42 protein-coding genes and 1 other RNA gene (1 of these 43 running past the window's edge) are annotated in these 57671 nt (G+C 73.0%); 18 read left to right on the top strand and 25 right to left on the bottom strand.

Annotation, left to right across the window (positions count from 1 at the left end):
- The 6 genes from AB0F82_RS28665 to AB0F82_RS28640 form a co-directional block, all read right to left on the bottom strand.
- Positions 1-2166, bottom strand: the 5' portion of a protein-coding gene (locus AB0F82_RS28665) for a HelD family protein (protein WP_362632492.1). The gene continues 153 nt to the left of window position 1, outside the view; only the first 2166 of its 2319 coding nucleotides appear in the window; its start codon is at positions 2164-2166; its stop codon lies beyond the left edge, outside the window.
- Between the two features lie 103 nt (positions 2167-2269).
- Positions 2270-2830, bottom strand: coding sequence for a CGNR zinc finger domain-containing protein (locus tag AB0F82_RS28660; protein WP_356814902.1), 561 nt, complete (start codon positions 2828-2830; stop codon positions 2270-2272).
- Positions 2831-3070: 240 nt separating this feature from the next.
- Entirely contained in the window at positions 3071-3619 is a 549-nt protein-coding gene (locus AB0F82_RS28655; RefSeq protein WP_362632543.1) for a GNAT family N-acetyltransferase, read from the bottom strand.
- A 12-nt stretch (positions 3620-3631) separates the two neighbouring features.
- Positions 3632-4807 (bottom strand): uroporphyrinogen-III synthase, encoded by a 1176-nt coding sequence (locus AB0F82_RS28650; RefSeq protein WP_356814901.1) that lies wholly within the window; start codon positions 4805-4807, stop codon positions 3632-3634.
- Between the two features lie 95 nt (positions 4808-4902).
- Positions 4903-6273, bottom strand: coding sequence for a nitrate/nitrite transporter (locus AB0F82_RS28645; protein WP_356814900.1), 1371 nt, complete (start codon positions 6271-6273; stop codon positions 4903-4905).
- 95 nt (positions 6274-6368) lie between these two features.
- Positions 6369-7352 carry a LysR family transcriptional regulator gene (locus tag AB0F82_RS28640; protein WP_356814899.1) on the bottom strand — a complete coding sequence of 328 codons (984 nt, stop codon included), beginning with the start codon at positions 7350-7352 and terminating at the stop codon, positions 6369-6371.
- Positions 7353-7448: 96 nt separating this feature from the next.
- On the opposite strand from AB0F82_RS28640, the gene AB0F82_RS28635 reads away from it, so the two are divergent.
- A complete protein-coding gene (locus AB0F82_RS28635) occupies positions 7449-8717 on the top strand; it encodes an MFS transporter (RefSeq protein ID WP_362632541.1) in 1269 nt (422 codons plus the stop codon).
- 98 nt (positions 8718-8815) lie between these two features.
- Here AB0F82_RS28635 and ssrA read toward each other — a convergent pair.
- From ssrA to ftsE, 5 genes are all read right to left on the bottom strand, one after another.
- Positions 8816-9204, bottom strand: a transfer-messenger RNA (tmRNA) gene (gene ssrA, locus AB0F82_RS28630).
- Between the two features lie 102 nt (positions 9205-9306).
- Positions 9307-9792: an SsrA-binding protein SmpB gene (gene smpB, locus AB0F82_RS28625; protein ID WP_356814898.1), complete on the bottom strand. Its 486-nt coding sequence runs from the start codon at positions 9790-9792 to the stop codon at positions 9307-9309.
- Between the two features lie 18 nt (positions 9793-9810).
- A complete protein-coding gene (locus AB0F82_RS28620) occupies positions 9811-10989 on the bottom strand; it encodes a S41 family peptidase (protein ID WP_362632488.1) in 1179 nt (392 codons plus the stop codon).
- A gap of 67 nt (positions 10990-11056) precedes the next feature.
- Entirely contained in the window at positions 11057-12016 is a 960-nt protein-coding gene (gene ftsX / locus AB0F82_RS28615) for a permease-like cell division protein FtsX (protein ID WP_362632486.1), read from the bottom strand.
- Between the two features lie 16 nt (positions 12017-12032).
- Entirely contained in the window at positions 12033-12722 is a 690-nt protein-coding gene (ftsE, locus tag AB0F82_RS28610; protein WP_030011324.1) for a cell division ATP-binding protein FtsE, read from the bottom strand.
- 237 nt (positions 12723-12959) lie between these two features.
- Between ftsE and AB0F82_RS28605 the strand changes: the two genes are divergently transcribed.
- The gene (locus tag AB0F82_RS28605; protein WP_030662818.1) at positions 12960-13151 is read left to right on the top strand and encodes a hypothetical protein; all 192 of its coding nucleotides are present in this window, start codon (positions 12960-12962) and stop codon (positions 13149-13151) included.
- 138 nt (positions 13152-13289) lie between these two features.
- Here the strand turns inward: AB0F82_RS28605 and prfB are convergent, their stop codons facing one another.
- Complete coding sequence (gene prfB / locus AB0F82_RS28600; RefSeq protein ID WP_356814895.1) at positions 13290-14399, bottom strand: peptide chain release factor 2; 1110 nt, start codon at positions 14397-14399, stop codon at positions 13290-13292.
- A 314-nt stretch (positions 14400-14713) separates the two neighbouring features.
- Between prfB and AB0F82_RS28595 the strand changes: the two genes are divergently transcribed.
- Positions 14714-15715, top strand: coding sequence for an isopenicillin N synthase family dioxygenase (locus AB0F82_RS28595; protein ID WP_356814894.1), 1002 nt, complete (start codon positions 14714-14716; stop codon positions 15713-15715).
- Between the two features lie 158 nt (positions 15716-15873).
- On the opposite strand, the gene AB0F82_RS28590 is transcribed toward AB0F82_RS28595, so the two are convergent.
- Complete coding sequence (locus tag AB0F82_RS28590; RefSeq protein ID WP_356814893.1) at positions 15874-17127, bottom strand: serine/threonine-protein kinase; 1254 nt, start codon at positions 17125-17127, stop codon at positions 15874-15876.
- Positions 17128-17287: 160 nt separating this feature from the next.
- Positions 17288-19099, bottom strand: a complete 1812-nt coding sequence (locus AB0F82_RS28585) for a serine/threonine-protein kinase (protein ID WP_362632481.1) — start codon at positions 19097-19099, stop codon at positions 17288-17290.
- A gap of 437 nt (positions 19100-19536) precedes the next feature.
- On the opposite strand from AB0F82_RS28585, the gene AB0F82_RS28580 reads away from it, so the two are divergent.
- From AB0F82_RS28580 to AB0F82_RS28560, 5 genes are all read left to right on the top strand, one after another.
- The gene (locus AB0F82_RS28580) at positions 19537-22596 is read left to right on the top strand and encodes an FHA domain-containing protein (RefSeq protein ID WP_362632479.1); all 3060 of its coding nucleotides are present in this window, start codon (positions 19537-19539) and stop codon (positions 22594-22596) included.
- A 412-nt stretch (positions 22597-23008) separates the two neighbouring features.
- Complete coding sequence (locus AB0F82_RS28575) at positions 23009-24367, top strand: ABC transporter substrate-binding protein (RefSeq protein ID WP_356815359.1); 1359 nt, start codon at positions 23009-23011, stop codon at positions 24365-24367.
- Positions 24368-24473: 106 nt separating this feature from the next.
- Positions 24474-25736, top strand: coding sequence for a carbohydrate ABC transporter permease (locus tag AB0F82_RS28570; protein WP_362632539.1), 1263 nt, complete (start codon positions 24474-24476; stop codon positions 25734-25736).
- The gene (locus AB0F82_RS28565; protein WP_362632476.1) at positions 25733-26641 is read left to right on the top strand and encodes a carbohydrate ABC transporter permease; all 909 of its coding nucleotides are present in this window, start codon (positions 25733-25735) and stop codon (positions 26639-26641) included. Before AB0F82_RS28570 ends, AB0F82_RS28565 begins: the two co-directional genes overlap by 4 nt.
- A 125-nt stretch (positions 26642-26766) precedes the next feature.
- The gene (locus AB0F82_RS28560) at positions 26767-29028 is read left to right on the top strand and encodes a bifunctional glycosyltransferase/CDP-glycerol:glycerophosphate glycerophosphotransferase (protein WP_362632474.1); all 2262 of its coding nucleotides are present in this window, start codon (positions 26767-26769) and stop codon (positions 29026-29028) included.
- Positions 29029-29096: 68 nt separating this feature from the next.
- Here AB0F82_RS28560 and AB0F82_RS28555 read toward each other — a convergent pair whose 3' ends face one another.
- Positions 29097-29726 carry a TetR/AcrR family transcriptional regulator gene (locus AB0F82_RS28555; protein ID WP_356815356.1) on the bottom strand — a complete coding sequence of 210 codons (630 nt, stop codon included), beginning with the start codon at positions 29724-29726 and terminating at the stop codon, positions 29097-29099.
- A 116-nt stretch (positions 29727-29842) separates the two neighbouring features.
- On the opposite strand from AB0F82_RS28555, the gene AB0F82_RS28550 reads away from it, so the two are divergent.
- Positions 29843-30751 (top strand): ABC transporter permease, encoded by a 909-nt coding sequence (locus AB0F82_RS28550; protein ID WP_362632472.1) that lies wholly within the window; start codon positions 29843-29845, stop codon positions 30749-30751.
- Positions 30744-31568 (top strand): ABC transporter ATP-binding protein, encoded by an 825-nt coding sequence (locus tag AB0F82_RS28545; protein WP_362632470.1) that lies wholly within the window; start codon positions 30744-30746, stop codon positions 31566-31568. The genes AB0F82_RS28550 and AB0F82_RS28545 overlap by 8 nt, the downstream gene beginning before the upstream one ends.
- Positions 31569-31686: 118 nt before the next feature.
- Here AB0F82_RS28545 and AB0F82_RS28540 read toward each other — a convergent pair whose 3' ends face one another.
- The 3 genes from AB0F82_RS28540 to AB0F82_RS28530 form a co-directional block, all read right to left on the bottom strand.
- Positions 31687-36636, bottom strand: coding sequence for an NAD-glutamate dehydrogenase (locus tag AB0F82_RS28540; RefSeq protein ID WP_362632468.1), 4950 nt, complete (start codon positions 36634-36636; stop codon positions 31687-31689).
- Between the two features lie 367 nt (positions 36637-37003).
- Complete coding sequence (locus AB0F82_RS28535; protein ID WP_362632466.1) at positions 37004-37669, bottom strand: HAD family hydrolase; 666 nt, start codon at positions 37667-37669, stop codon at positions 37004-37006.
- A complete protein-coding gene (locus AB0F82_RS28530) occupies positions 37666-38166 on the bottom strand; it encodes a DUF6912 family protein (protein WP_362632464.1) in 501 nt (166 codons plus the stop codon). The genes AB0F82_RS28535 and AB0F82_RS28530 overlap by 4 nt, the downstream gene beginning before the upstream one ends.
- A gap of 315 nt (positions 38167-38481) precedes the next feature.
- Between AB0F82_RS28530 and AB0F82_RS28525 the strand changes: the two genes are divergently transcribed.
- Positions 38482-38949: an Rv3235 family protein gene (locus tag AB0F82_RS28525; protein ID WP_362632462.1), complete on the top strand. Its 468-nt coding sequence runs from the start codon at positions 38482-38484 to the stop codon at positions 38947-38949.
- A 195-nt stretch (positions 38950-39144) separates the two neighbouring features.
- Here AB0F82_RS28525 and secA read toward each other — a convergent pair whose 3' ends face one another.
- The gene (gene secA, locus AB0F82_RS28520) at positions 39145-41937 is read right to left on the bottom strand and encodes a preprotein translocase subunit SecA (RefSeq protein ID WP_362632460.1); all 2793 of its coding nucleotides are present in this window, start codon (positions 41935-41937) and stop codon (positions 39145-39147) included.
- Between the two features lie 239 nt (positions 41938-42176).
- Between secA and AB0F82_RS28515 the strand changes: the two genes are divergently transcribed.
- Together AB0F82_RS28515 and AB0F82_RS28510 are read left to right on the top strand one after the other, a co-directional pair.
- Positions 42177-42797: a GNAT family N-acetyltransferase gene (locus tag AB0F82_RS28515; protein WP_356815787.1), complete on the top strand. Its 621-nt coding sequence runs from the start codon at positions 42177-42179 to the stop codon at positions 42795-42797.
- A 9-nt stretch (positions 42798-42806) separates the two neighbouring features.
- A complete protein-coding gene (locus tag AB0F82_RS28510) occupies positions 42807-43988 on the top strand; it encodes a winged helix-turn-helix domain-containing protein (RefSeq protein WP_362632458.1) in 1182 nt (393 codons plus the stop codon).
- A 35-nt stretch (positions 43989-44023) separates the two neighbouring features.
- Here the strand turns inward: AB0F82_RS28510 and AB0F82_RS28505 are convergent, their stop codons facing one another.
- From AB0F82_RS28505 to mtrA, 6 genes are all read right to left on the bottom strand, one after another.
- Entirely contained in the window at positions 44024-44776 is a 753-nt protein-coding gene (locus AB0F82_RS28505; RefSeq protein ID WP_362632456.1) for a response regulator transcription factor, read from the bottom strand.
- A 190-nt stretch (positions 44777-44966) separates the two neighbouring features.
- Positions 44967-45662, bottom strand: coding sequence for a ribosome hibernation-promoting factor, HPF/YfiA family (hpf, locus tag AB0F82_RS28500; RefSeq protein WP_390074630.1), 696 nt, complete (start codon positions 45660-45662; stop codon positions 44967-44969).
- Positions 45663-45986: 324 nt separating this feature from the next.
- A complete protein-coding gene (locus AB0F82_RS28495; RefSeq protein ID WP_362632453.1) occupies positions 45987-46769 on the bottom strand; it encodes a ComF family protein in 783 nt (260 codons plus the stop codon).
- A gap of 127 nt (positions 46770-46896) precedes the next feature.
- Positions 46897-48774: an LpqB family beta-propeller domain-containing protein gene (locus AB0F82_RS28490; protein WP_362632451.1), complete on the bottom strand. Its 1878-nt coding sequence runs from the start codon at positions 48772-48774 to the stop codon at positions 46897-46899.
- Positions 48764-50623, bottom strand: coding sequence for an MtrAB system histidine kinase MtrB (mtrB, locus tag AB0F82_RS28485; protein ID WP_362632537.1), 1860 nt, complete (start codon positions 50621-50623; stop codon positions 48764-48766). Before mtrB ends, AB0F82_RS28490 begins: the two co-directional genes overlap by 11 nt.
- A gap of 88 nt (positions 50624-50711) precedes the next feature.
- A complete protein-coding gene (mtrA, locus tag AB0F82_RS28480; RefSeq protein WP_187405629.1) occupies positions 50712-51401 on the bottom strand; it encodes a two-component system response regulator MtrA in 690 nt (229 codons plus the stop codon).
- 234 nt (positions 51402-51635) lie between these two features.
- On the opposite strand from mtrA, the gene AB0F82_RS28475 reads away from it, so the two are divergent.
- The 5 genes from AB0F82_RS28475 to AB0F82_RS28455 all read left to right on the top strand — a co-directional run bounded on the left by AB0F82_RS28475 (position 51636) and on the right by AB0F82_RS28455 (position 57369).
- Positions 51636-52883, top strand: coding sequence for a glycerophosphoryl diester phosphodiesterase membrane domain-containing protein (locus AB0F82_RS28475; RefSeq protein ID WP_362632448.1), 1248 nt, complete (start codon positions 51636-51638; stop codon positions 52881-52883).
- A gap of 7 nt (positions 52884-52890) precedes the next feature.
- Complete coding sequence (locus AB0F82_RS28470) at positions 52891-53571, top strand: DUF4129 domain-containing protein (RefSeq protein WP_436842176.1); 681 nt, start codon at positions 52891-52893, stop codon at positions 53569-53571.
- 110 nt (positions 53572-53681) lie between these two features.
- Entirely contained in the window at positions 53682-55076 is a 1395-nt protein-coding gene (locus AB0F82_RS28465; protein ID WP_362632445.1) for a DUF4350 domain-containing protein, read from the top strand.
- Positions 55073-56059 (top strand): AAA family ATPase, encoded by a 987-nt coding sequence (locus AB0F82_RS28460; protein WP_362632443.1) that lies wholly within the window; start codon positions 55073-55075, stop codon positions 56057-56059. Before AB0F82_RS28465 ends, AB0F82_RS28460 begins: the two co-directional genes overlap by 4 nt.
- Positions 56059-57369, top strand: coding sequence for a DUF58 domain-containing protein (locus AB0F82_RS28455; RefSeq protein WP_362632441.1), 1311 nt, complete (start codon positions 56059-56061; stop codon positions 57367-57369). The genes AB0F82_RS28460 and AB0F82_RS28455 overlap by 1 nt, the downstream gene beginning before the upstream one ends.
- Positions 57370-57671: the final 302 nt, after the last annotated feature.

Genomic DNA, 57671 nt, shown 5'->3' with positions numbered 1-57671 from the left:
CACCGTGGCGTCGTACTCCAGGCCCTTGGCCTCCAGGCTGCCCAGCGCCACGGCCCGTTCGCCCAGGTCCGCGAGCCAGCCCGCGGCCTCCGCGCGGCGGTCCATGGCCACGACCACGCCGACGGTGCCGTCCACCTGCTCCAGCAGCCGCCGGGTCTCCTCCCGCACCACGGCGCCCAGCTCGCCCTCGGCGGCCGTGAACCGCGGCTGAAGTCCCGTGGAGCGCACCGCCGACGGCGGCTCCGTCCCGGGCATCGCCAGCCGCAGCACCCGGGAGGCGACCTCGGCGACCTCGGCCGGGTTGCGGTAGTTCACCGTGAGCGTGAAGCGCCGGCGCGGCCGGGACCCGAGGGCCTCGTCGCGGGCGGCGGCCGCCTCCTCCGGGTCGGTCCAGGAGGACTGCGCCGGGTCGCCGACGACCGTCCAGGTGCCGTGCCGGCCCCGGCGGCCCACCATCCGCCACTGCATCGGCGTCAGGTCCTGGGCCTCGTCGACGATGACGTGCGCGTACTCGGTGCGCTCCGCCGCGAGCCGTTCGGCCCGCTCCCACTGGGTCTCCTCGCGGGTCGGCATCAGCTCCTCCAGCCCGCTGAGCTGGTCAAGGGGGTCCAGCTCCCGCTTCCGCTTCGGCCGGGCCGGGGCGCCGAGGAGCTGCTGCAGCTCGTCGAGGAGCGCCACGTCGTGCACCGACAGGGGGCCCTTGCCGTCCGGGCCCACCCGGCGCAGCGAGCGGGCCAGCCGGCGGGTCTCGCGCGGGTTCAGGTCGCGGCGCGACCAGCGGCCGAGCTTGCGCTCGTCGGCCATCGCGGCGAGCACCCGGCGCGGGGTCAGCTCGGGCCACCACGCGTTCAGGAAGCCGATGAAGGAGTCCTCGGTGGAGATGTCCTCGTCGAAGGCGGACCGCAGCTCGGCGGCGAGTTCCGGGTCGCTGTGCCGGCCGGAGGCGCCGGTCTTCGCGTACAGGGCGTCGAGCAGCAGCTTGCGGGCGCGCGGGCGCAGCAGGTTCACGGGCGCGGTGCCGCCGAGCACGTTCTGCCGGATCCGGTTCAGCTCGTCGGCCTCCAGCTCCTCGCGGCGGCCGAAGGCCACCACGCGCAGCCGGTCGGGCGCGGGGCCCTGCCGGTCGCCGAGCTCCAGGGTGCCCCGTACGGCCTTGCGCAGGACTGACCGCATCCGGGAGGAGCCCTTGATCCGGGCCACGGCCGGGTCGTCGTACGTGGTCGCCTCGGCGCCGTCGACCAGCGAGCCGAGCGCCCGGATGGCGACCTGGCCCTCCTCGCCGAGGGAGGGCAGCACGCCCTCGGTGTAGGCGACGAGCAGCGGGGTCGGGGAGACGATCAGGATGCCGCCGGAGTAGCGGCGGCGGTCCTGGTAGAGCAGGTACGCGGCGCGGTGCAGGGCGACGGCGGTCTTGCCGGTGCCGGGACCGCCGGCGACCTCGGCGACGGAGGCGGCGGGAGCCCGGATGACCATGTCCTGCTCGGCCTGGATGGAGGAGACGATGTCGCGCATGGAGTGCGTACGGGCCCGCCCGAGCGCGGCCATGAGCGCACCGTCGCCGATGGCGGGGAGCTCGCGGCCGTCGAGGAAGGCGGTGACCTCGGGGCGCATCAGGTCGTCCTCGACGCCCAGCACCTTGCGGCCCTTGGAGCGGATGACGCGGCGGCGCACGACGCGGCCGGGCTCCTTGGGGGTGGAGCGGTAGAACGGCGCGGCGGCCGGTGCGCGCCAGTCGATGACGAGCGGCGCGTAGTCGGAGTCCAGGACCCCGATGCGGCCGATGTGGAGGGTCTCGGCGACATCGGCCGTGAGGTCCTCGCGGATCGCCGCGTCGGCGGGCTCGACGGAGGTGTACGCGCCGTCCGGGCCGCGTTCGCCGTCCTTGCCGAGCAGCAGGTCGATGCGGCCGAAGAGGAAGTCCTCGAACTCGTTGTTGAGCCGGTTCAGGTGGACGCCGGCCCGGAAGACCTGCGCGTCGCGCTCGGCCAGGGCTCCGGGAGTGCCGACCTGGCCGCGCTGGGCGGCGTCGTTCATGAGGAACTCGGCCTCGTGGATCTTCTCCTCGAGGCGTCGGTACACCTGGTCGAGATGCGTCTGCTCGACCGCGATCTCCCGATCGCGGACGGAATCCGCCGTGCTGTCGACAGCGGCATTCTGCGCGGCCACCAAGGCCCCCTTCTGACGTGCATGGGCGACCGTCAACCGTACGCGAAGCGGCCCCCTGTCCGCACGCCCGTTCCGGAACGGGTCTCGCTCAGTGGTACGCCGGCTACCGGGATCCGGACGCCGTGAGCCTGCGGCGGTGGCGGGCGACGCGTTCGCGGTTGCCGCACAGCTCGCTGGAGCACCACCGGCGCCGGTGGCCGCGGGAGGTGTCCAGGTAGACGCGGGTGCAGCCGTCGCCCGCGCAGGCCCGCAGCAGGGCCCGGTCGCCGGGGTCGGTCAGCAGCTCGACGGCGTCGCGGGCGACGGCGGCGAGCAGCGCACCGCATTCCACGCCGCCGCACAACTCCCGCACGAGGTGCCCTTCTTGGTCCCGTACGGCGCACAGGCCCGGGGGTGGTCCGGCGGCCAGCGCGTTGACCCGGGCCAGGGCGCTCTCGTCCGGTTCACTGCCGGCCAGCTCCGCCCGTACGAGTGCCTCCACGTCCGCGCGCAGGGCGCGGAAGGCCTCGGCCCAGTCGGCGCCCACCCGGACCAGCGGCGTCCGGTCGGGCACGAGCCCCGCCCCGGCGAGCCACAGCCGCAGCTCGTCGCCGTCCGGGATCCCCTCGCGCGGGGCGAAGGTGGCCACCAGGTCCAGGCAGACCCGCCCGGAGTCGAACCGCATGTCCGTCACCGCCTCGCGTCGTGGGGCGCCTCCCCAGAGTGCCCGTACGCTGCCCGCTGGGGAAGCCCCCGAACCGGTGCGTCCACCCCAGCCTCGCCGGCGTTCGAGGCGCGGGTCCGGGCGGAGTACGGCGCCCGGCGCAGCCGGGTTTCCTGGGGCGCCCGCCCCGGACCCCGCTCCTCGAACGCCGGAGGGCTGAATTGGCCGGGCTGCGGCCGAGTCACCGGCGGTGCGGCCCGCTCAAGGGGCCGGCGGGTCGTCGTGCAGGATGCGCTGGAAGAGGCAGTGGTCGCGCCAGGCGCCGTTGATGTGCAGGTAGCGCGGCGCGAGTCCGTACTGCTCGAAGCCCGCCTTCGCCAGCACCCGCTGCGAGGCCAGGTTGTCGACCAGGGTGCCGGCCTCCACCCGGTGCAGCCGCAGCTCGTCGCGGGCGATCCGGCAGACCTCCTCGGCGCCGGCCGCGGCCAGCCCCTTGCCGCGGCAGGTCTCGTCGACCCAGTAGCCGAGACCGCCGCTGCTCAGCGGCCCGTGCTGGATGTTGCCGAGGTTGATGGTCCCCAGCGCCGTGCCGCTCGCGGCGTCGACGAACACGAACGGCAGCAGCCGCCCGGCCTGCCGTGACTCCATCTGCCGAGCGATCCGCTCCCGCTGCCCCTGCTCCGTGTAGAAGGCGTCCGGCCGGACCGGGTCGTACGGCGCCAAGTACGCCCGGTTCCGCGCGAACGCCTCGGCCAGCGCGGCGGCGTCGTCCGGCGCGACGCCCCTCATCTCCACCCCATCAATGATCATCATCCCGGCACGCTAGCCCAGGACTCCCCTGGCCGTCACCGCGTCATGGGGGAGCCCCCCGTACTTGTCCTCGCCGCCCGCGTCCAGCGACAGCCGGTACCCGCGCTTGACCACCGTCTGGATGAGGTTCGGCGCCCCCAGCGCCGCCCGCAGCCGGGCCATGGCCGTCTCCACGGCGTGCTCGTCGCTCCCCGCGCCCGGCAGCGCCCGCAGCAGTTCCGCGCGGGCCACCACCCAGCCGGGCCGCCGGGCGAGGGCCCGCAGCAGGGCCATCCCGGCGGGCGGCACCGCCCGCAGTTCGTCGTCGACGAGCACCGCGTGCCCGCGGATCTCCATCCGGTGTCCGGCCACCGGCAGGACCCGGGCCCGGCCGGGCAGCTCCCGGCAGAGCAGCTGCACCAGCGGGCCCAGCCGGAACCGCTCCGGCTGCACCGTGTCCACGCCGAGCGCCTGCAGCGGGACCGCGGTCACCGGTCCGACGCACGCGGACAGCAGGCTGCCGCGCAGCGCGTCCAGCACGGCCTCCCGCATCCCGCGTTCCTCGGCGCGGGACAGCAGCGAGGCCGCCGCCGGGGCGGAGGTGAAGCTGACGGCGTCGACCCCGCCGACGGCGATGGCGTCCAGCAGCCGGTCCAGCGGCGCGAGGTCCTCCGGGGCCATCCACCGGTACACCGGGACGACCACCACGTCGGCCCCGCCGGCCCGCAGCGCCTCGACGAAGCCGGGCAGCGGCTCCCCGTGCAGCTGGAGTGCGATCCGCCGGCCGGCGACCCCGGCCGCCAGCAGCCGCTCCAGTACCTCGGCGAGGGACTCCGACTGCGGGGACCACTCCTCCACGAGTCCGGCGGCCCGGATGGCGCCCTTCACCTTCGGCCCGCGCGCCAGCAGTTCGGTGGAGCGCAGCGTCGCCAGGAGCTCCTCGCCGACCCCCCACCCGTCGGCGGCCTCGACCCACCCCCGGAAGCCGATCGCGGTGGTGGCGACGACCACGTCCGGGGGGCGGGCGATCAGTTCCTTGGTGGCGGCGAGCAGTTCGGTGTCGTCGGCGAGCGGCACGATCCGCAGCGCCGGCGCGTGCAGCACCGCCGCTCCGCGCCGCCGCAGCAGCGCGATGAGCTCGTCCGCCCGCCGGGCGGCGGTGACCCCGACGGTGAAGCCCGCGAGCGGGCCGGTGTTCCTGTCGTCCATCGTGACCTGCCTACTGACGCATGTGGGGGCGGTACGGGTGGACCGAGCCTGCCAACTCGGCATGTCGGACTCGGTTCACCCGTATTTCGCCCCGGTTACACCGACGTGAGCTGCGGTTTCGCCGGGGCCTCGGCCGCCTCGGCCGTCACCGCCGCCGGGCGGCGAAGGTATACCGCCCACGTCACCGCGCAGCACAGGGCGTAGAAGCCCAGGAAGGTGACGAAGGCCGACGTGCCGGATCCGGAGGTGCGGAACGCCTCCCGGAAGACGAGGTTGATGCCCAGTCCGCCGAGCGCGCCGACCGCGCCGATCAGCCCCATGGAGGCCCCGGAGAGCCGTCGGCCGTACGCCGCGGCGCTCTCGCCGCTCATCCCGCGCGCCAGTGCCTTCGCCTGGAAGATGCCCGGGATCATCTTGTACGTCGAGCCGTTGCCGAGTCCGCTCAGGACGAAGAGGGCGACGAACCCGACGAGGAAGACCGGCAGCGAGGCCCGCTGCGAGGCGAAGACGACCACTCCGGTCGCCGCGGCCATCGCCACGAACGTGCCGAGGGTGATCCGCGCCCCGCCGTACCGGTCCGCCAGCGCCCCGCCCACCGGCCTGATCAGCGAGCCGAGCAGAGGTCCGATGAAGGTCAGCGAGGCGGCCTGGAGCGGGGTGCGCCCGAACTGGGTCTGGAGGACCAGTCCGAAGGCGAAGCTGTAGCCGATGAAGGACCCGAAGGTCCCGACGTAGAGGAACGCCATGATCCAGGTGTGCGCGTCCTTCAGGGCCTCGCGGACCGCGCCGGTGTCGTTGCGCACGGGCGCCAGGTTGTCCATCCGTACGGCCGCCAGCACCGCCGCGATCACGATCAGCGGGATGTAGGCGCCCAGCAGCAGCCGCGGGTGGCCGGCTCCGGCGGTGGCGATGACCAGCAGCCCGGCCAGCTGGACGACGGGGACGCCGATGTTGCCGCCGCCGGCGTTCAGGCCGAGCGCCCAGCCCTTCTTCCGCAGCGGGAAGAAGGCGTTGATGTTGGTCATGGAGGAGGCGAAGTTGCCGCCGCCGACGCCGGTGAGGGCGGCGACGAGCAGGAAGGTCCCGTACGAGGTCCCCGGCTCCATCACCACGATCGCGGCGACCGTCGGCGCGAGCAGCAGCAGGGCGCTGACGACGGTCCAGTTCCGGCCGCCGAAACGGGCGACGGCGAAGGTGTAGGGCACGCGCACCAGGGCGCCCACGCACGTCGCGGTCGCGATCAGGAAGAACTTCCCGGCCGGGTCGATGCCGTACTGGGGCCCCATGAAGAGGACCATCACCGACCACAGGGACCAGATGGAGAAGCCGATGTGCTCGGAGAGCACGGAGTACAGCAGGTTGCGGCGGGCGATCCGCTCCCCGGTCTCCTTCCAGAATGTCTCGTCCTCGGGATCCCACCGCTCGATCCAACGGCCCCGCCTACGCGGTGCGGTCGTACCGGTCATCACGCCTCCACAGCTGTCGCGTCCGTGGTGACGACGGTAGGAAGGGCGCGTTTCGGCCCCGGTCCCCGCCGGGTGACCGGCGGGAAACCTTGCTCTCACCCGCCGCGCGGACGGTGTGTGAGCGGGGCCGGCAGCCAGCTCCCGGCCGCCGGGGCGAGCCAGCCCCGCTCGGCCGCCAGCGCGGCGGCCGCGGCGTGCAGGGCGTCCAGGCCGGGGTGGGCGAAGCCCTTGCGCCACACCATCGACAGCGGCGACAGCGGCACCGGGTCGGTCAGCGGCAGCTTCACGCATCCCGGCATGTCCAGGAATCCGACGGTCGCCAGTACCGGGTTGCCGGTCTTGACCATGACCCGGCGGAACTCCTCCTTGCCGACGGCGACCGGCGCGGGCGGGGCCATGAGGATCCCGCGCCCGGTGAACAGTTCGCGGGCGAGGCCCGTCCATTCCAGCGTCCGGGGGTTCCCGGCGCCCGCGTACACGGTCTCCCCGGCCAGCGCGTCCAGCGGTACGGACTCCCGCGCGGCCAGGGCGTGCCCTTCGGGCAGCAGCACGGCGAGCGGCTCGTAGCGTACGGGCCGCTGCGCGAGCGGCGCCCGCAGTACGGGGTCGAGGCCGTCGGCGTACCCGAAGGCGACATCGAGCCGGCCGGCCGCGACCTCGGCGGCGGCGTGCGTGAGCCCGCTCTCGAAGCGGGCCATCAGCTCGCAGTCCGGGGCGAGTTCGCGGGCCCGCTCCAGCACGGTGCGCGCGGTGCCGGGCCCGTCGGTGTTCAGGTCGACGAGGAGCGGCCGGGGCGCGGCGCCGGCCGCAGTCCCGGCTCCGAACGCGCCCGCCAGCTCCGCGTGCGCGGCCAGCACGCGCCGGGCCAGGGGCAGCAGTCGGTGCCCGTCGGCGGTCAGCTCGACGGCGCGCGTGGTGCGGACGAACAAGGTGGCCGCCAGGGCCTGTTCCAGCCGCCGGACGTCCCTGCTCAGCGCCTGCTGGGCGACGTACAGGCGGGCGGCGGCACGGGTGAAGTGCAGCTCCTCGGCAACGGCGACGAACCCGCGCAGCAGCCGGGGTTCCACATCACGGGGCATCACCCCCGGAGACTAACAACAGGAGCGGGTGAATGCCCTCGGAACAGGTGTTGGACGGCGGCAGGCGCCCCGGCCGAGGGTGGTGCCATGCCCCTCATGACCGTCACCGGCAGCACGCTCGTCATCACCGCTCCCTCCTCCTCCCCCACCCCCACCGCCCCTCGCCGTGCCGCCGTGCGGGCCGCCGCCGGGCGGGGACCCGGCCCCTACCGCCGGCTGTTCGCGCTGCCCGGCACCCGGGGGTTCACCGCCGGAAACCTCATCGCCCGCCTTCCGATGGGCATGTTCGGCGTCAGCGCGGTCATGATGATCGCCGGCCAGCGCGGCTCGTACGCCCTCGCCGGCGCGGTCACGGCGACCGGACTGGCGGCCACGGCAGTGGTGGCGCCCCTGACCGCCCGCCTGATCGACCGCCACGGCCAGGCCCGGATCGCGGTGCCCGCCACCCTGATCGCGGTCCTCGGCTCACTGTCCCTGATCGCGTGCGTGCGCACCGGCGCCCCGGCCTGGACCCTCTTCGCCTCGTACGCCGTGACCGCCACCACCCCCAACATCGGCGGCATGTCCCGCGCGCGCTGGACACACCTGCTGCGCGACTCCCCGGCCGCCCACCACACGGCGATGTCCTTCGAACAGGCCGCGGACGAGCTGTGCTTCATGCTGGGGCCGGTCCTGGCGGCCTTCCTGTGCGGTGTGGTCTTCCCGGAGGCGGGCACCCTCGCCGGGGCGGCCCTGCTGCTCACCGGCATGCTGGTCTTCACCTCCTGCCGCGCCACCCAGCCCCCCGTGACGGCGGCGCCGCGACGCGGCTCGCCGCTGCGCGCCCTGGGCCCGCTGCTGCCGCTGTTCCTCGTCACCGGCGTGGTCTTCGGCTCGATGGAGGTCGCCTCGATCGCCTACCTCGACTTCCAGGGCCTGGGCGCCGCCTCCGGCCTGGTCCTGGCCCTCCAGGCGGCGGGCTCCTGCGCGGCCGGCCTGCTCTACGGCACCGTGCGCGCCCGCTCACTGAAGGCCTGCGTGTGCGCTCTGGCCGTCCTCATGACCCTGCCCTGGGCCGCGGCGGCCACCGGCTCCGTGCCCGCCCTGGCCTGCGCCCTCGTGCTGGCCGGCATGGCCACGGCCCCGACGATGGTCACCGCGATGTCGCAGGTCCACGCCCGCACCCCGCAGGGGCGGCTCAACGAGGGCATGACCCTGGCGGTCACCGCCATCTTCGCGGGAATCGCGGTCGGCTCGGCGAGCACGGGCTCGGTCGTGGAGGGCGCGGGCCCGGTCGCCGCCTACGCGGTACCGGCGGCGGCCGCGCTGGTCGCACTGGCCATCGCGCTGACCGCACCGGCTGGATCGCGGCGCCCCACGCCCTGAACCTCGACAAGGTCCCGTGCTGCTTGACCCCGGACACCGCGCAGGCATGACGAAGGCCCCGCAGCCGAGTGGCTGCGGGGCCTTCGCCCACATGGGATGAGTGGAGATGGCGGGAATCGAACCCGCGTCCAACGGTGCAGAAGCAGGGCTTCTCCGAGCGCAGTCCGCTGCGCTTTTCTCGGCCCCGGAGATCACACGGACAAGTCTCCGACGGGCTCAGTCACTGTTTGGTTTCCCTCCAACCCCCGTGACCGGGGCTAGAGGTTTAGATCCCTAGTTGACGCCAGGATCCGGACCGGGACCACTTCCGGGCTGACGCTCCTCACAGAGGCTTCAGCTCACTGTTATTAGGCAGCGAGGGTGAAGCGGGAGTTATCGCTCTTGGAGTTGGCGATTATTTTTTGCGACATGTGGTTAGCGAGATCATTGCCGCTTCCTCGGCTCGCTTCCCCTGCATCGACATCCGCTGTCGAAACCGATCATCCCCATGTTTCACGCTTTTCAGTTATGTACCGCACAAGCTGCTCCCACCGCGAGCGGCGGGTGCTGACGCCATGGTACGCGAAGTGGACCACCGCGTGCCAGGAGATTAAACCGTACCGCGCTGCTTGCGGCGGATCGCCGAGATCGCACGGTTCGTCTCGCGGGTGTCCTGCTTCTCCCGCAGCGTCTGCCGCTTGTCGTACTCCTTCTTGCCCTTCGCCAGCGCGATCTCGACCTTCGCCCGGCCGTCCTTGAAGTACAGGGAGAGGGGCACGATCGTGTGACCCGACTCGTCGGCCTTGCGCGCCAGCTTGTCGATCTCCTCCCGGTGCATCAGGAGCTTCCGCTTGCGCCGGGCACTGTGGTTGGTCCAGGTGCCCTGGCTGTACTCCGGCACGTGCACGTTGTAGAGCCAGGCCTCCCGGCCCTCCACCGACACGAAGCCGTCCACCAGCGAGGCACGGCCCTGGCGCATGGACTTGACCTCGGTACCGGTGAGCACGAGACCGCACTCGTAGGTGTCGATGATCGCGTAGTCGTGCCGAGCCTTCTTGTTCTGGGCGATCAGCTTGCGCCCTTTTTCCTTAGCCATAGTGCGGTCATTTTCGCACTACGGACCCACCCCGAGGCCACCCAATACCGCGACGGCCCGATCCTCGGCCCGGTCGCCCGCCGGTACGTCCGGGGTGATGCCGCCGCCGTCGAGGCTGCGGCCCGCCGGTGTGCGGTACGTGCCCACCGTCAGCTCGGCCACCGAGCCGTCCGGGAGCTCGGTCGGCATCTGCACCGAGCCCTTGCCGAAGGTCCTGCTGCCCACCGCCAGCGCCCGGCCCCGGTCCTGGAGCGCGCCCGTCACCAGCTCGGCGGCGCTCATCGTGCCGCCGTCGACGAGGGCGACCAGCGGGCGCGTCGTGTCCCCGCCCGGGGTCGCGTTCAGGACGCGCTGCTCGCCCCGTACGTCGTAGGTCGCCACGAGCCCGCCGTCCAGGAAGGCGGAGGCGGTCGTGACGGCCTCGTCGACCAGCCCGCCCCGGTTGCCGCGCAGGTCCAGCATGACCCCACCGCCGGGCGGGGCCGCGCGGACTGCCGCCCTGACGCGCTCGCCGGAGCCGCGGGTGAAGGAGCTCACCTTGATGACGGTGACGTCGCCGGCGAGCCGCCGCACGGTCACCGGCTCGGTGCGCAGCCGCTGGCGCAGGACGGTCTCGGTGAGGTCGGCGCCGTCCCGGCTGAGTTTCAGCACGACGGGGGTGCCGGCGGTGCCGCGGAGCAGGGCGACCACGTCGGCCACGGCCAGCCCCGTCACGGCGTGACCGTCGACGCTCAGCAGCCGGTCCCCGGCGCGCAGGCCGGCCCGGGCGGCGGGGCTGCCGGGCTGGACCCGGTCGAGGGTGATCACGCCGTCGCGGGCGCGCCCGGCCCAGACCCCGACGCCGGTCCAGTGCCCGTCGAGGCCCTCGGCGAAGGCGGCGTACTCGCCCTGGTCGTAGACGGTGCCCCAGCGGTCGCCGCTGCGGCTGACCACTTCCTGCGCGGCCTTCTTGCCGGACTTGCCCTCGGCGACGGCCTCGGCGGCGGCCCGGGCGACCGCCTCGCGGTCCGCGGTGCCCTCCGCGCGCGGGGCCCCGGGCGCGGGGGCGTCCGTACGGGCGGCGGCCGCGACGCCGTCCTCGGGGACCCAGCACCCGGTGAACGCGCCGACGGCGACGACGGCGGCGAAGGCTAACGTCAAAACGGCCCCGCGACGTGGGTCGCGGGGCCGGAGACAGAAGGCGGGCAGACCCGGCATGGCGCCGAGTCTAGGACAAGCCCCGCGCAGGCAGGGACGGTTGGCCGGACCGCTTGCGGGGCGCTTGTCACACCTTCAGGTACTTGCGCAGAGCGATGAAGGCGGCCATGGAGGGCATCAGGAGGCCGATGAACAGCACGTACGGGAGCTTGGCCAGCACCGATCCCCAGCCCATGAAGTCGATGAGCTGGATCTTGTCGCGCAGGCCGACGCCGTGGTCGATCACGAAGTACTGGCCGGAGACGAGCATGACGCAGGCGAAGAGCGCGCCGATGAGCCCGGCGACGGCGGCCTCCATGATGAAGGGGACCTGGATGTAGAAGCTGGAGGCACCCACCAGCCGCATGATCCCGGTCTCCCGCCTGCGGCTGAACGCCGAGACGCGCACGGTGTTGACGATCAGCAGCAGCGCCACGATCAGCATGATCGCCATGATGCCCACGGCGGCCATGTTGAGGTAGTTGAGGATCCGGAAGAGGTCGTCGATCGCCTGGCGCTGGTCGTCCACGGTGTGGATGCCGTCGCGGCCGGCGAAGGCGGAGGTGACCACCTTGTACTTCTCCGGGTTCTTGAGCTTGACCCGGAAGGACTCCTGCATCTGGTCGGGGGTGATGGAGGAGGCCAGGGCGGTGTGGCCGTACTGCTCCTGGTAGTGCTTGTACGCCTCGTCGGCCGACTCGTAGGTCACCGACTTGACCAGGGACATCGCCTTGAGCTCGGACTCGATCTGCTTCTTCTGCTCGTCGGTCACGGCGCCCTTGCGGCAGGTGGCGACGCCTCCCGCGCCGCCTCCCCCGCTGTTGGCGGCCTCGCCGGCCTCCTGGGCGTCCTGCTTGTTGCAGAGGTAGATCGAGACGTTGGCCTTGTCGTACCAGTAGCCCTTCATCCTGCTCACCTGCTCGCTCATGAGCAGGGAGCCGCCGAACAGGGCGAGGGACAGGGCCACGGAGATGATGACCGCGAAGGTCATGGTGAGATTGCGGCGGAGGCCGACGCCGATCTCGGACATGACGAACTGGGCGCGCATGACTCTCAAGGGCCTTTCAGTGCTGGTAGCCGTAGACGCCGCGCGACTGGTCGCGTACGAGTCGGCCCTGTTCGAGTTCGATGACGCGCTTGCGCATCTGGTCGACGATCTGCTGGTCGTGCGTCGCCATGATCACGGTGGTACCGGTCCGGTTGATCCGGTCCAGCAGCTTCATGATCCCGACGGAGGTCTGCGGGTCGAGGTTGCCGGTGGGCTCGTCCGCGATCAGCAGGGCCGGGCGGTTGACGAAGGCGCGGGCGATGGCCACGCGCTGCTGCTCACCGCCGGAGAGCTCGCCGGGCATGCGCTCTTCCTTGCCGCCCAGGCCGACCAGTTCCAGGACCTGCGGGACGGCCTTGCGGATCTCGCCCCGGGGCTTGCCGATGACCTCCTGCGCGAAGGCGACGTTCTCGGCCACCGTCTTGTTGGGCAGCAGGCGGAAGTCCTGGAAGACGGTCCCCAACTGGCGCCGCATCTGCGGGACCTTCCAGTTGGAGAGCTTGGCGAGGTCCTTGCCCAGGACGTGCACCTGGCCGTGGCTCGCCCGCTCCTCGCGCAGGATGAGGCGCAGGAAGGTGGACTTGCCGGAGCCGGACGAGCCGACCAGGAAGACGAACTCGCCCTTCGCGATGTCGAGGGAGACTTCTCTGAGTGCGGGACGGCTCTGCTTCGGGTAGGACTTGGAGACGCTGTCGAATCGGATCACGGGTGCACCACGGTCGCCGGGAGTAGGTGTGCGTGACCATACGCGAACGGGCGCGAGGTGTGGACCCGGCATCCGGAGTTGTCCGCTTTATCCCCCGGTCCGGGAGGGTCCGGACCGCGGGAGTCCGGACGGGCCGCGCCGAATGTCGGCGAAGCTGGCACAGTGGTAGGGGGAACGGTCCGGTTCCCCGCGCCGTTATAGACAGTAGGAAAGACCGAGGGGCGAGAGGAGGAGCGCATGACATATGACCGGCTCGTGTGCGCGAACTGCGCCGCACCCGTCAGCCAGGGCCGCTGCCCGGTGTGCCGGGCGAACCGGGAGCGCCTCCAGCAGGAGGGCCCCTTCTCCGGCCTGAACCCCGTGGCACTCATCGTGCTCATGGTGGTCCTCGTGGCAGCTCTGGTCCTGGTGGCCCAGCAGACCGCCTAGCGGGCGCTTTGCGGGCAGGGCCCGGCGCCGGTGCTCGTCGGTGCCCGCGCCGCGTACCGATCACATACAGCGGAAGGGCCCGGACACCTGAAGGTGTCCGGGCCCTTTCCGCGTTCTTCCGGGGAGCGTCCCGGCGTCCTACGCGGTCTGCTCCTGCTGCTTGCGCCAGCGGATGCCGGCCTCCAGGAAGCCGTCGATCTCGCCGTCGAGGACCGCCTGCGGGTTGCCGACCTCGAACTCCGTGCGCAGGTCCTTGACCATCTGGTACGGGTGCAGGACGTAGGAGCGCATCTGGTTGCCCCAGGAGCTGCCGCCGTCCTTGAGGGCGTCCATCCTGGCCTGCTCCTCCTGGCGGCGCCGCTCCAGCAGCTTGGCCTGGAGGACGTTCATGGCGCTGGCCTTGTTCTGGATCTGCGAGCGCTCGTTCTGGCAGGAGACGACGATGCCGGTCGGGATGTGCGTGATGCGCACGGCCGAGTCGGTGGTGTTGACGCCCTGGCCGCCGGGGCCGGAGGCGCGGTAGACGTCGATGCGCAGCTCGGACTCGTCGATCTCGACGTGGTCGCTGGTCTCGACGACAGGGAGCACCTCGACGCCCGCGAAGGAGGTCTGGCGGCGGCCCTGGTTGTCGAAGGGCGAGATGCGCACGAGGCGGTGGGTGCCCTGCTCGACGGAGAGGGTGCCGTAGGCGTACGGGGCCTTGACGACGAAGGTGGTCGACTTGATGCCGGCCTCTTCCGCGTACGAGGTCTCGTAGATCTCCGTGGAGTAGCCGTGGCGCTCGGCCCAGCGCAGGTACATGCGCTGGAGGCGCTCGGCGAAGTCGGAGGCGTCGACGCCTCCGGCCTCGGCACGGATGTTGACCAGGGCCTCGCGCTCGGCGTACTCGCCGGAGAGCAGGGTCCGGACCTCCATCTCGTCCAGTGCCTTGCGGACGGACGTCAGCTCGGTCTCGGCCTCGGCGAGGGTGTCCGCGTCGTCCATCTCCTGGGCGAGCTCGAAGAGCACCGCCAGGTCGTCGATGCGTCCGCGCAGGGTCTCGGCCTTGCGGACCTCGGCCTGGAGGTGCGAAAGCTTGCTCGTGATCTTCTGGGCGGCTTCCGGGTCGTCCCACAGGGACGGCGCGGCGGCCTGCTCCTCGAGCACGGCGATATCTGCCCTCAGCTTGTCGAGGTCCAGGACGGCCTCGATCGACCCCATGGTCGAGGAGAGGGACTTCAGCTCTTCGGAAACATCGACGACTGCCACGGGTCCAGCGTAGCCGGTCCTCGGGCAAGCCCGTCCGGGCAGGCCGGATCACCCGTTCTGATGAAGGTTCGGACGGGCGTACGCTCACCGTATGACCGTTCTCCTCGTCAAGCGCCGCCATGTGGACTACATGCGCGTCACGACGACGAGCTGTCAGCCGCCGGACCTCACCCAAGCCTGATCCACCCCGATCCGACTTGGTCCTGTAACGCGGCCCAGCGGTCCCGGCGCCAACCCTGCCGGCGACCCCGCCCCACCCGCGGCCCCGCCACCTCTGGGGAACAGGACCCCGTGACATCCGAAACGGAGCCGTCATGCCGTCCGCGCACTCTCTCCCCGTCCTGGACCTCTCCCAGGCCGACGACCCGGCCCAGCGGGCCGACTTCCTGAAGCAGCTGCACGCAGCGGCCAGGGACACCGGCTTCCTGCACCTGACCGGGCACGGCGTCACCGCCGCCGAGAGCGCCCGCATCCTGGAGGTGACCCGGACCTTCTTCGCCCTCCCGGAGGCCGACCGGCTCGCCGTGAGCAATCTGAACTCCCCGCACTTCCGCGGCTACACCCGGATCGGGCACGAGCTGACCGGCGGGGCCTCCGACTGGCGCGACCAGCTGGACGTGGGTGCGGAGCGGCCGGCACCCGTGGTGGGCCCGGACGACCCGGCGTACCTGTGGCTGGAGGGCCCGAACCAGTGGCCCGCCGCCCTCCCCGAACTCCGTACGGTGGTCCTCGACTGGCAGTCCCGCCTGGCGGCGGTGGCGCACCGCCTGCTCCAGGAGCTGCTGGTCTCGATCGGCGCCCCGGCCGACTTCTTCGACGACGCCTTCGCCGACCGGCCCCATCTGCACACCAAGCTGATCCGCTACCCGGGGTCCGCCCCGTCCGGCGCCGACCAGGGGGTCGGGGCGCACAAGGACTACGGCTTCCTCACGCTCCTGCTGCAGGACTCGGTGGGCGGCCTCCAAGTGGTCCGGGACGGCGGCTACGTGGACGTTCCGCCCATGCCGGGGGCCTTCGTGGTGAACCTGGGCGAGCTGCTGGAGATCGCGACCGAGGGCTACCTGACCGCGACCGACCACCGGGTGGTCAGCCCGCCGGGTGCGGTGGAGCGGTTCTCGGTGCCGTTCTTCTACAACCCGCGGCTGGACGCGGTGGTGGAGACCGTGCCGGGCGACTACCTGCGCTCGGCGCCCGGGGTGGCGCACGACGCGTCGAACCCGCTGCACGCCGAGTACGGCCGCAACGAGTTGAAGGGCTGGGTCCGCGCCCACCCCGCCGTGGCGCGGCGCTGGCACCCGGAGCTGGTCGCGGCGTAGCCCGTACGCGGCGGCCAGGGCGGGGCGCGTCCGCTGCGCGGGGCTTCCCGAGCTCCGCCCGGACCCCGGTCCTCACACGCCGGCGGGGCCGGGAGATCCAGCCCCGCCGGCGTTCGAGGCGCGGGGGCGGGCCCCCCGACCGCGGCGCCGCACCGGCGCTACGGCACCCGGGGAACGGACTGCTGCTTGTTGTCCCGTCGGGGACTGGGCTCGTCGCTGCCGGAGAGGGCCAGCCAGCTGCCCAGGCCGACGGCGGCGACCAGGGCCACCGCGACCGCCGACAGGGTCAGGCGCCGCTTGCGGGCGGCCTCGGCCCGGTGTCGGGCCGAGCCGGGCCGGTGGCCGCCGGCCGGCCGCGGCACGCGGGCCGTGCCCAGCGCCCCGCCGGCCAGCTCGTCCGGCCCCGGCACCCGCATCGAGGTGTGGGTGTCCCGGTTGGAGTCGGTCGCCGACCCCGGTACGAGCGGGACCACGCCCCGCCGCCGCACCGGGTCGGCGGACGGTTCCTCCGAGACCTCCGGCTCCGCCTCCGCGTCGTCCGGCTCGTCCACGTCGAGCGGCGGCATCCCGGCCAGCATCGGCAGCAGGTCCCGCAGCCGGACCGACAGCTCCGAGGCCCGCAGCCGCGAGGCCGGCGCCTTGGCCAGGCACTGCACGATCAGCTGCCACAGCTCGTCGGGGATCCCCGGCAGCGGGACGACGGTCTCCGTCACGTGCCGCCGCAGGACCGCGCCCGGGTGGCCGCCGCCGAAGGGGGTGAACCCGGCCAGGAGCTCGTACAGGACGGTGGCCAGGGCGTAGATGTCCACCGCCGCCCGCGGGGGCAGGCCCTCCACGATCTCCGGGGCCAGGTAGTCCGGGGTGCCGATGATGCGGGTCGTCGGGGCCGTGGCCCGGCCCGCGGAGGCCCGCCGGGGGGAGTCGATCAGCTTGGCGACGCCGAAGTCGGTCAGCAGGGCCGGGTGCGAGCCGCCCGGGCCGAGCGGGCCCTGCATGTCCAGCAGGACGTTCTCCGGCTTGACGTCCCGGTGCACGACCCCCGCCGCGTGCGCCGCGGCCAGCGCGTCGGCCACGTCCGCGACGATCGCCACGGCCGCCTCGGGGGCGAGCCTGCGCTCGCGGTCGAGCCGCGTGCGCAGGTCCGTACCGCGTACGAGGTCCATGACGAGGGCGAGGTCGTTGCCGTCCACGACGAGGTCGCGGACGGAGACGACGTGCGGATGCTCCAGGCCGAGCAGGGCGCTGCGCTCCTGGACGAAGCGTCCGACCAGTTCCTGGTCGGACGCGAGGTCCTCGCGCAGCAGTTTCACGGCGACGGGCCCGTCAGGCCCCTCGCCCAGCCACACCGTGCCCGCGCTGCCGCGTCCCAGGATCTGGTGCGCGGTGTACCGGCTGCCGATTTTCCGTGCCACGACTGCTCCCTCAGTGGCTGGCGTACGCCCCAAAGCTACGCGGCCGCGTGGGCTTCGGAGGCCAGCAGGGGGGCCCGATTCGCGACGACCTTCACTTCTGCGGGCGAAATCACGTCCTGGATGTCGACAAATCCACGAAGTCGGCGCTACGGGGCCCTCCTCAGGGAGCGGAGGAGCCGGAAGAGCCCGAGGAGCCCGCCGAGTCGCCGATGGTGGTGACCCAGTCGACGATGCCGGTGCCCCAGGTCCACACCTGGTCCCACCATCCCTTGCCCGTGCCGATCCACTCCTGCAGCGGGGTCAGCTCCCAGACGAGCCAGCCGGCCACGAAGAACACCAGGATCAGCACCAGGCAGCCCTTGAGGCAGCCGAGGCCGGGAATCCGCACCGGGTTGGCGCTGCGGCGGCGCGGCTCGCGCGGCTCCCGGCGGGCCGGCGGCTGCGGCGGGGCCTGCGGGGGCTGCTGCGGCTGGCGGTACTGCGGCTGCTGCTGTTGGGGCTGCTGCGGCTGCTGGTACTGCTGGGGCTGGCGCTGCTGCGGCTGGTAGTGCTGCGGCGGGGGCGGCGGTGCGTACTGCTGCTGCGGAGGCTGCTGCTGCGGCTGGCGGTACCGGGGCTGCTGCGGCTGCTGGTACTGCTGCTGCGGCGGCCCCTGCCGGTACTGCGGCGGCTGCTGTGGGGGCCTGTGTTGCGGCGGCGGGGGCGCCTGGCGCTGCGGGCGGCGGCGCAGCGGGTCGTCCTCCGGGTCGAGGTACTGCATCTGCGTCTGCTCGTTGCGGTCGCGGGCGGCCCGCATCTGCGTCTGCCACGGGTGCGGCGCGTCGGGCTGCTGCACGGGCGGCATGACCGAGGTCGGGTCGGCCCCGGAGCCTGCCGTTCCCCCTGGCCCTCCGGGCCGGGGAGAGCCCATGGGCAGCACAGAGGTGGCGTCGGCCGCGCCGACCGGCGGCATGACGCTGGTCATGGCGTTCGGGTCGTAGGCGCCCGCCGGTGAGCCCGCCCCGGACGGCAGCACCTGGGTCGGGTCCGCGGCGCCGGGGGTCTCGGGGACCGGGGCCGGCGAGGGGTCGGGCGCGAGGAGGGCGCCCACCCCGAGCGCGGCCTCCACCTCGGCGCCCGTGGAGTGCACGCCGATGCCGGCGGCGACCACGCGCAGGCCGCGGGCCAGGTTCGCGGCGCTGGGGCGCTCGTCGGGCTCCTTGCGCAGGCAGCGCTCGATGACCGTCCACAGCGGCTCGGGCACGGTCGAGGGGCGCTGCGGCTCCTCGCTGAGGTGGCGGTGGAGCACTTCGAGCGCGGTGCCGCCGGCGAACGGCGGGCGGCCGGTGAGCAGCTCGTAGAGCAGGATGCCGGCGCCGTAGATGTCGACGGCGGAGGTCTGCGGGCGGCCCTCGGCAGACTCGGGGGCGACGTAGGCCGGGGTGCCGACGAACTCGTGGGTGCGGGTCAGGCCCGGGGAGTCGGCCAGGCGGGCGATGCCGAAGTCGGTCAGCATCGGCTTCATCTGCCCGCCGCGCTCGTCGAGCAGCACGTTGGCCGGCTTGAGGTCGCGGTGCACCACGCCGTCGGCGTGGCTGGCGGCGAGCGCGTCCGCGATCTGGGCGGTCAGCAGGCTCGCGGCGACGGGAGTGAAGGGGCCGTTCTCACGCAGGTAGCGGTGCAGGTCCGGGCCGTCGATCAGGTCCATGACCAGGGCCAGCAGGTCGCCCTCGACGACGAGGTCGCGGGTGCGCACGATGTTGGGGTGGGTCAGGCGCAGCAGGACGGAGCGCTCCCGCAGGAAGCGCATGACGATGTCGGCGTCCTGGGCCAGCTCCTCCTTGAGGACCTTGATCGCCACGGTCTCGCCGGGCTGGCCCGCCACGGCCGCCTCCGCGCCGGCGGTCTCCCGCTGGCGGGCACGCCAGACGGTGCCCGTGGCGCCGCGCCCGAGCGGCTCCTCGAGCAGGTACTTACTGCCGACTGGCCGCACGTCTCGCGCTCCCCTGCTGTCGTCTGCTGTGGTCGTTCCGTCGAGTGGTTTTTCCGGCCCACTCTAGGGGGTGTCCCCCGGGAAGACGCCGGTCCGCGGAGGTTGGTTGCCGCACATATGTACGGAGGGTGACGTTTTCGGGGTATGCCGGAGGCGATTTTCCCCTTCTTTGCCCCGCTCGTGGTCCGGTTGCGGTCGGGCCCCGGCCCGGCCCGCGGCAGATCAAGATCATTCATTGCCGGGTGCCGGGCGTGTTGTCGGCGACAGGTGCGAGGATGCACCCGTACGGACGGCACGGGACGGGAGCCCCGCCTTCCGGGCAGACCTGACCGGACGACGCGTCCGTGCCGGGCGGGGGGCGATCGGGCAGTCATGTCACGACGTTCCCCTGCCGGGCGCACACACCGCGCACCGCGCAGAAGGGACCGCTGACGGCGATGCAGATCCGGCTGACCGTCCTCGGGTCGCGCAGCGGCCACCAGACCGCGACCGCCCCCGCGAGTTGTGACGTGCTCGTCACCGCGCCCGTCGGCACGGCGCTGGCCGCGGTCGCCTCCGGGCTCGCGGCCACCGTCGGCGGCCCCGACACCGGGGGCACGGTCGTGCTGTACGCGGGCTCCGAGCGCCTCGACCTCCAGCGGCGGGTGCTGGGCGAGCCGCCCCTGGTGGACGGCGCGGTGCTGGCGCTGCACTCCCCGATGCCGGACGTGCTGCCCGAGGACGGCCTCGGCGCACCCCAGCTGCACGTCGTGGCCGGACCCGACGCGGGCGGGGTGCACCTGCTGCACGACGGGCAGATCCGCATCGGCCGGTCCGGCGACGCCGACGTGCCGCTGGACGACCCCGACGTGTCCCGGATGCACTGCGCGGTGACGGTGGCCCGCGGCGGCCGGGTCGCCGTCGCCGACCTGGACTCCACGAACGGCACCACCCTCGACGGCTCCCCGGTCGGGACCCAGCCGGTCGCCCTGCCCCCGGGGGCCCTGCTGCGGGTCGGCGAGTCCACCCTGCGGCTGGCGCCCGCGGGCACGCCCGCGCTGCCGGTGACCCCGGACCAGGAGGGCCACCTGGCCCTCCCCGCACCCGCCGGCCCCGACGCGCCCGGCGGCCCCACGGGGAGCGTCCCTGACGGCCCGGACACGGCGGCGGGTGCCCGCGGCCCGGCTGCCCCCGGCACCGGGCCGTACGGGCCGCCCGGCCCGCACGCGCATTCCGCCGTCCGCGGCGGGGCGCCGGGCGCCTCCGGCACGGCCGCGGGGACCGCCGGGCCCTACGGACCGGCCGGCGCGGCCCACCCGGGCGCCCCCGAGCCCGCAGGCGGCCCCGGCACGTCCGGGCCGGACGGGGCCCGGACCGGATCGGGCCGCCGCAAGGGCCTCGGCGCGTGGGCCCGCAAATGGGTGCGCGGGGAGGACGTCGCGCAGGCCGTCGAGACCGTCGCCACCGCCGCCGCACCCCACCCCGACGACCCGGCCGCGCTGCTGCTGGCCGCGATGGGCCCCACGGGGCGTCTGTGGTCCCGTACGCCCGGGCGGGCCGGTCACGCCGCGCTGCTGGAAGTCGGGCTCGGCGCAGGGAGCCGGGTGTCCCTGCCCGCCGTCGGCGCCCTCGGCATCGCCGGCCCGCGGGCGCGGCTGTCCGGGTCGGCCCGCTGGGTGGTCGCACAGCTCGCGGGGCTGCACGCTCCGGGGCAGCTGGAGATCGTGCTCCTCAGCGCCGACCGGGCCCGGCCGCTCGCCGACCGGCGGCGCGACTGGGCCTGGCTGGGCTGGCTGCCCCACGTACGGCCGGGGCACGGCCAGGACTGCCGCCTGCTCCTCGCGTACGACCGCGACCAGGCCGCCGCCCGCACGGCCGAGCTCACCCGCCGCCTCGACGACGGCCCGCTCGGCGCGCACTGGGCGAGCGCCTCCCCCGAACGGGTCCGGGAGGCGGCCGACGCCTACGAGGGCCCCTACACGCTCCTCGTCCTCGACGGCGATCCCGGGACCGGCGCGCTGCGCGACATCACCGGCCGGCTCGCCTCGCACGGCCCGGCCGCCGGGATCCACGTCCTGGCGCTCGCCGAGGCCCCGGCGGCCACCCCCGCCTCCCCGGTCGCCGACACGTACGAGAGCGCCTGCGCGGCCACCCCCGCCTTCCGGGACTGCGGTGCGGTCGCCCTGCTCAGCGGGGACGTCGCCACGGCCGTACGGACCTTCGCGGTCCGCGGCGGCCTGCCGGTCCCGTCCGGGGGCACCGCGGTCTGCGACGCCGTCTCCACCGCCTGGGCCGAGCGGTTCGCCCGGGCAATGGCACCCCTGCGGCCCACCGACGGCGCGGTCGGCGGGCCGAGCCGTCCCACGGCCGCCGCGCTGCCCGCCACGGCGCGGCTGCTGGACGAGCTGGGGCTGGCCCGGGCCACCCCGGCCTCCCTGATGGCCCGCTGGGCGGCCGCGACCGACCAGGGGCAGGGCCAGGGCGGCCTGGCCGAGGTCGTGCTGGGCAGCGGGCGGCGCGGTCCCGTGGGCACCGAGCTGGTCCACGACGGCCCGCACCTGATCGTCGAGGGGCCCGCCGGGAGCGGCCGTACCGAGCTGCTGCGGTCGGTGGCGGCGTCGCTGTCCGCGGGTGCCCGCCCGGACCGCCTCGGGCTGGTCCTCCTGGACGGGGCGGGCGGCGAGCGCGGCGACGGGCTGCTGCCCTGCACCGAACTCCCGCACGTCTCCGCCCACCTGGTGGCCTCCGATCCGCTGCGCATGCGGGAGTTCGCGCAGGCGCTGGGCGCGGAGCTCAAGCGGCGCGCCGAGCTGCTGGACGGCGTGCCCTTCGCCGAGTGGCACGCGCAGCGCGAGGTGTCCGGCCGGATGGTCGCGCCCCGCCGGCCCGCCCCGGGCGAGGTCCGCGGCGACGGCCCGTCCTCCGGCTCGCCGGGCCACGGCGAGCCCGTACGGACGGGAACGCTCCGGCTGCGCGCCGCTGCCACCCGTACGGATCCGGTCGGGCCTAGCCCGCTGCCGCGCCTGGTGGTGCTGGTGGACGACCTCGACGCGCTGGTCGCGCCCGGTCTGGGCAGCGCGGGCCGCCCCGCCGCCGGTTCGGTGGTGCGGGCGCTGGAGGCGGTGGCCCGTGACGGCGCCCGGCTGGGCGTGCACCTGGTGGCGAGCACCTCACGTCCGGACCGTACGGCCGGCACCGGCCCGGCCCGGCTGGCCGCCCTGCGGGTCGAGCTCGAAGCCCCGGACCAGCCGGGGCCCGGCCGCGGTGTGCTGCGCTTCGCGGACGGCCGTACGGTGCCGTTCCAGGCGGGCCGGGTCACCGGACGGATCCCGCGGACGGCGACCCTGCGGCCGACGGTGGTCCCGGTGGAGTGGGAGCGGATGGGCGATCCGCCGGCCCGCCGGCCGGTGCGCGAGCTGGGCAACGGCCCGACCGACCTCGCGCTGCTGGCCAGCGCGCTGGACCGGGCCGCGCACCTGGTCTCGGCGATACCCGTGCTGTTCCCCCCGGCTCCCTGAGGACCGGCCCGAGATCCCGGTGGATCAGCGCGCGGCGTCGGATGCGGTGCACCGCGCGGGGGACCGTCCTGATACCGGGCGCATCCGGGCGTTCCGACAACGCGGCGAGGTGCCGCGGCTGTCGTCGTGCGCCCGCCGGGAACCACGGGACAGCCCTTGGGGGCTTCCCGCCGGTCAGGCCGCGCCCGGCGGGAAGCGGCGGACCGGCGTGACCGACGGACCGGCGTGACCGGCGGGGCATCCCCGCAGCCCCGCGCCTGGGGCACGCGCTCTGCCCGTCTCCGGCGCCCGTGCTCGCGCCCGTCCCCGGGGCGCGGTATTCACCCGGCCCCGGGACGCGGTATTGCGGGGTCGCGCGGGTCGGCGTAGACCTTGTGGTCCGGGACACACCACGGGTATCGGGGGCAGAGCCATGCGCGAGCACGGAACGGGCCGTACGCATCTCAAGTGGGCGGCGCTCGCCGCCGCGGGCGCGCTGGCGCTCACCGCCTGCGGGGGCGGCGCCGACAAGGAGCCGTCGCCGCCTCGGGGCGGCACGGCCTCGCCCGCGGTGGAGTTACCGAAACTGGACGGGGAGAAGCTCCAGGTCGCGGCGGTCTGGACGGGCCCCGAGCAGGAGAACTTCACCAAGGTCCTCAAGGAGTTCGAGAAGCGGACGGGGGCCACCGTCACCTTCGTCCCGGCCCAGGACCCGATCGTCACCTTCCTCGGCACGAAGATCGCCGGCGGGGCTCCGCCGGACGTCGCGCTGCTGCCGCAGGTCGGGGCGCTGGTCTCGGCGGTCCAGAACAAGTGGGCGCAGCCGGTGGGCCCGCAGGCGCAGGCGCAGCTCGACAAGAACTACTCGGCGGGCTGGAAGTCGCTGGGCGCGGTCGGCGGCACCCAGTACGGCGTCTACTACAAGGCTGCCAACAAGTCGCTGATCTGGTACAACGCGAAGGCGTTCGAGGCGGCGGGCGTCAAGCCGCCCAAGACCTGGAAGGAACTGATCACCGCGGCGGACACCCTGTCGGCGTCGGGCACCCCGGCGGTCTCGGTCGCGGGCGCGGACGGCTGGACCCTGACGGACTGGTTCGAGAACATCTACCTCTCCCAGGCGGGCCCGGAGAAGTACGACCAGCTGGCCAAGCACCAGATCAAGTGGACGGACGACAGCGTCAAGCAGGCCCTGACCACGCTCGCCGAACTGTTCGGGCGCAAGGACTTCCTGGCAGGCGGGACGAGCGGCGCACTGGCCACCGAGTTCCCGAAATCGGTGACGCAGACCTTCACCGGCGGCGACCGGCCGGCGGCCGCGATGGTCTTCGAGGGCGACTTCGTCGCGGTGAACATCGCGCAGACCGAGGCGAAGGTCGGCGAGGACGCCCTGGTCTTCCCCTTCCCGGCGGTCGGCGCGAAGGCGCCGGTGGTCTCGGGCGGTGACGTGGCCGTCGCGCTGAAGCCCTCGAAGGGCGCCCAGGCGCTGCTGACCTTCCTGGCGTCGGCGGACGCGGCCGAGATCCAGGCACGCGAGGGCGGCTTCGTCTCCCCGAACAAGGCGGTCGACCCGGCGGCGTACCCGAACGACATCCAGCGGGGCATCGCCAAGGCGCTGATCGCGGCGGGTGACGACTTCCGCTTCGACATGTCCGACCAGGCACCGGCGGCCTTCGGCGGCACCCCGGGCGCGGGCGAGTGGAAGGCGCTCCAGGACTTCCTGGCGAACCCGTCGGACGTGGCGGGCACCCAGGCGAAACTGGAGGCGGACGCGGCCAAGGCCTACGGGAACTGATCCCGTGACGGCCCCCGCCGCACACGGTCGCTCCTCCGCACACGGCGACGGCCCCGCGCACGGTCCCGCGCGGGGGCTCTCCGCCGAGGCGCGGCGCCGCCGCCTCGTGGCGGCGGCGTTCCTCCTGCCGGCCCTGGTACTGCTCGGCGCACTCGTCGTGCACCCCATCGGCTACTCGCTCTACCGCAGCTTCTTCGACCGCTCCGGCGACGTGTTCGTCGGCGGTGACAACTACCGCGAGATCCTCACCGACGACAGCATCCGCACCGCCCTGGAGAACACGGCGGTGTGGGTGGTGCTGGCCCCGGCCACGGCCACCGCGCTGGGGCTGATCTTCGCGGTGCTCACCGAACGGGTGCGCTGGGGGACGGCGTTCAAGCTGCTGGTGTTCATGCCGATGGCGATCTCGATGCTGGCGGCGGGCATCATCTTCCGGCTCGTCTACGACCACGACCCCGACCGGGGCGTCGCCAACGCGGTCTGGGTCGGCGTCCACGACACCTTCGCGCAGTCCTCGGCCTTCCCCAAGGCCCGCCCCGGCCGCGACTCGCCGCTGGCGGACGCCGGCGGGGGCGCCTTCGTGACCCGCGAACCGGCCCGCGCGGGCAGCCCGGTGCTGCTCCCGCTGGTCGGCGTGGCCCCTGAGGCGCTGCCGGAGGGAACCCGTACGGCGGGCGCACCGCAGCCCGAGCCGGGGAAGGTCACCGGCACCGTCTGGCAGGACTTCACCCGTGGCGGGGGCGGCGCGGCGAACGTGGTCGACCCGAGCGAGCAGGGCTTCTCCGGGATGCGGATCGAGGCGGTCAAGGACGGCCGGGTGGTCGACACGGCGACGGCCCGCGCCGACGGCACCTTCACCCTGTCCCCGAAGGCCGACGGGGCACTGCTGCGGCTGCCCGCGGCCAACTTCCGGGAGGCGTACGGCGGGGTGGAGTGGCTCGGTCCGGCGCTGGTCACCCCGGCGGTCATCGGGGCGTACGTATGGATGTGGGCCGGTTTCGCGATGGTGCTGATCGGGGCCGGGCTGGCGGCCGTACCGCGCGAGCTGCTGGAGGCGGCGCGGGTGGACGGGGCGAACGAGTGGCAGGTGTTCCGGCGGATCACCGTCCCGCTGCTGGCGCCCCTGCTGGCTGTCGTGCTCGTCACGCTCGTCATCAACGTCATGAAGATCTTCGACCTCGTCTTCGTGATCGCACCCGGTGCGGTCCAGGACGACGCGAACGTGCTCGCGCTGCAGTTGTACCGGACGTCCTTCGGCACCGACGCCGATCCGGGGCTGGGCAGCGCCATCGCCGTGCTGCTGCTGGTGCTGGTGGTTCCGGTGATGCTTGTGAACATCCGCCGCCTGCGGAAGGAGGGGACCCGATGACCCGTACCGAAGCGGCGCCGTCCACGCGGCCGGCGACAGGGGCCGGGCGCTCCGCGGGCAGTCCGGCGGGCCGGGCCGCGGGCCGGCTGGCCGGCGGGGCCGTGCGCGTCTTCCTGGTCCTGGCGGCGCTCTTCTGGCTGCTGCCCACCCTGGGCCTGCTCGTCTCCTCCCTCGTCTCCCCGACCCACCTGAACGACGGCGGCTGGTGGCAGGTGTTCGGCGCGCCCTCGCGGCTGACCGCCGACAACTACGAGCGGCTGCTGGCCAACGACACCATCACCGGTTCCCTGCTGAACACCTTCGCTATCGCGGTGCCGGCCACCCTGCTCGTGCTGACCCTCGGCGCGTTCGCCGGATACGCCTTCGCCTGGCTGGAGTTCCCCGGCCGGGACTGGCTCTTCCTCGTCGTCGTCGGGCTGCTCGTCGTACCGGTGCAGGTGGCGCTGATCCCGGTGTCGGAACTCTTCGGCACCATCGGCCTGTTCGAGACCACGGCGGGCGTGGTGCTCTTCCACACCGCCTTCGGTCTGCCCTTCGCCGTGTTCCTGCTGCGCAACTTCTTCGCGGAGATCCCGCGCGAGCTGCTGGAGGCGGCCCGTCTCGACGGGGCGGGTGAACTGCGGCTGTTCACCCGGGTGGTGCTGCCGCTGGGCGGCCCGGCGATCGCCTCACTCGGCATCTTCCAGTTCCTGTGGGTGTGGAACGACATGCTGGTGGCGCTGGTCTTCGCCGACTCGGCCAACCCGCCGATCACGGTCGCGCTCCAGCAGCAGGTACGGCAGTTCGGGAACAACATCGACGTCCTGGCGCCCGGCGCGTTCCTGTCGATGGTGGTCCCGCTCGTCGTCTTCTTCGCGTTCCAGCGGCAGTTCGTCACGGGGGTGATGGCCGGCGCGGTCAAGTAGGCCCCGCGCCCCGCCGCTGACGTGCAGCGTTGACGCTGCGCAACCCGAATGCCGCACACCGCGTAACCCGATCGCCACGCCGGTGGTTCCTGGGCAATATGCCCGCGCCGACCCCTGGATGTGCCGTGCCCCGGTTCAGCGTCATCGTGCCCGCGTACAAGGTCCAGGCCTATCTCCAGGAGACACTGGACTCGGTCCTGACGCAGTCCTACCCGGACCTGGAACTGATCGCCGTCGACGACGCCTCCCCCGACGCCTGCGGTTCGATCATCGACGAGTGCGCGGCCCGCGACGCCCGGGTGACCGCGGTGCACCTGGCGCACAACGTGGGGCTGGGGCCGGCACGGAACGCGGGCCTGGCCCGGGCCACCGGCGACTACGTGATCTTCCTCGACGGCGACGACACCCTCACCCCGGGCGCCCTGCAGGCCGTCACCGACCGGCTGAAGGCCACCGGCTCCCCCGACGTCCTGGTCTACGACTACGCGCGCGCCTACTGGTCCGGGGACGTCGAACGCAACCGGCTCTCGCACCGGCTGTCCGAGGAGGGCCCGGCCAGCTTCAGGCTCGCCGACCGGCCCGCCCTGCTCGCCATGCTGATGGTGGTGTGGAACAAGGCGTACCGCCGGGAGTACGTCGAGCGCGAGGGCCTCTCCTTCCCGCCGGGGCTCTACGAGGACACCCCCTGGACCTACCCGGCGCTGCTGGCCGCGGAGTCCGTCGCCGTCCTGGACCGCGTCTGCGTGCACTACCGCCAACGGCGCACCGGATCGATCACGACCACCCGCACCGCCCGCCACCTGGAGATCTTCGACCAGTACGACCGGGTCTTCGGGTACCTCGCCGGGCGGCCCGAGCTGGAGCGCTGGCGCTCCACCCTGCACCGCCGGATGGCCGAGCACTTCTGCGCCGTCCACGCCGACCCGCGCCGCCTCCCCCGCGAGAGCCGCGCCGAGTTCTTCGCCCGGGCTTCCGCCCTGCTGCGCCGCTACCGCGCCCCGGGCGGCCGCAGTTCGCTGCCGCTGTCCCTGTCGCGGACCGACCGGATCCGGCACGCCTTGATGCGGCTGGGCGCCCGCCGCAGCTACCGGCTGCTGTCGGCGCTGCGCTCGGCGGGGCTGGCGCTGGGCCGGGCCGCCTCGGCCCTGGGGCGGGGCCTGCGCGAGTCCTCGCTGCGGCTGCACTACCGGATCCAGCGGCTGCTGCCCCTGCGCCCGGAGCTCGCGGTCTTCTCCGCGTACTGGCACGGCGGCTACGCCTGCAACCCCGCGGCGATCGAGGCCAAACTGCGCGAACTGGCGCCCCGGATGCGGACGGCGTGGATCTGCGACCCGGCGCACACCTCGACGCTCCCGCGGGAGACGGTGGCGCTGCGCCCCGGTTCGGCGGCGTACTGGAGCGCCCTGGCCCGGGCCGGGTACCTGGTCACGAACGTCAACTTCGACCGCGCGCTGGTCAAGCGGCGCGGCCAGGTCCTCCTCCAGACGCAGCACGGCACCCCGCTCAAGCGGGTCGGCCTCGACCTCCAGGACCGGCCGGCGGCCACCCCGACCCGGGACTTCGCGGGCCTGCTGCGCGGCGCCGACCAGTGGGACTACCTGCTCTCCGCGAACCGGCACTCCACCCTGGTGTGGGAGAAGGCGGTCCCGTCCTCCTACACCACCCTCGAATACGGCTACCCGCGCAACGACGTCTTCCACCGGGCGACCCGCACGGAGGTCCTGGAGCTGCGCGAGCGGCTGGGGATCCCGGCGGGCTCGACGGCGATCCTGTACGCGCCCACCCACCGCGACTACCGCCGCAGCCGGCCGGACCACCTGGACTTCGAGCGGCTCCTGCAGGACCTGGGCCCGCGCTTCACGCTGCTGGTCCGCACGCACCTGACGTACGCGGACGCCGACCGCCCGTGGGATCCCCACCCTCGCCTCGTGGACGTCTCCTCGTACCCGTCGGTGGAGGAGCTGTGCCTCGCCTCCGACGCCCTGGTCACGGACTACTCGTCCCTGATGTTCGACTACGCGGCGCTGGACCGGCCGATCGTGATCCACGCGGACGACTGGGAGGCCTACGAGGCGGCCCGGGGCACGTACTTCGACCTGCGGTCGTGTCCGCCGGGCGCGATCGCCCGCACCCAGGACGAGCTGGTGGACATCTTCACCACCGGCCACTGGCAGGGCTCCCGCTCCGCCCAACTGCGCTCGGCCTTCCGCGCCCGCTTCTGCTCCTACGACGACGGCCACGCGGCGGAACGCGTGGTCCGCCGGGTCTTCCTGGGCCACCGGACCCCGACCCCACCGGTGATCCCCCTGCCGGACCGCACCCCCACCCCGTCGGCCCCCGCGCCGTCCCGCAGCCCGGAGGCGGCCCTGGCCCACGTCCGGCCGTAGGACGAGGACGGGCACGTCCGGCCGTTCGGCGTTCACGGCGCGGGGCCGGAGCCGCGGGGCGGGGCCCGTCAGGCGGTGCCGGAGGCCGACTTCAGGCCGGCGACCACCTGGTGGGCCAGGGTGTCCAGGTGGGCGGGCGTCACCGCGTCGCGGACGACGACCTGGCGCCAGTAGAGCGGGCCGATCAGCAGGTCCAGGGCGTGGTCGGGGCTGATGTCCGCCGGGAGTTCGCCGCGGGCGACGGCGTCCGCGACGATGCCGTGGGCCATGCGGTGCTGGCCGTCCAGGAGGGCGCCGCGGACCGCGTCCGCGATCTCCGGGTTGCGGGAGGCCTCGACCAGGAGGTCCGGGATCACCGCGGAGGCCACCGGGTGCCGCAGCACGTGTGACATGACCTCCAGCAGGGCGCGTACGTCGCCGTACAGCGAGCCGGTCGCCGGCACCGGCAGGCCGTCCGCCGCGAAGGCGCCGACCAGGTCGAGCACCAGGTGCAGCTTGGACTTCCAGCGCCGGTACACGGCGGTCTTCCCGACCCCGGCACGCCGTGCGATGCCCTCGATGGACATTCGGGAGAACCCGACCGCGGCCAGCTCCTCCAGCACCGCGTTGCGGATCGCCTCCGTCACGTCCTCACGCAGGACGGCGGCGCCGGCGGGGGCGCGGCGGGCGGAGGCGGAGGGGGCGCGGTCCGTGGTCATGCACAGAGCATAGCCGCGGCCCGTCACGACGATACGGTTGCGTTCCGTCGATCAACCCCCTAGCCTCGCCGTAGCGACGATACGGACCCGTCCCGACCCACGTCGAAAGCGAACCAGTGACCACCGCGACCGCATCCACGACCGCGCCCGCCACCTCCGCGGAGATCGCGCAGCTGGCCGCCGCCCACGACCTCACGCTCAGCGGCGCCCGCCCGACGCTCCCCCGCTACATCGAGCAGCTCTGGCAGCGCCGCCACTTCGTCACCGCCTACGCCAACGCCCGCATGCAGGCCACCTACAGCACGGCCAAGCTCGGCCAGGTCTGGCACCTGGTGACCCCGCTGCTCAACGCGGCGGTCTACTACTTCATCTTCGGCATCGTGCTGAAGGCCAGCCACGGCGTGCCGGACTACGTCCCCTTCCTGATCACCGGCATCTTCGTCTGGGACTTCATCAGCAGCTCCGTCAACGCCGGCACCCGCGCCGTCCACAGCAACCTCGGCCTGGTCCGCGCACTGCACTTCCCGCGCGCGAGCCTGCCCCTCTCCACCGTCGTGCAGCTCTTCCAGCAGCTGCTCGTCTCCATGGCCGCACTGGTGATCCTGCTGCTGGCCTTCGGCCAAAGGCCCGGCACGGCCTGGCTCCTGGCCGTACCGACGCTCCTGCTGACGGCCCTCTTCGCCGCCGGCTGCGCCATGATCATGGCGCGCATCGGCAGCAAGAGCCCCGACGTCAGCCAGCTGATGCCGTTCGTCCTGCGTACGTGGATGTACGCCTCGGGCGTCATGTGGTCCATCGACCAGATGCTCAGCACGAACCACCTGCCGCACTGGGCGCTGACGGCCCTCAAGGCCAACCCCCCGGCCGTCTACATCGACCTGATGCGCTTCGCGCTGATCGACAGCTTCCCCGCCCACGCGCTCCCGCACCACGTGTGGCTGCTGGCCGCCGGCTGGGCGCTGCTCGCGGGCGTCGGCGGGTTCATCTACTTCTGGAAGGCAGAGGAGGCGTACGGACGTGGCTGACACCGCGACGAAGACCAGTACGGACGGTACGGCCAGGACGGCCAGGACCGGCACCCGGGTCCCCACCGTGATCGCGGACGGGGTCCACGTCATCTACGAGGTCCACGGAACCGGCGCCCGCAAGGGCGGCGCCACGTCGGCGCTCAGCCGCATCTTCTCCCGCGGAGCCGCCCCCGGCATGCGGGAGGTGCACGCGGTCAAGGGCGTCTCCTTCACCGCCTACGAGGGCGAGGCCATCGGCCTCATCGGCTCCAACGGCTCGGGCAAGTCCACCCTCCTCAAAGCCGTCGCCGGCCTCCAGCCGGTGGCCCGCGGGCGGATCTTCTCGCACGGCCAGCCGTCCCTGCTGGGCGTGAACGCCGCCCTGATGAACGACCTGACGGGCGAACGGAACGTCATCCTAGGCGGCCTCGCGATGGGGATGTCCCGCCAGCAGATCCGCGAGCGCTACCAGGACATCGTCGACTTCTCCGGCATCAACGAGAAGGACGACTTCATCTCCCTGCCGATGCGGACGTACTCCTCCGGCATGGGCGCCCGGCTGCGGTTCTCCATCGCCGCCGCCAAGGACCACGACGTCCTGATGATCGACGAGGCACTGGCCACGGGCGACGCGGCCTTCCAGCGGCGCAGCCAGGCCCGCATCGAGCAGCTCCGGGAGCGGGCCGGCACCGTCTTCCTGGTCAGCCACGCCGTCCACACGGTCCGCGAGACCTGCGATCGCGCGATCTGGCTGGACTCGGGCGTCCTGCGCATGGACGGCCCGGCAGACGAAGTCTGCGCCGCCTACGAGAACTCCAGCCGCGCCGGCGCTTGAAGCGCGGGGACCCGGGGCAGCGCCCCCGCAACGGCGCCGCACCCGCGGACCACACGAACGGGCCGGGCGCGGGACCGAAATGGTCCCGCGCCCGGCCCGTTCGGCTACGCCGAGACGATCAGCTGTGCGCGCGCAGCAGCGACCGCATGGTCCGCATCGCCACCGACAGGTTCGCCAGGTCGAAGGCGTCCGAGCCCCGGATCTCCTCCAGGGTCGTCCGGGCCCGCCCGATGATCGCCGCGTTCTTCTCCTCCCACGCCTTGAAGCGCTCCTCGGGAGTCGAGGTGCCGTTGCCCACGGACAGCACGTCCGCGGTCAGGGCCGCGTGCGCCGCGAACAGGTCCTCACGGATGGACGCGCGGGCCATGGACTGCCAGCGGTCGGCCCGCGGCAGCTCGATGATCCGGTCCATCAGCTGCGTGATGTCCAGTCGGTCGGCGAGGTCGTAGTACACCTCGGCGACACCCAGCGGGTCCACGCCCGTCCGGTCCGCGATCGCGACGATGTCCAGCGTCGGGAAGGCCGAGGAGAAGCCGGCGACCTTCGCCGCCAGCTCCTCCGGCACGCCCTCGCCGGTCAGCTCGTCCATGACCAGCTGGTACCACTCCAGGTCCGCACCGCGCACCAGCTTCGGCAGCTCCGCCCACACCCCGGCCACCCGCTCGCCGAAGAAGGCGATGGTCTCGGTGATCTGGAGCGGCTGCGGCCGGTTGTTGAGCAGCCAGCGCGTACCGCGCTCGACCAGGCGGCGCGAGTGCAGGCGCACCCGGGTCTGGACGTCCGCGGCCACCTTGTTGTCGAGCGCCTCCACGGCGTCCCACACCTCGGCGAGGCCGAAGATCTCACGGGCCGCGAGCTGCGCCCGGACGATCTCCTCCGTGGAGGCCCCGGTCTCCTCGCGCAGGCGGTGCAGGAAGGTCGAGCCACCGGTGTTGACGGTGTCGTTGACCAGGACCGTCGTGATGATCTCGCGGCGCAGCGCGTGCGCGTCGATCTGCTCGGAGAACTTGTCGCCCAGGGCCGCCGGGAAGTACGCGAAGAGCAGGCGGCGCAGGTACGGGTCGTCCGGCAGCTCGGTGGCGATGAGCTCGTCCGCCGTCGTGATCTTCGTGTACGCGAACAGCACCGCCAGCTCCGGCTGGGTCAGCCCCTTGCCGTTGTTCAGCAGTTCGCGGATCTGCCGGTCGGTGGGCAGGAACTCAAGCTCGCGGTTGAGCAGTCCGGCGTTCTCCAGGCGGCGCATGAAGCGCTGCTGGGCGTGGAGCAGGCTGGGGGCCTGGGCCGAGCCGTTGGCCAGCGCGGTGTTCTGCGCGTAGTTGTTGCGCAGCACCAGGCGGCCGACCTCGTCGGTCATCTGCGCGAGCAGCTTGTTGCGCTGCTTGACGGTCATGTCACCGTCGGTGACGACCGCGTTGAGCAGGATCTTGATGTTCACCTCGTGGTCGGAGGTGTCCACGCCGGCGCTGTTGTCGATGGCGTCGGTGTTGACCTTGCCGCCCTCGCCGCCGGCGCCGCTGCGGGCGAACTCGATGCGGCCGAGCTGCGTCAGGCCCAGGTTGCCGCCCTCGCCGATGACCTGCGCCCGCACGTCGCAGCCGTTGACGCGGATGGCGTCGTTGGCCTTGTCGCCGACGTCGGCGTGCGTCTCGGACGTCGCCTTGACGTACGTACCGATGCCGCCGTTCCACAGCAGGTCCACCGGGGACTGCAGGATCGCCTTCATCAGGTCGGCCGGGGTCATCTTGGTGACGCCCGTCTCGATGCCCAGGGCCTCTCGGACGTGCGCGTTGACCGGGATGGACTTCGCGCTGCGCGGGTGGATGCCACCGCCCGTGGAGAGCAGCGAGGTGTCGTAGTCGGCCCACGAGGAGCGCGGCAGTTCGAACAGCCGGCGGCGCTCCGCGTACGAGACCGCCGCGTCCGGGGTCGGGTCGATGAAGATGTGCCGGTGGTCGAAGGCGGCCACCAGGCGGATGTGCTCGGAGAGCAGCATGCCGTTGCCGAAGACGTCACCGGACATGTCGCCGACGCCGACGACGGTGAAGTCCTGGGTCTGGGTGTCGTGGCCGAGCTCGCGGAAGTGCCGCTTGACGGACTCCCACGCGCCGCGGGCGGTGATGCCCATGCCCTTGTGGTCGTAGCCTGCCGAGCCGCCCGACGCGAAGGCGTCGCCGAGCCAGAAGCCGTAGGACTCCGCCACGCCGTTGGCGATGTCGGAGAACGTCGCGGTGCCCTTGTCCGCGGCGACGACGAGGTAGGTGTCGTCCTCGTCGTGACGGACCACGCTCCGCGGCGGCACGACCTCGCCGGCGACCATGTTGTCGGTGATGTCGAGCAGCGCCGAGATGAAGATCTTGTACGAGGCGATGCCCTCGGCGAGCCAGGCGTCGCGGTCCACCGACGGGTCGGGGAGGTTCTTTGCGACGAAGCCGCCCTTGGCGCCGACCGGCACGATGACGGTGTTCTTGACCATCTGCGCCTTGACCAGGCCGAGGATCTCCGTACGGAAGTCCTCGCGGCGGTCGGACCAGCGCAGGCCGCCTCGGGCGACCTTGCCGAAGCGCAGGTGGACGCCCTCGACGCGCGGGGAGTACACCCAGATCTCGTACGCCGGGCGCGGCGCCGGCAGGTCCGGGATGGCCTGCGGGTCGAACTTCATCGACACGTAGGCGTGCTGCTCGCCCTGGGAGTCGAGCTGGAAGAAGTTCGTGCGCAGGGTCGCCTTGATGAGGGTGAGGAAGGCCCGCAGGATGCGGTCCTCGTCGAGCGAGGCGACCTGGTCCAGGGCCCCGTCGAGCTCCTCCAGCATGGCGTCCACGAGTTCGCTGCCGGCGGCCTGGCGGACGGGCGACATCCGGGCCTCGAAGAGCGAGACCAGCAGCCGGGTGGTGTGGACGTTGTTGCGGAGGGTGTCCTCCATGTAGTCCTGGCTGAAGGTGGAGCCGGCCTGGCGCAGGTACTTGGCGTACGCGCGCAGGACGACGGCCTGCCGCCAGGTCAGGCCGGCGCTCAGCACGAGGGAGTTGAAGTTGTCGTTCTCGGCCTGGCCGTTCCAGACGGCCGCGAAGGCGTCCTGGAAGCGCTCGCGGGCGTCGTCACCGAGGTCGCCCGCCGAGAGCCGCAGACCGAAGTCGTAGATCCACGCGTTCGTGCGGTCCGCGCAGCGCAGCTCGTACGGGCGCTCGTCGGTGACCTCGACGCCGAGGCGCTGGAGCACCGGCAGGACGGCGGACAGGGAGACCTGCTCACCGGCGCGGTAGATCTTGAAGCGGCGCTCGCCGGGGCCGGCGCCGACCGGCTCGTACAGCGACAGCGCGAAGTCCTTGTCGCTGCCGCGCAGCTTCTCCAGGTGCACGAGGTCGGCGACGGCGGCGCGCGGCGAGTGGTCGGCCTTGTAGCCCTCGGAGAAGGCGGTGCCGTAGCGCCGCAGCAGCTCAGCGGCGCGCTCCTCGCCGAGCTCGGCGTTGAGGGCCTGGTCGAAGCCGTCGGCCCAGGAGCGGGCCGCCTCGACGAGACGGCCCTCGATGCGCTCGACGTCACCGTCGGTCAGCACGGGCAGCTCGGTGCCCTGCGGGACGCGGATGACGAAGTGGATGCGGGAGAGGATCGACTCGGTGTTCCAGGCGGTGAAGTCGACGCTGATGCCGCCGAGCTCCTCGCGCAGGATGTCCATCAGGCGCAGCCGCACACCGGTGGTGAAGCGGTCGCGCGGCAGGTAGACCAGCGCGGAGTAGTAGCGCCCGTACTCGTCCTGGCGCAGGTACAGCCGCAGCCGGCGGCGTTCCTGGAGGTAGAGGACCGAGGTGACGATGGACTGGAGCTGGTCGACCGGGGTCTGGAACAGCTCGTCGCGCGGGTAGGTCTCCAGGATCTGCGTCAGGTCGCGGCCGTCGTGGCTGGCCGGCGAGAAGCCGGCCCGCTCCAGGACCTCGGCTACCTTGCGGCGGATGACCGGCACGCGGCGCACGGACTCGGTGTACGCGGCGGAGGAGAACAGGCCGAGGAAGCGGCGCTCGCCGATGACGTTGCCGTCGGCGTCGAACTTCTTGACGCCCACGTAGTCGAGGTACGAGGGGCGGTGCACGGTGGAGCGGCTGTTGGCCTTGGTCAGCACCAGCAGGCGGTGCTCGCGGGCCTTGGCGCGGGCGTCGGCCGGCAGCCGGTTGAACGACGGCGAGACAGGGTGGCCGTCGTCCTTGCCGCTGTGGTGCGGGTCGGAGCGCAGGATGCCGAGGCCGGTGCCGGGCACGGCGGACAGGGAGTCGCCGTCGACGAGGTTGTACTCGCGGTAGCCGAGGAAGGTGAAGTGGTCGTCGGCGAGCCAGCGCAGCAGCTCACGGGCCTCTTCGAGCTCGTACTCGCGCAGGTCCGGGGCGGTGGGCTCGTCGGGCAGGCCCTCGGCGATGCGCAGCGCGGCGTCGCGCATCTTCTCCCAGTCCTCGACGGACTCGCGTACGTCGGACAGGACGCGCAGCAGGTCGGCGTTGATCTGCTTGAGGTCGGCGCGGTCGGTCTCGCGGTCGATCTCGACGTGGATCCAGGACTCGACGAGGGAGTCGTGGGGGCGCGCGGTGCGGGGGCCGTGGGCGTCGCAGTCGGGGCCGAGGATCTCGATCAGCTTGCCGGTGACGTCACGGCGGACGACGACCTGCGGGTGGATCACGACGTGGATGCCGCGGCCCTGGCGGGACAGCTCGTTCGTCACGGAGTCCACGAGGAAGGGCATGTCGTCGGTGACGACCTCGACGACGGAGTGGCTGGAGGTCCAGCCGTTCTCCTCCACCGTGGGGGTGTGCACGCGCACGCTCGCGGTGCCCTGCGGCCGGTTCTCGGCCAGTCGGTAGTGGGAGAGCGCGGCTCCGAATACATCCTCCGGGTCCCGGTCCGTGAGGTCCTCGGGCGCCGTGTGCAGGTAGTAGCGCTGGAGGTAGGAGAGGACCGCGTCCCGGTCCGGACGCTCTCCCTGCTCGGACCCAGTCGGAAGTAGCCCCCCGGCCGGGCTGTGCTCAGCTACCCGGGCCGCCCGTGCGAGCAGCTCGGCCTTTGCTTCGTCCAGCTTGGTCTGCATGTCCTCTGGCTCCTGTCGCGCGCCATTGCGTGACGTAGGTGAAGGAAGGAATGACATAGCGCCGCGAGGCGGGGTGTCCGTTCCGAATCGACGCTATGCCGTCGTGAGAGCCGACCGGGAGGGAATGAGCCAAGATCGGCTGGCGCTCCCGGTGGCGGGGATCAGCGATGGCCCGGGCACTGTCGTGCGCCGGGCGCAGGCCGGAGGCTCCAGTGCCCCCGAGGGATATCGCGCTGATCACGGGTACAAGGCTATCCCGACCTACCCCCAAGTCGTCATTCGCTGCATCTGTACAAATCTTGGGGTGGAACTTTGACACTCTGGCCAGCGACGTGGCAGGCCGTCCGTGCAGCGGCCTGGCCAGTCGCTATTCGGCCAGCTCGCGAGCTGTCAGAACGGCCTCGGCCAGGCTGTCCACGACGGGCACTCCGGCTGATTCCAGACTGCGGCGGCTGTGCGAACCGCCCGTGTAGAGGACCGCGCGGGCGCCCACGTGGGCGGCCGCGAGGGCGTCGTCCACCGCGTCTCCGATGAGGACCGTACGGTCGGCGGTCACGCCCGTCGCGTCGAGGGCCTGCAGGTGGCGTACGAGATGTCCCGCCTTGGAGGTGTGGGAGGGGCCGGTCCGCCCGTCGACGCGCACGAAGTGCCCGTCGATGCCGTGGGCCCGTACCAGCGGCACGAGTTTGTCGTGGGGCGCGAGGGAGAGCAGGGACTGGGTGAGCCCGTCGTGCTGCCAGTCCCGGAGCAGTTCCCGGGCGCCGTCGGCGAGCCCGGAGTCCGCCGCGGCGGCCCAGTAGTGGCGGTGGAACGTCTCGTCCATGACGAGCCACTCCTCCTCGGTGGGCAGCCGTCCCATGAGGCGCTCGTAGAACTTGGGCACCGGTACCACATACAGCTCGCGGTACGTCTCCAGGGTGATCGGCGCCAAGCCGAGCTCGGCGAAGGAGGCGTTCGTCGCGATGATCACGGCGTCGATGTCGTGGAGGAGCGTGCCGTTCCAGTCCCACACGATGTGGTGCGTGTGGGTCATTTCAGCAGCCCCGGGATCTCCTGCACGCCGAACCACAGCAGCTCGTGGTCCTCGGCCCCGTCGACGGTGAACCGCGCGTCCTCGTCCCCGCCGTCGGCGGCGGGCAGGGCCAGCGCGGCGGCGGCGACGTCCTCGGCGGCGTCGACGGCGTCCACGTGCACCGCGGCAGCCACGGTCAGGCGCACGGCGGCGGCGAGGCTCACCTGGCCGAGGGTGGCCTCGTCGACCCCCGGGGTGGCGGTGGCGGCCTTGTCGTCCACGTCGAGGGCGACCACGACGCGTCGGCGGGGTGCGCCGGGGTCGGCGGCGAGCAGCCGCAGCGAGGCGGCCGCCGCCCGGCCCAGGGCCGCGTACTCCAGCTCCTCGATGTCGTCCGAGACGTACCACTCGCGCAGCCCGGGGGTGACGGCGTACGCCCGCAGCGGGGCGGGGCCCAGCTCACCCGCCTTGTGCACCTCGGCGAGCGCGGGGAGGGTCAGGGGGACGTACACACGCATGGCCGGCTGCTTTCGGTAGTCGGAAAACGCACCCAGGATACGACTCGGAGGGGGTCGGCAGGGGTCCGGCAGGGTGACGGCCGCCGTACCCCATCGGGCTGCCGGGGCGCGCCGGGCGCCCGTCCACCCGCTGACCCGGCGCCCGGCCCGGCCCGCGCGGGGGCGGCGGGGCGGGCACTCGGATAGGTGAACCGGGCGGGCGGCGGGCCGGCGCTCGGCCGTGGTTGCGGAGCGTGTTCGGGCGACCGTAGAAGGTCTCCATCAAGTTACCGCCCGGTACCGCTCCGGGCCCGGCCTGTTCGGGGGCAGAACGCGATGGACACCACGACGCAAGGCACGATCGGCAGCAACGGCGGCCGCCGCCGGCCCGCGGGCCGCTCCGGTACCCGCCCCGCCGGGCGGCGCGACCAGCGACGCCCGGCGGGTCCCGCGGGGCCGGTTGCTCCCGCGGGCACCAGGGGCCCGGCGGGCCCGCACCACTGGTTCGCCGAACGCCTCCTGGCCGTGGTCAGCGGCCTGCGCCCGGTCCACTCTCTCCTGGGCCACACCGTCGGCCCCGCCTACCAGCAGCTGGTCACCCTGGCGCCCGCGGACCCGCTGCGCGAGCGCCTGCGCCCGGTCGTCCGCCGCTGCGGCCGCTTCATCCCCGGCCCGGGCGTCATCGAGGCCTTCGCCCGCATCGCCACCGGCGACCGCATGACGGCGATGGCCTTCCGCCTGGAACAGGGCCCGGACCTCCGCTGGCGCTGCGCGGCGGTGGAAATCCGCGGCCCGCTCCCATAGATCACACCGTCTCCAGCCCCGCCGCCCCTCCAGCCCCGCCGGCGCTTGAGGCGCGGGGGCCCGGGGGCAGCGCCCCCGCCACGGCGCCGCACCCGGCACCACACCGCCACCCCGGCGGAGCCACACGGCAGAACGGCCGGGGCCTGACACCCGTACGGTGTCCGGCCCCGGCCGACAGCTCGACCCGGCAGCGGGCTACTTCTTGCGGCGACGCCCACCCGCGGCCTTCTGCGCCTTGCGGCGCTCGGCCCGCGTCATCCCGTCACCGGCGGCGTCGCTGTCGAAGTCGCCCTCGATCACGCCGCCCTCCCCGTCGACCGTCGGGGCGGAGAAGTGCAGCCGGTCCGGACGCTGCGGCGCGTCCAGCCCCTTCGCCCGGATCTCCGGACGCGCGGCCGGCACCGGCTCCTTCGTCAGCGACGGCGCCGCGTCCTGTACCGGAAGCTCCTCGACCTGCTGCTCGACCTGGACCTCCAGGTTGAACAGGTAGCCGACGGACTCCTCCTTGATGCCTTCCTGCATGGCGTTGAACATGTCGAAGCCCTCGCGCTGGTACTCGACCAGCGGGTCCTTCTGGGCCATCGCCCGCAGGCCGATGCCCTCCTGCAGGTAGTCCATCTCGTACAGGTGCTCACGCCACTTGCGGTCCAGCACCGACAGGACCACGCGCCGCTCCAGCTCGCGCATGATCTCGGAGCCGAGGGCCTTCTCGCGGGCCTCGTACTGCTCGTGGATGTCGTCCTTGACGGACTCCGCGATGAACTCGGCGGTGATGCCGGCGCGGTCGCCCGCGGCCTCCTCCAGCTCCTCGATGGTGACCTTCACCGGGTAGAGCTGCCGGAAGGCGCCCCACAGGCGCTCCAGGTCCCACTCCTCGGCGAAGCCCTCGACCGTCTCGGCCGCGATGTACGCGTCGATCGTGTCGTCCATCATGAAGCGCACCTGCTCCTGCAGGTCCTCGCCCTCCAGGACGCGGCGGCGCTCACGGTAGATGACCTCGCGCTGGCTGTTGAGCACCTCGTCGTACTTCAGGACGTTCTTGCGCGTCTCGAAGTTCTGGGTCTCGACCTGCGACTGGGCCGACGCGATCGCACGCGTCACCATCTTGTTCTCGATCGGCACGTCGTCCGGCACGTTCGCCATCGCCATGACGCGCTCGACCATCTGCGCCTTGAACAGGCGCATCAGGTCGTCACCCAGCGACAGGTAGAAGCGGGACTCGCCCGGGTCGCCCTGTCGGCCGGAGCGGCCGCGCAGCTGGTTGTCGATACGGCGCGACTCGTGGCGCTCGGTGCCCAGCACGTACAGCCCGCCGAGCCCCTTGACCTCCTCGAACTCCGCCTTCACGGCCGCCTCGGCCCGAGTGAGCGCCTCGGGCAGGGCGTGCGCCCACTCCTCGATGTGCTCCTCGGGGTCCAGGCCGCGCTGGCGCAGCTCCGCCTCGGCGAGGTCGTCCGGGTTCCCGCCGAGCTTGATGTCGGTACCGCGGCCGGCCATGTTGGTGGCGACGGTGACCGCGCCGCGACGGCCGGCCTGGGCGACGATCGTCGCCTCACGGTCGTGCTGCTTGGCGTTGAGCACCTCGTGCGGGATGCCGCGCTTGGAGAGCTGCTGGGAGAGGTACTCGGACTTCTCGACCGACGTCGTACCGACGAGGATGGGCTGGCCCGTCTCGTGCTTCTCCGCGATGTCGTCGACGACGGCGGCGAACTTGGCGACCTCGGTCCGGTAGATCAGGTCTGGCTGGTCCTTGCGGACCATGGCGCGGTTGGTCGGGATCGGGACCACGCCGAGCTTGTAGATCTGGTGGAACTCGGCGGCCTCGGTCATGGCCGTACCGGTCATGCCCGACAGCTTCGAGTACAGGCGGAAGAAGTTCTGCAGGGTGATCGTGGCGAGGGTCTGGTTCTCGTCCTTGATGTCCACCCCTTCCTTCGCCTCGATCGCCTGGTGCATGCCCTCGTTGTAGCGGCGGCCGGCGAGGATACGGCCGGTGTGCTCGTCGACGATCATGACTTCGCCGTCGATGACGACGTAGTCCTTGTCCTTCTTGAACAGTTCCTTCGCCTTGATGGCGTTGTTCAGGTAGCCGACGAGCGGGGTGTTCACCGACTCGTAGAGGTTCTCGATGCCGAGCCAGTCCTCGACCTTGGCGACACCGGCCTCGTGGATGCCGACGGTCCGCTTCTTCTCGTCGACCTCGTAGTCGCCGGTCTCCTCGATGCCCTTGAGCGGCTGTCCGGCCTCGCCCCTGGCCAGACGGGTGACCAGCTTGGCGAAGTCCGCGTACCACTTCGTGGCCTGGTCCGCGGGGCCCGAGATGATCAGCGGGGTGCGGGCCTCGTCGACGAGGATCGAGTCGACCTCGTCGACCACGGCGAAGTTGTGGCCGCGCTGGACGAGCTCGTCCTGCGACCATGCCATGTTGTCGCGCAGGTAGTCGAAGCCGAACTCGTTGTTCGTGCCGTACGTGATGTCGCAGCTGTACTGCTCGCGACGCTGCGCCGGCGACATGTTCGCCAGGATGCAGCCGACGGACAGGCCCAGGAACTTGTGGACGCGGCCCATCATCTCGGAGTCGCGCTCGGCCAGGTAGTCGTTCACCGTGATCAGGTGGACGCCCTTGCCGGACAGCGCGTTCAGGTACGCCGGCAGCGTGCCGACGAGGGTCTTGCCCTCACCGGTCTTCATCTCGGCGACGTGGCCGAGGTGCAGCGCCGCGCCACCCATGATCTGGACGTCGTAGTGGCGCTGGCCGAGGACGCGCTTGGCCGCCTCGCGCACCGTCGCGAAGGCCTCGGGAAGCAGGTCGTCCAGGCTCTCACCGTCCTGGTAGCGCTGCTTGTACTCGTCCGTGAGCGCCCGCAACTCGGCGTCGGAGAGGTTGACGAAGTCCTCTTCGATGGAGTTGACCTGGTCCGCGATGCGGTGCAGTTTGCGCAGGATCTTGCCTTCGCCTGCACGCATGAGCTTGTTGAAGACGGACACCGAGGTTTGTCTCCTTGCCGGTCGGGCCTGGGCACTGTACGTACACGGGCACGGCAGGTGGGCCCCACCGCAACGGCCATCGTAAGCGAGGACTCGGCCGCGTCGGGAGGTCCGCCGTTCCCAGAGGGCACGGGTGCCCGTATTGAGAACGTCCGGGGGACACCGAAGGTGCCGCATCGCCCGGCCGGATTCCCGAAAAGTGTTCGCTCCGGGCATCGCGGCCGCAGCACAATCCACGCATGGAGCCCACCACACTGACCACCGAACGCCTCGTGCTCAGGCCGTTCGCCCCCGAGGACGCCGCCGAGGTGTACGCCGCCTGCCAGGACCCCGAGATCCAGCGCTGGAACGAGGTCCCCTCGCCTTACGGGCGCGCGCACGCCGACACCTGGGTGAACGAGACCGTGCCGGCGGGCTGGCGCGGGGACACCGGGTACAGCTTCGCGGTCCGGCTCGGGGCCGGGGGCCCGCTGGTGGCGGCCGTGGGCGTGCATCCGCGCGGCGAGTCCGTGTTCGAGATCGGCTTCTGGGCGGTGAAGGAGCACCGGGGCCGCGGCTACGTGACCGAGGCGGTCGGCGCCGCAGCCCGCTGGGCCTTCGCCGAGCTGGGCGCCGGCCGCCTGGAGTGGCGGGCCGACGTCGGCAACGCGGCCTCCCGGGCCGTCGCCGACAAGGCCGGCTTCCGGATGGAGGGGACCCTGCGCGCCGGGATCTCCCACCGCGGCACCCTCCGTGACTGCCGGGTCGGCGCCCTGCTCCCCTCCGACCTGGGCCTGCCCTCCCACCTGCCGTACCTGCCGGCGCCCACGGTCCAAGCCGGGCCGCTGCCGGGCGGGCCCGTTGTCAGTGGCCGCCCCTAAGCTCGCCGCATGACCAGCCTGCCGCCGCCGACCGTGTCCCTGTCCGCCGACGAGGCCCGCCGGATCGCCCTGCGCGCGCAGGGCTTCCTCGGCGCCCCCGACCGGCGCGGCGGGGTCCGGGGAGTCCTGCGCCACCTGGGCGCCGTCCAGCTCGACACCATCTCGGTGCTGGCCCGCTCGCACGAGCTGATCCCGTACGCACGGCTCGGCGCGGTCGGCCGGGACGCCGTGGAGAAGGCCTACTGGACCGAGCGGCACGCCTTCGAGTACTGGTCGCACGCGGCCTGCATCCTGCCCATCGAGGAATGGCCGCATTTCGCCTTCCGCCGCCGGGCACGCCGGGCGCGCGGCCACCGCTGGCACGTCCTGCAGGACAAGGACCGCTCGACGCGGGCGGTCCTGGACCGGCTGAGGGCGGACGGTCCGCTGACCTCCACCGAGCTGGGCGGCGCCAAGAACGGCGGCGAGTGGTTCGAATGGTCCGAGACCAAGATCGCGGTGGAGTGGCTCCTCGACACCGGCGAGGTGGTGTGCAGCGAGCGCCGCGGCTGGAAGCGGGTCTACGACCTCCCCGAGCGGGCCGTGCCCGACGCCCTGCTCCACGACGACCTGGACGACCGCGAATGCCTGCGCCGCCTGGTGGCCCTGGCCGGCCGGTCCCTCGGTGTCGGCACCCGCGCCGACATCGCGGACTACCACCGGCTCAAGGGGGAGGAGTTCGACGCGGTGGCCGCGGACTCCGGGCTGGTCCCGGTGGAGGTCGAAGGCTGGGCCAAGCCCGCCTGGGCGGACCCGGCGGCCCTCGCGACGGCCCCCCGGGGCCGCCACCGCACGACGCTGTTGTCGCCCTTCGACTCCCTGGTCTGGGACCGTCCGCGCACGGAGCGGATCTTCGGCTTCACGCACCGCCTGGAGGCGTACGTCCCCAAGCCCAAGCGGATACACGGGTACTTCGCGATGCCGCTGCTGGCGGGCGGCCGGCTCCAGGGCCGCGTCGACCCGGCCCGCGAGGGCCGCACGTTGGTCGCGCGGCAGCTCTCGCTGACCTCCCCCGCGGCCTCGCCCGCGATGGCTCGGGCCCTGCGGGAGGCGGCGGAGTGGGTCGGCTGCGACGCGGTCCGCGTGGAGCGGGCGCAGAGCGCCGCCGAGGCAGCGGCGGTGACGGCCGAACTGACCGCACTGGGCGCCTGACCGGGCCGCCCCCACGGGGGCGAGCGGGCGGCCGGCTAGCGGATCTCCAGGATCTTCTCCCGCATCGCGTAGACCACGGCCTCCATCCTGGAGTGCAGCTGGAGCTTCTCCAGGATGTTGCGGACGTGGTTCTTCACGGTGTTCTCGGAGATGAACAACTCCTTCGCGATGTCGCGGTTGTTCATGCCGGTGGCCACCAGCTTCAGGACCTCCAGCTCCCGGTCCGTCAGCCTCGGCGCCGGCACCAGCCGCCGCTCGTCGGTCCGCTGGATCATCGACTTGAACTCGGTGAGGAGCTTCGACGCCATCGACGGGCTGATCTGCGACTGGCCGTCGGCCACCGCGCGGATCGCCGTGGCCACTTCGTCCGTGGAGATCTCCTTCAGGAGGTACCCGGTCGCGCCCGCCTTGATCGCGTCGTAGAGGTCCGCCTCCTCGTCGCTGATCGTCAGCATGATGATCTTCGCGGAGGGCGCCACCTCCTTGATCGAGGTGCACGCCTCGATACCGCCGCGCCGGGGCATCCGCACGTCCATGAGCACGATGTCCGGCAGCAGGTCGGCCGCCTTGTCCACCGCCTCCGCGCCGTCCCCGGCCTCGCCGACGACCTGGATGTCCTCCTCCTGCGCGAGGACGATCTCCAGTCCTCGGCGGAAGAGCGCGTGGTCGTCGACCACGAGCACCCTGATGGGCTCCCCGGCCGACGGGCCGGCGGTTCCTCCCGAGGGGTCCGCCCCGCGGCGGTCCCCGCCGTCGTCCGCGCGTACCGGACCGAAGCTGTCCGCCATCGTGCCTCCCCCTGCATGTGCTGAGCTGCCGGGCCAACCGGACACGTTCCGCAGCCGGTTGACTGCCCGCCATGATTCCATGCCCGCACCACGGCGCGGGGGATGCCGGCGGACCTCCTGGCGCATACCGGTCATGCAGGTGCCCCCGCGGAGGCGCCGAAGCGTCCCGCGGGGGCAGCGAACGGTCTGCTCAGCCGCCGAGCGCGCCACCCGCGCCGCCCCGCGGCTCCTCCGAGCTGGAGGCCCCGTCGGGGTTCACATGGATGACGCCGTAGTCATAGGCGTGACGCCGGTAGACGACACTGGGCAGCTTCGTCTCGGAGTCGACGAACAGATAGAAGTCGTGGCCGACCAGCTCCATCTCGTACAGAGCCTGGTCGAGCGACATGGGCGCGGCCGAGTGGGTCTTCTCGCGGACGATCAGCGGGCCTTCGCCCTGCACTTCGATGGGTCCGATCCGGGTGACCGGAACTCCGTCCGCCTTCTCCTCGGTGACCGGTTGGCCGCTGCCGTTGAGCGACGCGACGCCCGGCACGACGTCGGCGACCTCTGCCGCCGGGATCCGGCCGCTGCCACGGCGGGTGTAGCGCTTGTCGTGCTGCTTGCGCAGCCGGGCCTCCAGCTTGTCCTGAGCCAGGTCCAGCGCCGCGTACGGGTCGGCGGCGGCCGCCTCGGCCCGGATCACCGGGCCCCGCGAATGCAGGGTGATCTCCACGCGGTCGGAACGGTCGGCCTGGCGCGGGTTGTGCTCCTTGGACACCTCGACGTCCAAGCTGATCACCTTGGCGTCGAGCTTCTGGATCCGCTCCGGATTCAGCTTCTCGGCCACGTGCTTGCGGAACCGCTCGGGCACCTCTGTCTTGCGGCCCTTGACGACGATGTCCACGCAGAACTCCGTTCCCGGATAGCTCCGCCCGACGGGGCGAAGCGTCTCCCTTTCGCACCAGACTCCGGTGAAGGCCGGAGCCTCGGACTTGGCGACTTTCACCTCCTCCTCCCCCATCGGCAAGATCTAAATCCCACCGACTTCGGAGCGGGAGAACAGCCTCCTGAGTTCCTACAACCGAACATATCCCTCTATGACGGTTGTCGGCACCCGCTACTGGCCTGTACTTCCAGTCCAGTGGCCGTTTCCTCGTACTACCTGCAACGATGGGCCTTCCCCTCCAGTTCCAAATCTATTCACGGGTTTTCCCCGGAGGCGTTGCGGCTACCGCCCGGACGCCTCGGGGTGCCTGCCGGCCGCCCGCACGAAGGAGTCCGCCGGCGCGGCCACCACCGCCGCCCGCAGCACGCCGTCTGTGCTCACGCCCGCACCTTCCCCGGATCCGCCCCCGTATACCCCCGCCAGGCCCGCCGCGCGCACCGCCCGGGCCGCCTCGGCCAGCGTCGCCCCGGTGGTGACCACGTCGTCCACGAGTACGATCCGGGCCCCCTCCGTAAGCCGCGCCCCGTCCCGGCGCACCGCCAGCGCGCCCGCGAGGTTCTCCCGCCGCTGCCGGGCCCCCAGACCCGCCTGGTCCGCCACCGCCCGCCGCAGCGCCAGTACGGGCGCCACGCGCGCGGGAACACCGGTCCGCCGCAGCCGTCCCGCCGCTGCCAGGGCGATCCTGCGCGCCGGATCGTGGCCGCGCGCCCGCACCTGCCGGCGCGCCGACGGCACCGGCACCAGCGCCACCTCGCCCCGCCCCGACCCCGGCCCCGGCCCGCCCGCCAGGACGGCCGCCGCCAGCGCGGCGCCCAGCACTCCGGCCAGCGGGAGCGCCCCGCGCTCCTTGTGGGCCAGCAGGACGGCGCGTACGGCCCCCTCGTAGGCGGCGGATGCCTGCACCACCGGCAGCCCCTCAGGACGCGGAGACGGGCTCACCAGCCCCGCCTCGGCCCCACTGAGCGCGCCCCTGCAGTCGCCGCACACCAGCACGCGGACGGCACCGCACCCGGCGCAGTCGACCGGCAGGACCAGCCCGGCGAGCTCCTGCCACCACCCCCGCATGGCTCCCACCCTGGCGGCCCGGCGCCCGGCCCGCCACCCCTGTGGACAACGCCCGGCGCAGGGGCTGGGGCCGCGCCTCGGCAGCACCCCGGCCGGCCGCACCCCGGTCGGTCGGTCGCCGCCGTGCTCAGCCCGGGTAGACCGGCGACCCGCCGCCCGCGACCACCGTGCGCCACTGCGCCCCCGGCGGCAGCCAGACGATCCCGTCCTCCGAGAACGCCACCACCGGCTTCGGCTTCGACTCGTCCTCCGCGGCCGCGACCGCGACCTCGGACAGCCCCGTGGCCCCCGGCAGGCTCGCCGCCACCATCGAGCCGTCCGCCAGCATGTAGCGGGCCTGCTGCACACCGCCCTTCTCGCGGCCCACCACCAGAAGCCGGCCCCGCGGCGCCCAGCTCATCGTCGTCACGTTCGCCATCTGCGGGGCCGCGGGACGCAGCTCGCGCACCGACACCGCGGAGACGTCGCCCTTCGCGTCGGGCCGCTCGATCCGCCCGATGTAAAGGATCTTGCTGTTGGCGTCCTGCTCAAGCAGCAGCGCGATCCGCGCGCCGTCGGCGGACACCTTCAACGAGGCGATCCGCCGGCCGTCGAGCCCCGCCACCTGCACCCGCTCGGGCATCGCGGTCCCGCCCGGCACCCGCCACAGCCCCGGGTGCTGCGGATCCCGGTCCGCGACCCACAGGTCGCCCGAGGCGTCCCAGCTCGGCGCCGTCAGCGTCTCCGCCTTCCCGCCCCTGCCGATCGGCACCTGCGCCGGCATCGGCCCGCCCCCGGACATCGCCACCACGTACAGCCCGTGCCCGTCCTCGGAGACCACGGCCGCGCGCCGCTCGTCGTGCGAGACCGCGGCCGAGCTGACCTTGAACGGCGGGAGCGCCGCCAGCGGCCCCGGCACCGGTTCGGTGTGGGTCTGCTGGTCGTCGCTGCTCACGTCGAGCTTCATCCGGACCAGCCGCTTGTCGTTGTCGACGAAGTACTGGAAGTCGGGGATCTTGGGCCGGTTGGCGATCGCGTCCGCGCTCACCGAGGTCACCGAGCACAGGGACGACGTCTTGTCGTCGGAGGAGCGCAGCAGTTCGACCTGGTCGAGCCGCGACCCCGTCAGGTCCTTGACCGTGTACAGGAGCTGGGTGGCCATCTTCTTGCACTGCGGCTGCGCGACGTTGCCCACCTTGTCGTTGAGCGGCACGCGCAGCGTGTTCTGGCCGTCGTACGAAAGGGACTTGGTGCCCGTACGCAGTTCCGTACCCGTGGGGAAGCTGGACTCCACGACCGGCGCGAGCCACCGGGACGGCCCTGCGAGCAGCGACTGCACGGTCTGCGTGGTCGGGTCCATCCGCGAGGCGGGGTCGGTGCGCTGGCGCACGTAGACCGGGTCGGCGACGAGCGTGGCGCCCGCGAAGTAGTACTTGTTCACCGGCATGTAGATGCGCTGGAAGTCCGACTCGCTGAGCACGAGGCCGCTGGGCGGGGTCGAGATGCGCCACTGCTTGTCCTCGTCCTGGACGAGCTGCAGCTGCTCCTCGTAGTCCCCCCCGGCCTGCGGCTGGTACGCGCTGTGTTCGTCGACGGTCGCGAGCTTCTTGCCGGTCACCTTCCAGCGGGGGCCCTCTGGGTCCTTCTCGCCGCGGACCGCGACCCGGCTGAGGCCGGAGGAGAGCACGGTGACGGCCGAGCCGGGCTTCCAGGACTTCGCGGCGGCCGGCGTGAGGTACTTGCGGGCGGTCTCCAGCTGCGGGTCGTCGCTGGTCATCGCCTCCAGGAAGCCGTCGACGATCTCCGCCGGCGTGGCCTTGTCCGCGGGCGGTACGCCGAACACCCGCACCTGCGAGTCCACGCCCTGCGAGGCCTGCACCGCGCGGATCTCGCCGCTGTCGGGCATCGAGGCGCAGCCGGCCAGGAGCAGCCCGGCCGCTGGGAAGGCGTACACCCGCAACGTGCGCAGGCGTCGGCCCCTCACCCGTGCGCTCCCCCACCGCGCGTCCACGGGCTCACCGTCCATCGGCTCGATCCTCCTGTTGTGCCTGCTCGGCCGGGCGGGCCACGACCCGGGCCCCGTTCCCCGGGAGGGCCGTCGGGTCGGCGGGCACCGACATCGCGCCCGCGACCGGCGCCCGCGGCGGTATCGGCGAGCGGTCCCCGGCATCGGACGTCTGCCGCTCCGCCGCGCTGTCCGAGGCCGCCGCGGCGTCCGCCGCGGCCCTGGCCCGGTTCGCCCGGGAGTCCTCGGGCTCCAGCGGGATGGGCGAGCCGCGCAGCGGCTCGTCGGCCGTGCGCGGCAGCGTCAGCCGGAACTGCGAGCCGCCGCCCGGCTCGCCCCACGCCTGGAGCCAGCCGCCGTGCAGCCGGGCGTCCTCGACGGCGATGGACAGGCCGAGGCCGGTCCCGCCGGTCGTGCGCGCCCGCGCCGGGTCGGCCCGCCAGAAACGGTTGAAGACGCGGGTTGCCTCGCCGGGCTTCAGCCCGACGCCGTAGTCCCGTACGGCGACGGCGACGGCCCCGCCCGCGGACGCCAGTCGGACCACCACGTCGCGGCCCTCGCCGTGCTCCACGGCGTTGACGACGAGGTTGCGCAGCACCCGCTCGACGCGCCGCGAGTCGGCCTCGGCGATGACCGGCTGGGTGTCGCCGAGGACCCGGATCCGGGTGCCCTTGTGCTCGGCGAGCGGCTCGGCCCCGTCGATGACGCGGCGCACCACCTCGCGCAGGTCGATCGGCTCCGCCTCCAGGGCCGCCGCCCCGGCGTCGAAGCGGCTGATCTCCAGCAGGTCGGCGAGGAGCGACTCGAAGCGGTCGAGCTGCCCGGCGAGCAGCTCCGCGGAGCGCGCCGTCACCGGGTCGAAGTCGACGCGGGCGTCGTGGATGACGTCGGCCGCCATCCGTACCGTCGTCAGCGGCGTCCGCAGCTCGTGCGAGACGTCGGAGACGAACCGGCGCTGCATCCGGGACAGCTCCTCCAGCTGCTGGATCTTGTTCTGGAGGTTCTGCGCCATCTTGTTGAAGGCCTCGCCCAGGCGCGCGATGTCGTCCTCGCCGGTGACCTTCATCCGCTCCTGGAGCCGCCCCGCCGACAGCCGCTCGGCGATCCCGGCGGCCATCCGTACGGGGCTCACCACCTGGCGTACGACGAGCCAGGCGACGCCGCAGAGCAGGACGACGACGAACAGGCCGGCGGTCACGATGGTGACCTTGATCAGGTTGAGGGACTCCTCCTCCTGCGTGAGCGGGAAGAGGTAGTACAGGTCGTACGGGTCCCCGTTGATGTCGGTGAGCCGCTTGCCCACGACCAGCGCCGCCTCGGGCTCCTTCTGGTCGGCCCCGCTGGTGTAGCGGATCTCGGAGAAGGTCTTGAACGTGCCGGTGGCGTGGTTGACGGCCCGGCGCAGGCTGAGCGGCACGCTGGCGGTCGGATCCACGTTCCCGGAGGCACGGGCGCCCCGGACGCCCTGCGCGCCGGGCTGGAGCTGCTCCCCGGTGCCGGCCCCGAGCGCGACCACCTCGAAGGCGGTCTGCCCGCCACTGGCCAGCTGCTTGACCAGGGAGTTCATCCACGTACTGGCGTCACGGCCGACCTTGTTGTCGGTCGCGTCGGGCCCGTCCACGGTCGCGGGGGTGTTGGCCTTCTCCTGCGCCACCGCGAACCCGCCCGCGGCCTGGCTCTGCGCGGCCTCCTCCTTGGCGTCGAGGAGGCCCTTGCTGACCTGCGCGATGACGACGAATCCCAGCGCCAGGACCACGGAGAGCGAGATCAGCAGGGTGGCGGCGACCACCCGGAGCTGGATGTTGCGCCGCCACAGCCGGACAGCCGGAAGCAGCGGCCGCCGCACGAGACGTACGAACAGCCGCAGCATGCGGCCCGCCGGCGCCCCCTCCCGGAGCAGCCTGCCGGTCCACGGGCGGGAACCGCCCCGGACCCTGCCCGAGGTGCCGGACTGCACGTCAGCTGGGTCCGGCCTTGTAGCCGACACCGCGCACCGTCACGACGATCTCGGGGCGCTCCGGGTCCTTCTCGACCTTCGAGCGCAGGCGCTGCACGTGCACGTTGACCAGGCGGGTGTCCGCCGCGTGCCGGTAGCCCCAGACCTGCTCCAGCAGCACCTCACGGGTGAACACCTGCCAGGGCTTGCGCGCGAGAGCGACCAGCAGGTCGAACTCCAGCGGCGTCAGGGCGATGGACATGCCGTCCCGCTTGACCGAGTGCCCGGCCACGTCGATGACGAGGTCACCAATGGCCAGCTGCTCGGGCGCGGGCTCCTCCGACCGGCGCAGGCGGGCCCGGATACGGGCCACCAGCTCCTTCGGCTTGAACGGCTTGACGATGTAGTCGTCGGCCCCGGACTCCAGACCCACGACCACGTCCACCGTGTCGCTCTTGGCGGTGAGCATGACGATCGGCACGCCGGACTCGGCCCGGATCAGCCTGCAGACCTCTATGCCGTCCCGTCCGGGCAGCATGAGGTCCAGCAGGACCAGGTCGGGCTTCGCCTCCCGGAAGGCAGCGAGTGCCTTGTCACCGTCCGCTACGAACGACGGCTCAAAACCTTCTCCCCGCAGCACAATGCCGAGCATCTCGGCCAGCGCGGTGTCGTCGTCGACGACCAGGACGCGTCCCTTCATGTTTGACATCATCCCATTAGCCAATCGTTACCCGGCGGTGAGCTGTCCCACAGCCAAAAGGGCTGGAAATCGCCCCTCGGACCTGCGTGGACATCGGCTCGACCGGTCAGACCCGGATCCGGGCGACAATTGAAGGTACGGGCTACCGGGCATCCGGGGGGACGGCTGGTCCGTTCGGGGCCCTCACGTGGCACGATGGCAGCGACCAGCGCCCCCGCCGCAGCAGGTGGATGTGAAGGAGCGACGATGAACGACTCTCCGGGCTGGGCTACGCCCGGATCCTCTCCGTCCGACGGCGACCGGCAGGCAACCCCCGCCGGCCGGCCGGCCACCGACGGCGGCGCGCAGCAGCCCGAACAGCCCACCGGCGACCCCAAGTGGTCCGCCGAGCAGCCCCCGCCCGGCCAGTGGTCGAGCCCCGGCGCGACACCTCCCGCCGACACCCCGCCCCCTCCGGCGCAGCCCGCCGCCGGATGGGGCCAGCAGCCCGGCGCCTCGTACGGCGGCCAGTACTCCTACCCGGGCGGCCCGGGCCAGTGGGGCCGGGCCGCGGCCGCCAAGCCCGGAGTGATCCCGCTGCGCCCGCTGGGCCTCGGCGAGATCCTCGACGGCTCGGTCGCCACCATGCGCACGCACTGGCGCTCCGTCGTACCGATCACCCTGGTCGTGGCCACGGTCATCCAGGTGATCAGCGTGCTCGTGCAGAAGTTCATGCTGAGCGACCTGCCCCTCAGCTCCACCGAGGACATGACCGCCGAGGAGGCGATCGACAGCCTCGGCAGCACCCTCGCGGTGTCGGTGGTCAACCAGTTCATCCAGGTCCTCGGGACGATCGTGGTCACCGCGATGCTCACGATGATCTTCAGCCGGGCCGTCCTGGGACAGCACTCCTCGGTCTCCGAGGCCTGGCGCGACGCCCGCCCCCAGCTGCTGCGCCTGGCCGGCCTGACCCTGCTGCTGGCCCTCGGCATCATCCTCCTCGGCGCCGTGCTGGTCCTGCCGGGAGCCCTCGCGGGCAACATCGGCCTCGCCGTCGTCGGCGTCGTCGCCTGGCTGCCGCTGGTCATCTGGCTCGGGATCAGGTTCAGCCTGGCCTCCCCCGCCCTGATGCTGGAGAAGAGCACCCTCATCAAGGCCTTCGCGCGCTCCTCGAAGCTCGTCGGCGGCTCCTGGTGGCGCATCTTCGGCATCACGGTCCTCACCAGCCTGATCGCCTTCATGGTCGCGCTGATGGTCGTGGCGCCGTTCCAGATGCTCGGCCTCTTCGCCTTCGGCGGCGGCATCGACTCCCTGGAGGACGGCAGCGCCCAGTCCGCCTGGGGGCCGCTGATCTTCTCCGGGATCGGCCTGATCATCGCCCAGACGATCATCATGCCCATCCAGTCCGGCGTCACCGTCCTCCTCTACGTCGACCAGCGCATCCGCCGCGAGGGCCTCGACCTGGAGCTCGCCCGGGCGGCCGGCATCGAGAACTACGGCACGACCGGAGGCTGACCCACCGATGATGAGCACGGGGGGCCTCATCACCCGCACCGCGGCACTCCTGCCGGGCGCGGAGACACCACCGGTGACGACACCGCGCGCACCGGCCCAGGAGGCGGCGGAGCGCGAACTGTCCAAGCCGATGTACCACGAGAACGACCCGAGCCTGGTGGACCGCGCCCTGCGCGCGTTCTTCGACTGGCTGGACGACCTGTTCGGCGCCGCCTCCGCGGCGACCCCCGGAGGCGTCGTGGGCCTGGTCGCCGTCCTCCTCGTGGTCGTCCTGGCCGTCGCCGCCCTGTGGTGGCGCCTGGGCTCCCCCCGCCGCACCGCCGCCTCCGCGAACGCCCTCTTCGACGACGGCGTCCGCAGCGCGGCCGACCACCGCACCGCCGCCGAGGCCCACGCCGCCGCCGGCCGCTGGACGCAGGCCGTCCAGGAACGCATGCGCGCCGTGTTCCGCTCCCTGGAGGAACGCACCCTCCTGGACCCGCGCCCGGGCCGCACCGCCGACGAGGCGGCCGCCGAAGCCGCGCTCTCCCTGCCGGACCACGCCGCCGACCTCCGCGCCGCCGCCCGCACCTTCGACGACGTCACGTACGGCGGCCGCACCGCCGACCCCGACGCCTACGCCCGCCTGCGCACCCTCGACCTCGCCCTGGACCGCACCAAGCCGCTCCTGACAGGACGCACCGCATGACCGGCCCCAGCGACCCCGCATCCGACGGGACCGGAAGCACACGGGAGCCATCCCCCCAGGGGGCCGAACCCGCACGGCCCACCGCCGCCGGTTCCGGTGGGGCCGGGAGTGTGTCGGGGCGATCCCCGCAGGGCGCCGAACGCACCGCCGCCGCGCTGTCCGGCCCTGGGCACCGTTCGGCGCCCGAGGAGACGCCCCGGCGCGCGCCCGGCCCCGCCGGAACCGCCCCGGCCCCGAACACCGCCGCCGCCACGGCCCCGGCAGCAGGCACCGCCACCGCCACGGCCGCCGCCGAAGCCCCCGCCACAGGCCTAGCCCCCGGCACGGGACCCCGCACGGGACCCCGCACGCACCTCCGCCGAGCCACCCGCAGGGTCCGCCGCACCGCCGCCGTCCTCGCCGTCCTCGCCGCCGGCGCCGTCATCCTCGCCGCCCTGAACTCCGGCACGCGCCACGGCCACCTCGACCCCCGCTCCGCCGACCCCACCGGCAGCCGCGCCGTCGCCGCGCTCCTCAAGGAACGCGGCGTCACCACACGTGTCGTCACCACCGCCCGCGAGGCCGCCGACGCGGCCGGCCCCCGCACCACCCTCCTCGTCACCGCCCCGGACCGGCTCGGCGCCGGCCAGCGCAGCGCCATCCGCTCGGCGATCGACCTCTCCGGCGGCCGCACCGTCCTCCTCGCCCCCGGCGACCACAGCCTCTCCGACCTGTCCCCCGGAGTCCGTACCGAGGGCGACGCCGGCGCCGACGACCTCGACCCCCGCTGCACCCTGCCCGCCGCCACCTCGGCCGGCCGCGCCGGCACCGGCGGCAACCTCCGCTACACCACCGCCCTCCCCGGAGCGACCGCCTGCTACCCCAGCGGCGGCCACCCCACCCTCCTCGTCCTCCCCACCGGCACCGCCGGCGGCGACACCGTCCTCCTCGGCTCCGAGACGATCCTCCTCAACGAGAGCCTCGCCGAGCAGGGCAACGCCTCCCTCGCCCTGCAACTCCTCGGCTCCCGCCCGGACCTCGTCTGGTACCTGCCGTCCCTCGCGGACTCCGACCCCGGCACCGGCGACCAGGACAAGTCACTCCTCGAACTGGTCCCGGCCGGCTGGTCCTGGGCCCTGCTCCAGCTCTTCCTCGCCGCCGCCCTCGCCGCCCTCTGGCGCGCCCGCCGACTGGGTCCCCTCGTCACCGAGAACCTCCCCGTCGCCATCCGCGCCTCCGAGGCCACCGAGGGCCGCGCCCGCCTCTACCGCAAGGCCGCGGCCCGCGACCGCGCCGCGACCGTCCTGCGCGCCGCCGCCCGCGAACGCCTGGCCTCGCTGGTCGGCGTAGCACCCACCCAGGCCCACGAACCGGCCGCACTGGTCCCGGCCGTCTCCGCCCGCCTGACCGGCGAGCCCCGGGACGTGACCGCCCTCCTCTTCGGCACCACCCCCTCCGACGACGCGGCGCTCGTCGCGCTCGCCGACCACCTCGACGCCCTCGAAAGAGAGGTCCGCACGTCATGACGTACCCGGCCACCGAGTCCACGGCCGCGACCGCGGACAGCGCCCGCGCTTCCCTCGAAGCGCTCCGCACCGAGATCGGCAAGGCCGTGGTCGGTCAGGACTCCGCCGTCACCGGCCTCGTCGTCGCACTGCTGTGCCGCGGCCACGTCCTCCTCGAAGGCGTCCCCGGCGTCGCCAAGACCCTCCTCGTGCGGGCCCTGGCCGCGTCCCTCGAACTCGACACCAAGCGCGTCCAGTTCACCCCGGACCTGATGCCCAGCGATGTCACCGGCTCGCTCGTCTACGACGCCCGCACCGCCGAGTTCTCCTTCCAGGACGGCCCGGTCTTCACCAACCTCCTCCTCGCCGACGAGATCAACCGCACGCCCCCCAAGACGCAGTCGTCCCTCCTCGAAGCGATGGAGGAGCGCCAGGTCACCGTCGACGGCACCCCGCGCAAGCTCCCCGAGCCGTTCCTCGTCGCCGCCACCATGAACCCGGTCGAGTACGAGGGCACGTACCCGCTCCCCGAAGCCCAGCTGGACCGCTTCCTCCTCAAGCTCACCGTGCCCCTCCCCTCCCGCGAGGACGAGATCGGCGTACTGAGCCGCCACGCCGCCGGCTTCGACCCCCGCGACCTGAAGGCCGCCGGCCTCCGCCCGGTCGCCGGCCGGGCCCAGCTCGAAGCGGCCCGCGAGGCCGTCGCCCGCGTCTCGGTCTCCCCCGAAATCGCCGGCTACGTCGTCGACATCTGCCGCGCCACCCGCGAATCGCCGTCCCTCGTCCTCGGCGTCTCCCCGCGCGGCGCGACGGCCCTCCTCGCGACCGCCCGCGCCTGGGCCTGGCTCACCGGCCGTGACTACGTCACCCCCGACGACGTCAAGGCCCTCTCCCTCCCGACGCTGCGTCACCGCGTGCAGCTGCGCCCGGAGGCGGAGATGGAGGGCGTCACGGCGGACGCCGTCATCACGGCGATCCTCTCCCACGTCCCCGTCCCGCGCTGATGGCCCTCACCGGACGCGCCGCCCTGCTGGCGGCCCTCGGCAGCATCCCGGTCGGCGTCCTGGAGCCGAGCTGGGCGGGCATGCTCGCGGTCAACGGCCCGATCGCGCTGGCCTGCGCGGTCGACTACGCCCTGGCCGCGCCGGTACGCAGCCTCGTACTGGCCCGCTCCGGCGACACCTCCATCCGCCTGGGCGAACCCGCGGACGTCCACCTCACCGTCACCAACCCCGGCCGCCGCACCCTCCGCGCCCGTGTCCGCGACGCCTGGCCCCCCAGCAGCTGGACCCCGGGCACGGAAGCGGCCGCGTCCCGCCACGAGCTGGTCGTCCCGGCGGGCGAACGCCGCCGCCTGACCACCCGTCTGCGGCCCACCCGCCGCGGCGACCGCCGCGCGGACCGCGTCACGATCCGCTCGTACGGCCCGCTCGGCCTGTGGGCCCGTCAGGGCAACCACCCCGTCCCCTGGACGGTACGGGTCCTGCCTCCCTTCACCAGCCGCAAGCACCTGCCGTCCCGGCTGGCGCGGCTGCGGGAACTGGACGGCCGCACCAGCCTTCTGACCCGCGGTGAGGGAACCGAGTTCGACAGCCTGCGCGACTACGTCCCCGGCGACGAGACCCGTTCCATCGACTGGCGCGCCACGGCCCGTCAGCACAAGGTTGCCGTCCGCACCTGGCGTCCCGAGCGCGACCGGCACATCCTGATCTGCCTCGACACCGGCCGCACCTCGGCGGGCCGGGTCGGCGACGCCCCCCGCCTCGACTCCTCCATGGACGCGGCCCTGCTGCTGGCTGCCCTGGCCACCCGCGCCGGCGACCGGGTGGACCTCCTGGCCCACGACCGCCGCCCCCGCGCCCAGGTCCAGGGCCGAGCGGCAGCCGACGTCCTCCCTTCCTTCGTGAACGCGATGGCCACCCTCGAACCGGAACTGGTCGAGACGGACTCGCGCACCCTGGTGTCCACCATCCTGCGCAGCGCCCCTCGCAGGTCCCTGGTGGTCCTCCTGACGAGCCTGGACGCCGCCCCCGTCGAAGAGGGCCTGCTCCCGCTCCTGCCACGTCTCACCCAGCGCCACACGGTTCTGCTGGCCTCGGTGGCCGACCCCCACGTGGCGGCGATGGCCGCCTCCCGGGGCACCGTGGACGCGGTCTACGAAGCCGCGGCCGCCACCCAGACCCAGGCCCAGCGCCGCCGCACGTCCGACCAGCTCACCCGTCACGGCGTCCACGTGGTCGACGCCACGCCCGACACCCTGGCCCCGACCCTGGCCGACGCCTACCTGTCCCTCAAGGCGGCGGGCCGCCTGTAGTTCCGCTCCACCCGGGCAACCGCCTTGGCGCTGGATACGCTGGGCGGGTACCCACCAGGAGGGCATCATCGTTATCGAGGAAGCGGTCCCCTATGCCTTCGGGGACACCGTCACCGCCGGCCGCTGGACGCTCGACACGAGCACCCTCAAGAGCTACCCCGCCGACCGGTAACGCGCGGGGCCAGCGCCGAAATGCAATGGCCGGTAAACGCAGAAAAGCCCCGCACCAGAAGGTGCGGGGCTTTCCCACAATGATTGTTCGGCGGCGTCCTACTCTCCCACAGGGTCCCCCCTGCAGTACC

This window comes from Streptomyces virginiae, from assembly GCF_040638905.1.
Lineage (GTDB): Bacteria > Actinomycetota > Actinomycetes > Streptomycetales > Streptomycetaceae > Streptomyces > Streptomyces virginiae_B.
The sequence above is the reverse complement of the archived record's forward strand: the minus strand, read 5'-3'. Positions and strand labels throughout refer to the sequence as shown.

What these genes read in the sequence shown, in the direction of transcription:
- AB0F82_RS28660 (WP_356814902.1), bottom strand. Translation starts at nt 2,830, where the DNA reads ATGCGGTTCGACTCCGGGCGGGTCTGCCTGGACCTGGTGGCCACCTTC.
- AB0F82_RS28655 (WP_362632543.1), bottom strand. Translation starts at nt 3,619, where the DNA reads ATGATCATTGATGGGGTGGAGATGAGGGGCGTCGCGCCGGACGACGCC.
- AB0F82_RS28650 (WP_356814901.1), bottom strand. Translation starts at nt 4,807, where the DNA reads ATGGACGACAGGAACACCGGCCCGCTCGCGGGCTTCACCGTCGGGGTC.
- AB0F82_RS28645 (WP_356814900.1), bottom strand. Translation starts at nt 6,273, where the DNA reads ATGACCGGTACGACCGCACCGCGTAGGCGGGGCCGTTGGATCGAGCGG.
- AB0F82_RS28640 (WP_356814899.1), bottom strand. Translation starts at nt 7,352, where the DNA reads ATGCCCCGTGATGTGGAACCCCGGCTGCTGCGCGGGTTCGTCGCCGTT.
- AB0F82_RS28635 (WP_362632541.1), top strand. Translation starts at nt 7,449, where the DNA reads ATGACCGTCACCGGCAGCACGCTCGTCATCACCGCTCCCTCCTCCTCC.
- smpB (WP_356814898.1), bottom strand. Translation starts at nt 9,792, where the DNA reads ATGGCTAAGGAAAAAGGGCGCAAGCTGATCGCCCAGAACAAGAAGGCT.
- AB0F82_RS28620 (WP_362632488.1), bottom strand. Translation starts at nt 10,989, where the DNA reads ATGCCGGGTCTGCCCGCCTTCTGTCTCCGGCCCCGCGACCCACGTCGC.
- ftsX (WP_362632486.1), bottom strand. Translation starts at nt 12,016, where the DNA reads ATGCGCGCCCAGTTCGTCATGTCCGAGATCGGCGTCGGCCTCCGCCGC.
- AB0F82_RS28605 (WP_030662818.1), top strand. Translation starts at nt 12,960, where the DNA reads ATGACATATGACCGGCTCGTGTGCGCGAACTGCGCCGCACCCGTCAGC.
- AB0F82_RS28595 (WP_356814894.1), top strand. Translation starts at nt 14,714, where the DNA reads ATGCCGTCCGCGCACTCTCTCCCCGTCCTGGACCTCTCCCAGGCCGAC.
- AB0F82_RS28580 (WP_362632479.1), top strand. Translation starts at nt 19,537, where the DNA reads ATGCAGATCCGGCTGACCGTCCTCGGGTCGCGCAGCGGCCACCAGACC.
- AB0F82_RS28575 (WP_356815359.1), top strand. Translation starts at nt 23,009, where the DNA reads ATGCGCGAGCACGGAACGGGCCGTACGCATCTCAAGTGGGCGGCGCTC.
- AB0F82_RS28565 (WP_362632476.1), top strand. Translation starts at nt 25,733, where the DNA reads ATGACCCGTACCGAAGCGGCGCCGTCCACGCGGCCGGCGACAGGGGCC.
- AB0F82_RS28555 (WP_356815356.1), bottom strand. Translation starts at nt 29,726, where the DNA reads ATGACCACGGACCGCGCCCCCTCCGCCTCCGCCCGCCGCGCCCCCGCC.
- AB0F82_RS28540 (WP_362632468.1), bottom strand. Translation starts at nt 36,636, where the DNA reads ATGCAGACCAAGCTGGACGAAGCAAAGGCCGAGCTGCTCGCACGGGCG.
- AB0F82_RS28535 (WP_362632466.1), bottom strand. Translation starts at nt 37,669, where the DNA reads ATGACCCACACGCACCACATCGTGTGGGACTGGAACGGCACGCTCCTC.
- AB0F82_RS28530 (WP_362632464.1), bottom strand. Translation starts at nt 38,166, where the DNA reads ATGCGTGTGTACGTCCCCCTGACCCTCCCCGCGCTCGCCGAGGTGCAC.
- AB0F82_RS28525 (WP_362632462.1), top strand. Translation starts at nt 38,482, where the DNA reads ATGGACACCACGACGCAAGGCACGATCGGCAGCAACGGCGGCCGCCGC.
- AB0F82_RS28515 (WP_356815787.1), top strand. Translation starts at nt 42,177, where the DNA reads ATGGAGCCCACCACACTGACCACCGAACGCCTCGTGCTCAGGCCGTTC.
- AB0F82_RS28510 (WP_362632458.1), top strand. Translation starts at nt 42,807, where the DNA reads ATGACCAGCCTGCCGCCGCCGACCGTGTCCCTGTCCGCCGACGAGGCC.
- AB0F82_RS28505 (WP_362632456.1), bottom strand. Translation starts at nt 44,776, where the DNA reads ATGGCGGACAGCTTCGGTCCGGTACGCGCGGACGACGGCGGGGACCGC.
- AB0F82_RS28495 (WP_362632453.1), bottom strand. Translation starts at nt 46,769, where the DNA reads ATGCGGGGGTGGTGGCAGGAGCTCGCCGGGCTGGTCCTGCCGGTCGAC.
- AB0F82_RS28490 (WP_362632451.1), bottom strand. Translation starts at nt 48,774, where the DNA reads ATGGACGGTGAGCCCGTGGACGCGCGGTGGGGGAGCGCACGGGTGAGG.
- mtrB (WP_362632537.1), bottom strand. Translation starts at nt 50,623, where the DNA reads ATGCTGCGGCTGTTCGTACGTCTCGTGCGGCGGCCGCTGCTTCCGGCT.
- mtrA (WP_187405629.1), bottom strand. Translation starts at nt 51,401, where the DNA reads ATGATGTCAAACATGAAGGGACGCGTCCTGGTCGTCGACGACGACACC.
- AB0F82_RS28475 (WP_362632448.1), top strand. Translation starts at nt 51,636, where the DNA reads ATGAACGACTCTCCGGGCTGGGCTACGCCCGGATCCTCTCCGTCCGAC.
- AB0F82_RS28470 (WP_436842176.1), top strand. Translation starts at nt 52,891, where the DNA reads ATGATGAGCACGGGGGGCCTCATCACCCGCACCGCGGCACTCCTGCCG.
- AB0F82_RS28460 (WP_362632443.1), top strand. Translation starts at nt 55,073, where the DNA reads ATGACGTACCCGGCCACCGAGTCCACGGCCGCGACCGCGGACAGCGCC.
- AB0F82_RS28455 (WP_362632441.1), top strand. Translation starts at nt 56,059, where the DNA reads ATGGCCCTCACCGGACGCGCCGCCCTGCTGGCGGCCCTCGGCAGCATC.